The sequence below is a fragment of the Bacteroides sp. 4_1_36 genome (assembly GCF_003466325.1).
In the GTDB taxonomy this organism is placed as follows: Bacteria; Bacteroidota; Bacteroidia; order Bacteroidales; family Bacteroidaceae; genus Bacteroides; species Bacteroides uniformis.
In genome coordinates this window covers 230,686-273,429 of sequence record NZ_QSOX01000004.1, presented here as the reverse complement: position 1 = coordinate 273,429, position 42,744 = coordinate 230,686, and the positions used below count along the sequence as shown (strand labels likewise).

35 protein-coding genes and 1 pseudogene (1 of these 36 only partly in view) are annotated in these 42,744 nt (G+C 40.8%); 23 read left to right on the top strand and 13 right to left on the bottom strand.

The window, feature by feature from the left end:
• The coding region (locus tag DXD65_RS06835; protein ID WP_158573897.1) for a TraM recognition domain-containing protein at positions 1 to 1,176 on the top strand (1,176 nt) is incomplete at its 5' end.
• Positions 1,177 to 1,470: 294 nt separating this feature from the next.
• Positions 1,471 to 1,884, top strand: a complete 414-nt coding sequence (locus DXD65_RS06830; RefSeq protein WP_117887472.1) for a hypothetical protein — start codon at positions 1,471 to 1,473, stop codon at positions 1,882 to 1,884.
• Positions 1,885 to 1,887: 3 nt separating this feature from the next.
• Here the strand turns inward: DXD65_RS06830 and DXD65_RS06825 are convergent, their stop codons facing one another.
• The 6 genes from DXD65_RS06825 to DXD65_RS21560 all read right to left on the bottom strand — a co-directional run bounded on the left by DXD65_RS06825 (position 1,888) and on the right by DXD65_RS21560 (position 10,443).
• On the bottom strand, positions 1,888 to 3,171 hold the full coding sequence (locus tag DXD65_RS06825; RefSeq protein ID WP_117887471.1) for a sigma-54-dependent transcriptional regulator: 1,284 nt from the start codon (positions 3,169 to 3,171) through the stop codon (positions 1,888 to 1,890).
• A complete protein-coding gene (locus DXD65_RS06820; protein WP_117887470.1) occupies positions 3,152 to 5,470 on the bottom strand; it encodes a hybrid sensor histidine kinase/response regulator in 2,319 nt (772 codons plus the stop codon). Before DXD65_RS06820 ends, DXD65_RS06825 begins: the two co-directional genes overlap by 20 nt.
• Before the next feature lie 339 nt (positions 5,471 to 5,809).
• Positions 5,810 to 6,475, bottom strand: coding sequence for an ABC transporter ATP-binding protein (locus tag DXD65_RS06815; RefSeq protein ID WP_117887469.1), 666 nt, complete (start codon positions 6,473 to 6,475; stop codon positions 5,810 to 5,812).
• A 16-nt stretch (positions 6,476 to 6,491) separates the two neighbouring features.
• Complete coding sequence (locus tag DXD65_RS06810; protein WP_117887468.1) at positions 6,492 to 8,897, bottom strand: ABC transporter permease; 2,406 nt, start codon at positions 8,895 to 8,897, stop codon at positions 6,492 to 6,494.
• A complete protein-coding gene (locus DXD65_RS06805) occupies positions 8,897 to 10,102 on the bottom strand; it encodes an efflux RND transporter periplasmic adaptor subunit (RefSeq protein ID WP_410489531.1) in 1,206 nt (401 codons plus the stop codon). Before DXD65_RS06805 ends, DXD65_RS06810 begins: the two co-directional genes overlap by 1 nt.
• An 89-nt stretch (positions 10,103 to 10,191) precedes the next feature.
• Positions 10,192 to 10,443 (bottom strand): TolC family protein, encoded by a 252-nt coding sequence (locus DXD65_RS21560; RefSeq protein ID WP_117887467.1) that lies wholly within the window; start codon positions 10,441 to 10,443, stop codon positions 10,192 to 10,194.
• Positions 10,444 to 10,795: 352 nt separating this feature from the next.
• Between DXD65_RS21560 and tnpA the strand changes: the two genes are divergently transcribed.
• From tnpA to DXD65_RS06765, 7 genes are all read left to right on the top strand, one after another.
• Positions 10,796 to 11,737 carry a transposon Tn4555 protein TnpA gene (gene tnpA, locus DXD65_RS06795; protein WP_117887466.1) on the top strand — a complete coding sequence of 314 codons (942 nt, stop codon included), beginning with the start codon at positions 10,796 to 10,798 and terminating at the stop codon, positions 11,735 to 11,737.
• Between the two features lie 133 nt (positions 11,738 to 11,870).
• Positions 11,871 to 12,989: a site-specific integrase gene (locus tag DXD65_RS06790; protein ID WP_117878869.1), complete on the top strand. Its 1,119-nt coding sequence runs from the start codon at positions 11,871 to 11,873 to the stop codon at positions 12,987 to 12,989.
• 236 nt (positions 12,990 to 13,225) lie between these two features.
• Positions 13,226 to 14,083: a transposase gene (locus DXD65_RS06785; protein WP_117887465.1), complete on the top strand. Its 858-nt coding sequence runs from the start codon at positions 13,226 to 13,228 to the stop codon at positions 14,081 to 14,083.
• Between the two features lie 199 nt (positions 14,084 to 14,282).
• Positions 14,283 to 14,657, top strand: a complete 375-nt coding sequence (locus DXD65_RS06780) for an excisionase family DNA-binding protein (protein ID WP_117887464.1) — start codon at positions 14,283 to 14,285, stop codon at positions 14,655 to 14,657.
• A gap of 5 nt (positions 14,658 to 14,662) precedes the next feature.
• Positions 14,663 to 15,760: an AAA family ATPase gene (locus tag DXD65_RS06775; protein ID WP_117887463.1), complete on the top strand. Its 1,098-nt coding sequence runs from the start codon at positions 14,663 to 14,665 to the stop codon at positions 15,758 to 15,760.
• A gap of 3 nt (positions 15,761 to 15,763) precedes the next feature.
• Positions 15,764 to 16,879 (top strand): DUF6371 domain-containing protein, encoded by a 1,116-nt coding sequence (locus DXD65_RS06770; RefSeq protein ID WP_117887462.1) that lies wholly within the window; start codon positions 15,764 to 15,766, stop codon positions 16,877 to 16,879.
• Between the two features lie 303 nt (positions 16,880 to 17,182).
• Positions 17,183 to 18,649 (top strand): mobilization protein, encoded by a 1,467-nt coding sequence (locus DXD65_RS06765; RefSeq protein WP_199670711.1) that lies wholly within the window; start codon positions 17,183 to 17,185, stop codon positions 18,647 to 18,649.
• A 73-nt stretch (positions 18,650 to 18,722) separates the two neighbouring features.
• On the opposite strand, the gene DXD65_RS06760 is transcribed toward DXD65_RS06765, so the two are convergent.
• From DXD65_RS06760 to DXD65_RS21215, 5 genes are read right to left on the bottom strand one after another with little or no spacing between them, the layout of a single operon-like run.
• A complete protein-coding gene (locus DXD65_RS06760; RefSeq protein WP_117887460.1) occupies positions 18,723 to 19,037 on the bottom strand; it encodes a hypothetical protein in 315 nt (104 codons plus the stop codon).
• A gap of 37 nt (positions 19,038 to 19,074) precedes the next feature.
• The gene (locus DXD65_RS06755) at positions 19,075 to 19,482 is read right to left on the bottom strand and encodes a hypothetical protein (RefSeq protein ID WP_117878881.1); all 408 of its coding nucleotides are present in this window, start codon (positions 19,480 to 19,482) and stop codon (positions 19,075 to 19,077) included.
• A gap of 1 nt (position 19,483) precedes the next feature.
• Positions 19,484 to 23,620, bottom strand: a complete 4,137-nt coding sequence (locus DXD65_RS06750; protein WP_117887459.1) for a DEAD/DEAH box helicase — start codon at positions 23,618 to 23,620, stop codon at positions 19,484 to 19,486.
• A 1-nt stretch (position 23,621) separates the two neighbouring features.
• Complete coding sequence (locus tag DXD65_RS06745; protein ID WP_117878885.1) at positions 23,622 to 24,704, bottom strand: DUF1848 domain-containing protein; 1,083 nt, start codon at positions 24,702 to 24,704, stop codon at positions 23,622 to 23,624.
• 2 nt (positions 24,705 to 24,706) lie between these two features.
• Positions 24,707 to 25,957, bottom strand: a complete 1,251-nt coding sequence (locus DXD65_RS21215) for a hypothetical protein (RefSeq protein WP_233556122.1) — start codon at positions 25,955 to 25,957, stop codon at positions 24,707 to 24,709.
• Between the two features lie 405 nt (positions 25,958 to 26,362).
• On the opposite strand from DXD65_RS21215, the gene DXD65_RS06735 reads away from it, so the two are divergent.
• The gene (locus tag DXD65_RS06735; RefSeq protein ID WP_117878887.1) at positions 26,363 to 27,262 is read left to right on the top strand and encodes an Abi family protein; all 900 of its coding nucleotides are present in this window, start codon (positions 26,363 to 26,365) and stop codon (positions 27,260 to 27,262) included.
• A gap of 638 nt (positions 27,263 to 27,900) precedes the next feature.
• On the opposite strand, the gene DXD65_RS06730 is transcribed toward DXD65_RS06735, so the two are convergent.
• The gene (locus tag DXD65_RS06730; protein WP_117887458.1) at positions 27,901 to 29,040 is read right to left on the bottom strand and encodes a TolC family protein; all 1,140 of its coding nucleotides are present in this window, start codon (positions 29,038 to 29,040) and stop codon (positions 27,901 to 27,903) included.
• Positions 29,041 to 29,499: 459 nt separating this feature from the next.
• Here DXD65_RS06730 and DXD65_RS06725 point away from each other — a divergent pair, with 459 nt between their 5' ends.
• The 13 genes and pseudogenes from DXD65_RS06725 to DXD65_RS06665 all read left to right on the top strand — a co-directional run bounded on the left by DXD65_RS06725 (position 29,500) and on the right by DXD65_RS06665 (position 42,532).
• Positions 29,500 to 30,834: a sigma-54-dependent transcriptional regulator gene (locus tag DXD65_RS06725; RefSeq protein ID WP_117887457.1), complete on the top strand. Its 1,335-nt coding sequence runs from the start codon at positions 29,500 to 29,502 to the stop codon at positions 30,832 to 30,834.
• Between the two features lie 187 nt (positions 30,835 to 31,021).
• Positions 31,022 to 31,906, top strand: a complete 885-nt coding sequence (locus tag DXD65_RS06720; RefSeq protein WP_233556121.1) for a sensor histidine kinase — start codon at positions 31,022 to 31,024, stop codon at positions 31,904 to 31,906.
• A 639-nt stretch (positions 31,907 to 32,545) separates the two neighbouring features.
• Positions 32,546 to 34,363, top strand: coding sequence for a DUF3945 domain-containing protein (locus DXD65_RS06710; protein WP_087397549.1), 1,818 nt, complete (start codon positions 32,546 to 32,548; stop codon positions 34,361 to 34,363).
• Between the two features lie 54 nt (positions 34,364 to 34,417).
• Complete coding sequence (locus tag DXD65_RS06705) at positions 34,418 to 34,678, top strand: DUF4099 domain-containing protein (protein ID WP_117887454.1); 261 nt, start codon at positions 34,418 to 34,420, stop codon at positions 34,676 to 34,678.
• A gap of 76 nt (positions 34,679 to 34,754) precedes the next feature.
• A complete protein-coding gene (locus DXD65_RS06700) occupies positions 34,755 to 36,524 on the top strand; it encodes a DNA topoisomerase (protein ID WP_117887453.1) in 1,770 nt (589 codons plus the stop codon).
• A 292-nt stretch (positions 36,525 to 36,816) separates the two neighbouring features.
• On the top strand, positions 36,817 to 37,032 hold the full coding sequence (locus DXD65_RS06695; RefSeq protein ID WP_117887452.1) for a hypothetical protein: 216 nt from the start codon (positions 36,817 to 36,819) through the stop codon (positions 37,030 to 37,032).
• Positions 37,033 to 37,050: 18 nt separating this feature from the next.
• On the top strand, positions 37,051 to 37,260 hold the full coding sequence (locus DXD65_RS20915; protein WP_118121694.1) for a hypothetical protein: 210 nt from the start codon (positions 37,051 to 37,053) through the stop codon (positions 37,258 to 37,260).
• Positions 37,261 to 37,278: 18 nt separating this feature from the next.
• Positions 37,279 to 38,301, top strand: coding sequence for a PRTRC system protein E (locus DXD65_RS06690; protein ID WP_117887451.1), 1,023 nt, complete (start codon positions 37,279 to 37,281; stop codon positions 38,299 to 38,301).
• Positions 38,302 to 38,436: 135 nt separating this feature from the next.
• Positions 38,437 to 39,601: pseudogene (locus tag DXD65_RS06685) on the top strand (IS4 family transposase).
• A gap of 77 nt (positions 39,602 to 39,678) precedes the next feature.
• Positions 39,679 to 39,900 carry a PRTRC system protein C gene (locus tag DXD65_RS06680; RefSeq protein ID WP_004326366.1) on the top strand — a complete coding sequence of 74 codons (222 nt, stop codon included), beginning with the start codon at positions 39,679 to 39,681 and terminating at the stop codon, positions 39,898 to 39,900.
• A gap of 36 nt (positions 39,901 to 39,936) precedes the next feature.
• Positions 39,937 to 41,046 carry a peptidase gene (locus DXD65_RS06675; RefSeq protein WP_117887450.1) on the top strand — a complete coding sequence of 370 codons (1,110 nt, stop codon included), beginning with the start codon at positions 39,937 to 39,939 and terminating at the stop codon, positions 41,044 to 41,046.
• A 5-nt stretch (positions 41,047 to 41,051) separates the two neighbouring features.
• The gene (locus DXD65_RS06670; RefSeq protein ID WP_117887449.1) at positions 41,052 to 41,753 is read left to right on the top strand and encodes a prokaryotic E2 ligase family D protein; all 702 of its coding nucleotides are present in this window, start codon (positions 41,052 to 41,054) and stop codon (positions 41,751 to 41,753) included.
• Positions 41,750 to 42,532, top strand: a complete 783-nt coding sequence (locus DXD65_RS06665; protein WP_117887448.1) for a PRTRC system ThiF family protein — start codon at positions 41,750 to 41,752, stop codon at positions 42,530 to 42,532. The genes DXD65_RS06670 and DXD65_RS06665 overlap by 4 nt, the downstream gene beginning before the upstream one ends.
• Before the next feature lie 58 nt (positions 42,533 to 42,590).
• Here DXD65_RS06665 and DXD65_RS06660 read toward each other — a convergent pair whose 3' ends face one another.
• Positions 42,591 to 42,744: the 3' portion of a helix-turn-helix domain-containing protein gene (locus tag DXD65_RS06660; RefSeq protein WP_004326370.1), read on the bottom strand. Its footprint extends 152 nt past the window's final position; 154 of the gene's 306 nt are visible here — the last part of the coding sequence; its start codon lies beyond the right edge, outside the window — the gene reads right to left on this strand; the stop codon is at positions 42,591 to 42,593.

Sequence of the window (42,744 nt, the reverse complement as noted above, 5' to 3'; positions counted from 1 at the left end):
CTCTCACGTACGGTTCTTAGGGGAGAAGGGGGCAGCAATGCCCTTGACTTACCCGATATTGAAAAACAAGGTGACTTCTTTGTAGAGTCTCCGATTATCCTGCTGGCAGCTATAATCTGGTATTTGAAAATATACAAAAACGGTATCTATTGCAGCTTCCCTCATGCCGTGGAATTGCTGAACAAACCTTACTCTGATTTGTTTACCATATTGACTTCCTATCCGGAACTGGAGAATTACCTTTCTCCTTTCATGGATGCATGGAAAGGTGGGGCACAAGACCAGCTCCAAGGCCAGATAGCTTCTGCAAAAATTCCGCTTACCCGAATGATTTCTCCACAGCTGTACTGGGTCATGACAGGCAATGATTTTTCTTTGGACATCAATAATCCAAAGGAGCCTAAAATCCTTTGTGTGGGCAATAATCCGGACCGACAGAACATCTATTCCGCTGCGCTCGGACTGTATAATTCCAGAATCGTCAAACTGATAAACAAAAAAGGGCAGCTTAAAAGCACGGTCATTATAGATGAGCTCCCTACCATCTATTTCCGAGGGCTGGACAACCTGATAGCGACGGCACGTTCCAACAAAGTAGCGGTTTGTTTGGGATTTCAGGACTTCAGCCAGCTTAACCGTGACTACGGTGAAAAAGAAAGCAAGGTAATTCAAAATACAGTCGGCAACATATTCAGCGGTCAGGTGGTCGGCGAAACAGCCAAGACACTTTCTGAACGCTTTGGAAAGATTTTACAAAAACGGCAGTCCATATCCATCAACCGTCAGGATGTCTCCACATCGATCAACACCCAGCTGGATTCCCTGATCCCTGCATCCAAGATTTCCAATCTTTCACAGGGTACGTTTGTCGGTTCCGTGTCGGACAATTTCGGGGAGAAAATAGACCAGAAGATTTTCCATGCGGAAATTATCGTGGACCATGCCAAAGTAAGTGCGGAAGAGAAGGCTTACAAAAAGATTCCGGTTATCAACACGTTCAAAGACAATGAAGGGAATGACATCATGCTCCAGCAGATACAACGTAATTATGACCAGATAAAGGCGGATGCCCAGGCCATCATAAACGATGAAATGGAACGAATCAAGAATGATCCGGAACTATGTGAACGGCTGGGAATAGAAAGTGTAGAAGAGGAGAAAAGAAAAGCTGAATAAATACAGAATGACAAATAAATCCTGAATCAGTTTGATTTTCAGGGAATATTCCTTATCTTTGAAACTGAAATAGAACATAACGGCGGATTACGGGATGTTTTCCGTCGATTATATACATAAGTCGCAAGACGTCTCGAACAGGAATCTGACAAATTCATAAACACAGAGGCTATTGCGTGAGGCTTATGCTATACCTTATAGCGTGAGCCCATGCGAGTTTCTGTGTTGGGCTTTGTCAGAGCCTCTGTTCGAAATAAGCATGGGTTTCATGCTTTTATTTTTAATAGCAGAGGTATGGCAAAAGTACAGATTATTATGCCCGTCACATTGGACGGTTTCCTGCCGGACAAAAATGAGGAACTGATGGAATGGCTCAGGACAGACCGGAACGGCTTCCCTTATTGGGAAGAGCAGGCTACATTCAACATGTATCCGCATTACGGTATGCTTGATTTGATGGATGCAAAAGAGAGACGCGACAAAAACTGTACTTTCTTTATGAAAGTACAGGACGAAAAAAGTGCCGAATATGCTGGTGGAGTATTTCTCTTCCGACTCGCAGATGAACTGGTCATTTACTTGCTTCCAATATCATACAAAAGTGGGAAAAACATAACCGGAAAGATTCAATTCGGACAATGGACTTTGCGTGAGTCCAAAACATTCCGAAACAATATATGCAGACTGGTATACCGCCTTAAAGAATAAAGATTACTTCAGACCAAGTTTCTTCATTTTCTTGTACAGGGCTGTACGACTGCAACCGAGTTCCACTGCTGTCTTGCTGACATTACCATGATTTTTTTCAAGCAAGTTTCGTATCCTTTCCTTTTCCTGAATGATACGAATATCCGGATTGTCACTACAATCTACATTGTCCAGTCCCAAGTCACTGACATTCAATAATGCATTATCCGCAACAATTACCGCACGTTTGATCTTTGCGTTCAATTCCCGCACATTACCCGGCCAGTCATATCCCAGCATACATGTTTTTGCTTCTTCGGTAAATCCCTCATTCTTGACACGTATTCTACCGGAATGTTCTTTTCTGAAGAATTCGGCAAGCGGAAGAATATCGTCTTTGCAATCTTTTAATGGCGGTTGAACAATTTCAAGTTCTGCAAGGCGATAATACAAATCCTCACGAAAACGACCTTCCTGCACAGCCATTCTCATATCTTCATTGGTGGCAGAAATAATACGTACATCCGTGCGTTTCACTTTATCACTTCCTACCGGGTTAAACTCTTTCTCCTGAAGGACACGCAGAAGAAGAATCTGCATGGGATACGGCATATTACCGATTTCATCCAGAAATAAAGTCCCTCCATTGGCTGTTTCAAAATGTCCCTTCCTATCCGCAACAGCTCCGGTAAATGCGCCTTTGACCGCACCAAAAAATTCAGAAGCCTGCAAATCGTTAGGTATACTTCCACAATTGACAGCAACGAATGGCTTGTCACGCCTATCACTATAACGGTGAATCATTTGGGCTATCACCTCTTTACCGCTTCCACTCGGACCTAGTATCATAACAGAAAGATCCGAAGGAGCCACTCGACGGGCAAGTGAAGCGGCTTTTCTGGCAGCTTCGCTGGTACGTTCTACAAAAGAACGCTCTTTACGCACTATAACCGGACCTTTCAGCATACTGTGCATTAATTCAAGCAGTTGTTCCTGATGGACAGGTTTTTGTAAATAATCCTTGGCTCCGAGCTTGATGGCACGGACTGCATCCGAAATACAGGCATAATCCGTCATGACAATAAAAGGGATTTCCATACCGGAACGCATCATCCAATCCAAAAGGCTGATACCGTCACCTTCTGGCAAGCGTACGTCTCCCAACACAAGATTGATTTCATTTTTCTTCAGGATACTACGTGCACCAGGTTCATCTATAGCTGTAAATACTTCGTAACCGGTCTTCTGCAGCCATTTTTCAACCATAGCACATAGTATCATATTGTCCTCAACAATCAGTATTCTCATATTTCCTTAATTCTTTTTCTGTTTCTTCTATCAATTTCTTTACCCACTCTATAATCAGAATTGCATGTTCACAAATAATTTCATCACTACTGTCCATATCTTGTAACCGTTCTTGAAAATCACGCAACAAGTTTTCCTTTCCAAGCATTTCCCATACAGGTATCATTCGATGGATTGTTTTTCTCATAACTTCACGGTTATCATCTTTTAAGGCTGATTTCAGGTCCTCAAGTTCCTTTCTGGATTCATCGATAACCAAAGATAACATATACATATTATCATCCGAACCTTCCAATAAACGGGAAAAATCAAACTCACCAGCATCTGATACTTTTGCTTGAGACATAACGGATGATAAAAAAGTCAGCAATGCATGTATATTGAACGGCTTATGAATACAACCTACGAACCCTTCTTTTTCATAAATATCAGTATTGCTGTCACCACGAGCTGTCATGACTGCTATCGGAATCGTTTTTGAATTTCCAATATCTGAATTTCGGAGCAACCTTAACAGAGCGAACCCGTCGGTGTCCGGCATTTGTACATCTGTCAGCACCATATCATAATCCGATTGCCCAAGAGCAGCCACGACTTCCTGGAAATTCATACAGCTTGTGCAGGAAACTCCCTTACGCCCAAGCATGTCTTCCACTATTTTCAACAATATAGGATCATCATCCACAACAAGCACATTCTTCGGTAGAATGGTTATCGAATCATTATCAGGCTTTTCCTCTTCCACAAGTTCATCCGTTACAGGTAAAGGGAATTCAAGCTTGAAAATGCTCCCCTTTCCCGGTGCGCTTTCCACAGCTATAATACCATTCAGAACTTTGACCAGTCCTTTGGTCAGAAAAAGCCCTAAACCGAAGCCCTCGGAATTGACATTCTGTGCGGCACGCTCAAAGGGGGCAAATATTCTTTTCAGCGTTTCCTCATCCATACCGATACCGGTATCCCTGATTTCAATGTGCAGTTTCCCTTCCAAATATTTTGAATAAAAGCTTATGGTTCCTGATGGGGTAAACTTGATGGCATTGGTCAGTAAATTGGCCAATACCTGCTCCAGCTTATCTGCATCGCCCTTTACAACAAAAGATGAATTTTGATGTTCAGATTGAAGATATAAGGCCTTTGCAACAGCCTTGCGGGAAAACTCGTCTGAGATGCGTTGCAGGAAACGGTCAAGATAAAATGGCGTGTCGTTACGCAAATCACCGGTTTCATTGATCCGATAGGCATCCATCAGGTCATTAACCAGGTGCAGAATATGATGACAGGAATGGCGTATATCCTCCAAATATGGTTCGCGTTTCTTTTTTTCCCGTGTTTGGGAAGCCAAGTCTGCACAGTTATGAATATTACCGAGCGGGCCACGGATATCATGAGAAACGGTCAGAATTATTCTTTTTCGCATTTCAAGCAAATCCTCGTTTTCCAGAACGGTTTGCTGTAGTTTGACTTTTATCTTTTCTTCCTTACGTATATCGGATAGAATAATGAAAAAAGAAATAATAAACAGAACGATAACAATACTTATCACTATAGCAAACAGTCGGAAAGATTTCCATCTTGTCTCCGTTATTTCCAGATACTGTTCTGTAAATGACTGCTGTATTTGGTTATCAAGAGAAGAAACAAAATCATATAACTTGTGATTTAACAGCCTATTCTGTAAACGCAGACTGTCTGCATACGCTTCCATCTGATTATTCCGCCAATCTCTGGCAGAAGTCAATCTTTCATTGAAGTCCTGTATTTCATTTGTGATGTATGGAACTTGTACCGTCTCTTTCTTTCCAAATAATCCGGCAATCCCTTTCTTTTTCTTCGTTATTGTCTTCATCCGAACAGACTGTGTGGCTATTACAGGTAATTCATTCGTAAGAATACTGTCGGACTCCTTCCAGGATTGGACAGCTTTCATTATCCTGAACAGATGTATCTCTTTCGCCTCAAGCAGTACCCGTAAAGAGTCTATCTGAACAGGACGTAAGAAATTTCCACACCCGGATTTTATTTCAAGCAGAATACTGTCTGTTTTAAGACGCTGATAATGGTATCTGTTATAATCTGATTCATCCCATGCAATAACTGATTCGCCTAAAGTTGCCAATCTGGTAATATACAAATGAGCCTTATGGATATTTTCACGGGCATGATTGGTTTTATTTATAACATCCTCAAATCTTCGAAAGCGGAAACGCTCATTGACCATAACAACAGTCAAAAATAAAACTATAGCTGTTATAATGATATAGCCTAGAAATATTTTTTTACGTAATACTATGCTCATTTAAGCATTTTGATTATTAACAACATGAATACTTATTTTTCAAAATAACCCTTATATTAATAACATCAATCTTTTCTTTTATTCAACTAAAATAGCTCAATAGTATGCGTCCTTGCTTTTTTACAAAAGTCATTGCCCTCCAATTAATCTTATTACTTGTATTCATCTATTGATATGTAAAATTTTATGTATCAAAATGTACATCGAACAGTTTGCGAACTCTACAAAAGTTGTATTTCAAAGAAAATGGTATCATAAAATTACAATTATTATATTGGCCCGTTGGCGAATTACTTTTCTAGCACATTTATAATATTTTGATTCGCCAACGGGTAAAATTTATCTATTTACTATTTTGCCATCTAACAAATAAATCACTCGATTGGCATAACCTGCATCTCTTTCTGAATGTGTAACCATTATAATTGTTGTTCCTTGTTTATTAAGTTGTTGTAGTAGCGTCATGACTTCAATACCATTTGTTGAATCCAAATTACCAGTTGGCTCATCTGCTAATATCAAAGGACAATCTGTGACTATTGCACGAGCAATGGCCACTCGTTGTTGTTGTCCTCCTGATAATTGCTGTGGAAAGTGTTTGGCACGATGGGCTATATTCATTTGTTCTAATACATTCATTACTTTTGATATTCGTTCTTTCTTTGGAATGCCCAAATAAACTAATGGTAACTCAACATTTTCAAATACCGTTAATTCATCTATCAGATTAAAACTTTGGAAAACAAAGCCAATATTTTTCTTACGAAAAGAACTCAACTGATTTTCATTCATTTTGGTCATTTCTTTCTCGTTAATAAAATATTTTCCAGACGTAGGTATGTCTAGCGTTCCTAAAATATTTAGCAACGTTGATTTTCCACATCCTGATGGTCCCATGATGGCAACAAATTCCCCTTGTTTAATTTCCAAATTTACATTGCTTAATGCTCTAGTCTGTACATCCTCTGTCGTAAAGACCATGGAAAGATTTTCTGTTCTAATCATATTTTAAAAATTTAAATTACTCATTTCTCAAAATACGCATTGGTTTTAAACGAATTACACGCCAAACTTGATGAGCTACTGTCAATAAAGCGACAAATATCATTAACACAAATGCTATTACATATCCCCACCAAGGCAAAATAATATGAAAGGCATAAGTTCTAAGCCATTCATCCATCAAAATAATAGAAAGAGGAGTTCCCAATACTGTAGCCAATATCGTAAGTAATATCAACTCTCGTGTTAAAACCCAAAAAAGACTTTTCTTATCAGCCCCTAACACCTTCCTTATTCCAATTTCTTTTACACGAGCCATTGTAGAAAAGAGAGTCATAATCCATAACCCCAAACAAGCTACAAATATTGCAAGCAATGATGCACATGTAAAAATCCAACTAAAATTACGATCTGATTTATACAAATCATCATTGTAATCACTCAACCTAAAATATGAAAATACAGCTGAAGGAAAATATGTTTTATATATCTGCTCTATCTTTGCAACTTGTTTTGCATTAATTTCTGTATTTAATTGAATAGAAATATACGGTGTTGCAATAAAAGGAACACGTTCTTTTATAAAAAACATTATTGGCTTATATGGTTCAGCAAGTGATTGTTGGTGATAATTTTTCACAACACCAATAATCTCAAGAGGCTCTTCCAAGACTTCCATGGCCAATTGTTTGCCTAATGCATCTTCAGGAGAAGAGTATCCAAGTAATCTGGCAGCCTCCTCATTCAAGACGACCTTGTTTAGTTCATTTCCATAATTCTCAGAAAAAATACGGCCACAAATGATTTTAGGAGAATACAGTGTCAAATAATCATAATCTACAGCAAACATTTGTATCAGTTTTATTTCTGATATGTCGCTTCCATAAGGACGATTAGTAAAATAATTTGCTACTTCCACACCTGGAACTGCACCGGAAACAGCCACATGACTTATAAAGGACTCCTGTTCCAGTCTTTTTTTAAAGTTCATCATTTGTACAGACATGTTTTCTGTTAAAGCAGGATATTTCAAAACCAAAACTCGATCAAACATAGAAGAAGAAGTTTCTTGTTGCATAAAATGTATTTGTCTAATTACTACAATTGTTCCTGAAACTAAAATAAAGGAAGCTACAAATTGAATGACAATTAATATTTTCCTAATTTTATTTCCCTTTCGACTATGTAAAAATTTACCTCGCATGATGTCTGATAGCTTAATATGAGTAAGTAGAAATGACGGATATAAACCAATAAAAAAGGTTCCACAGACAAATATTATTAATACCATACTCCAACATTCTAATGAGTTAAAAACGTCAAATGCAAAATTTTGTCCAACCCAACGGGAAACAATAGGCAACAATACTTCTATCCATCCCAAAGCTAAGACCAATGCCAATAAGTTGAATAGCCCTGATTCAAGTAATCCTTGTATTACAATTTGTCGACGAGAAGCTCCGAATACTTTTCTAAGCCCAAATTCCTTTCCTCTTTCTAAATAACGCGCAATAGTTAAGTTCAAAGCATTTACCCATCCGATTAACAATAAAGCTACAGCCATAATAAAAAGAATTTGGACAGCTGTTTTGCTACCTTTTTCTTCTTTTTCATATGATTTACGAGGAGTCAAATGTATATCTTTTAAAGGAATAAGTTCAACTCTCCAATCTTTATACTTTAATGCAGATGTCTTATATTTTTTTGATATAGAATGAAAATTTTCTTCTATATCGCTTGGACTTTTACCGGGTTTAAGACGTATGTAAGTATACACACCATGAATATACCAAATGTCACGTCTTGCTTCTGGAATAGAAGAATACGACAATAAAAAATCGTAACGTAAATGAGAGTTATATGGCATATCTGCAATTATTCCTGTAACCTCAAAATGTTGTTCGGATGAAGGCGTCTTAAAGGTCAAGATTTTACCAATAGGATCACTATCTGCAAAATAGCGATGTGCAGTACTTTCCGTAATTACAACTGTATTTGGACGAACTAATTGTCCTTCCTTCTCCCCTTTAATTATGGGGAAATTAAATAAATCAAAAAAGGCAGGTTCCGTATAACAATATTTTTCCTCTATAAACTGACGATCCTTGTATGTAACTTCTTGTTCACGGTCTTGTGCAGTCACCCTTACATATTGTTCGATGCCAGGAATCTCACGAAACATGACAGGAGCGTGGCCAAATGTCGTTGTAGCCCAATTGTCCGTCAAAACGTTCCCTTCATAAAGACGACTTTCTACACGATAAATTCGATCGCCATCATGAAATGTGTCAAAACTTAATTCAAACCGTACATAAAAAAGAATCAACAGAGCCGAACCTATACACACAGAAAGGCCAAATAAATTAAGGGCTGTAAGAGACTTCTTTGCCCTCTGACTTTTAATAATTTGAGAAAAATATTCCATTATCGTAATTTTAAGAGTTCATTTTTACCAAATAAATCATATCCGGAAATAATAACTTTCTCTCCAGGATTCAAACCATCCAAAACTTCATAATACAAAGGATTCTGTCGTCCTAATCGAACTTGGCGCAGATGAGCCACTTTTTCTTTCTCATCTACTACATATACATATTCCCCTCCACTTGACTGATAAAAACTTCCACGTGGAATAAGAACTGCCTCTATAGGATCACCCAGTTGTAAATCTAAGTGATATGTTTGTCCAGAACGGATATTCACAGGTCTATCAGAAATAAAATGCAAATCAGTGCGAAATTGTCCATTTTGTACTTCCGGATATACTTTTGTTATTTTCAAACTATACTTTTTCCCTTCACGCTCAAAATTAGCCAAAAGGCCAGGATGAATACGTTCCACATAATGCTCATCAATCTTTGCTTCTATCTTCAACTCTGGGGTAATAATTTGTCCTATACGTTCACCTTGAGATATAGATTGTCCTATTTGAGCTTCTATATTTCCTAATTGTCCATCAACAGGCGCTTTTATCTTTAAATTTTCTAAACGTTCACGTACAAGTAAAAGACTTTTTTTAATGTTTCGTATATTTTCATTTAGACTTTGTAATTGATTATCACGTAACTGTACATCTTGTTTGATCCTTTCATCTAAAACTTTGACTTGTTCTGAAATTGAATTATAATCTTCCTGTGACTGTAAATAATCTTCCCTAGATATTAAATTCTTTTGAAACAGATGTGAGTATTGTTGAAAACGACGTTGCTTCCGTATTAATTCTTTATTCAGTGTAATACGTTCTTGCTTCAAACTAAGATGCTCTTGTTCCATATTCAAGCGAGTATTACGAAGTTCATTTTCCTGATAAGCCAAGTTTGCCTCACTTTGTAAAATACCAATATTTAACAGCGGATTACTAAGACGAAGAATTATATCTCCAGCTTTTACTTGCGTTCCTTCTTCTATCAAACGTTCCTCTACTCGTCCTCCTTCAATAGCATCCAAATATATGATATGATCCGGAATAACCTGTCCAACTACTCTTATGTAATCATTAAATTCTCCCTTTTGTACAGTAGAAATTGTTATACCATCTTTGTTTACATTCATAGAGGATGAATTGACACGAAATGTTATCCATAATACCCCCAAAAGAATAGTAATTGAACCAATTATAATACAAATCATTTTCTTTGAAAATTTGGATTTTTTCTCAATTTTTGTATCCATGCCGTTATAATCAATCTGCTTCATTTTTATTTTATAATTAATTTTTATTACAAAAATGTTCCTTCCTGATAGAATCGTATCACTCTTTTTTGAAGACTATATTGCAGTTTGGTACGTATTATCTCTGCTTTACTCCGCATGTATTGATTGCGTTTTTCCAACAATTCGAACATAGATATCATACCCTCCCTCCATTTTTCTTCACTTTCTTTCCATGTAATAGAATCTGCACGAAGTTGTTCTTTAGCTAATTGACATTCCTTAAGTGCAGATTGAAAAGAAAGATATGTATTATGTATTTAGAACCTCATAACAACCAAAAACAATCAGAAATATCCAAACGTAAATCTTTAATTACCAACACATTCTATAAATTAACACTTTTCGGCTGCTTTTTGTCGCTTCCCAAATTTCCACATATTTTTGATACATATTTCTGACGTGGAGAATTTGCGGAGCTTATTTTTTGTCATATCGTGCAGGTAGTTGACAAGGGTTTACAACCATTTACGATAAGCGACAAAATCCGCACCGATATGCAGCAATAGTCACATCGTGCAGAAAGGCGACAACGGTTGACTGCCGTTTACACCCGTTTACCACTTCGGAGATACATAGTTGAAGAAATGAACGAGTAAACGATAAAGCAGTATGAGTACAACCAAAAAATGCCAATTTTGTGGCAAGCCCTTTGTAACCCGGAGCGGTATGCAAAGGTATTGCAGCGAGGCTTGTCAGGCGGAAGCCAAACGAGCCAGAGTGATGCAGAAGAACAACCTCTTCAAAGTCGCCCAACCCTTGATGAAGATACAGCATCAGGAGTATCTCACCTTTTCCAAAGCAGCCATCCTCATGGGCTGTTCCCGACAGTACATTTACAAACTCGTAGCTCTCGGCAAGCTGAAAGCCTCACGCATCAGCAACCGCATGGCATTCATCCGCAGAGCCGACATCGAGCAGATGTTGGAGGGCAATCCCTATCACCGCATCCTGCCCGGCAGCACCTTCGTACCGAGAAAGTCCGCTTCATCATCCCTACCAACCAAAAGAGAAATAAGGGAAAAGGAAAGCGATGAAGTGTTGGACTTCTATTCGGGCGAGGAGGTGATGACCCTTTTTAAGGTAAAGCAGTCGTGGCTTTACACTTCCGCCAAGCGCAACCATATCCCCATCTGCCGTATCGCAGGAAAGAACTATTACAGCAAGAAGCATATAGATGAGTTTTTCGGTGTCGCTGTCGATATAAGCGGAATTACCGACTGGCTCCTGACCGAGGAGGTGGAAGAACTGTTCGGCATGAAGCCGACCGCACTCCGTGCCTTCACCTACCGCCATAAGATACCCACCAAAAGAGAATACGGACGTACCTATTACTCCAAATCCCATCTGGACGAACTCCGCAGAACCGACCTCGTGAACGATGAACGCTACTACACCGTGGAGCAGGTGCAGCAGATTTACGGGCTTTCCTCTGCCAATATCTGCCATATCGTCAAGGTGAAGCATATCGAGAAGATAAAGGTCGGTGTGAAAAACCTGCTTTTGCGTTCCGATGTGGAGCGTGTCATGGCAGAAAGGAACAAACAACCGTGAAAAACCTATTTTATCGAGAAATTATTTCAAAATGGAGTATCGTGGAGGTATTCACGGATATTTCACGTTGTTCCTTTGCGGCAGATAACTCGGAAACACCACCGAAAATGTTTAACTTCAAAATTATATTGATATGAGTAAATGCAAGACAGTGACCTTGCGTAAGCGCAAGATTAAGAACGGGACACAGTATTCACTATGTTTGGATTACTATCCCGGCTACCGTGACAACATTACCATGAGGGTGATTACACGTGAAGCCTTGGGGATTTACATCTTCGCCAAACCTGCCAACCAGCAGGAGCGGGATTTCAACACACGCATGATGAAAAAGGCTGCCATCCTACGTAACCAGCGTTATGAAGCCATCTTCAACGAGAACAACGGCTTCTTTGACAAGTCCAAGATGAAAGGCGATTTCCTTGCCTATTTCAAGGGCTTGGCAGACCGTAAAAACATCAAGTGGCAGCACGTTTACAAGCACTTTGAAAGGTTTGTGAACGGCAAATGCACCTTTGAGGAGGTGGATGTGGACTTGTGCCGCAAGTTCATGGAGTACCTGCTGAGTGCGCCTCAGACTATCCACACCAATCAAAAGTTGCATATCAACTCCGCAGCAGGTTATTGGTCAACATTCCGTGCCGTGCTTCACACAGCCTACCGTGACAGGAAGATAAAGGAAAACCCCAACGGTTTCTTAGACCGTATCGAATGCATTCCCACCATCAGGGAACATTTGAGCCAAGAGGAACTGATACGGCTTGCCGAAACACCTTGTGAGGAAGAGGTACTGAAAAAGGCTTTTCTTTTCGCCTGTCTTACGGGATTGAGGAAGAGCGACATCAGGCAACTCACGTGGCAGCAGATACAGCCATACACCAACGGCAGGATGTTCGTTACCACCCGTATGCAGAAGACAAAGGAAATAGTGCATAACCCTATCAGTGATGAAGCCTACGGACTGTTGGGAGAACGTGGAGAGGGGCTAATCTTTGAGGGCTTCAAGGATAAGATGCTGCAAGGACCACTCCAACGCTGGCTCTCTGCAGCAGGAATAACCAAGAAAATCACTTTCCATTGCACAAGGCACAGCTTCGGAAGCCTGCACGTGGAAATGGGAACGGATATGGCTGTAATCCAAGCCTATCTCGGTCATAAGAACATTACCACCACACAAATCTATTCCAAGATAGCAGCGCAGCAGATGTGTCAGGTAGTGGACAAGATAACCCTGAAACGCAAAGAGGCATAAACACTTCCATTGACGGATATTCAGAGGGGCGGTTATTGCTTTGTGTGCTTTAACCGCTCCTCTGTTTTTGGCTTGATGCCACCCCTCAGAGTATGAAACTGAGTATGATATGATGACATTTCGTGAAATACATTGAAAAAGACCGTTCTAACCGCAAATAACGGGCAGTAATTGGGAAAAATAGCATTAACTTTGCACAAAACAAAAAATAGGAACAATCAATCTCTCAACGAAATATGGAATCATCAGTCAAGGACAAATACATTATCTTGGGCTTTGTCGGCTTCGCCATCGTCCTAATATCTTCTTTCGCCACGCTGGTCATTGCGGACAATTTCAACCAAGACAACTTTGTCAGATGGATAGTGTTCGTATGCTGCAATCTGTTGGGATGGCTGCTCTATCTCTCCTTTCAGACACTCATCTTTGATACATACGAAATCTACAAAATCAAGTTTGGCAAGAAAGAAACGGTTGCCGAAGCCATAGAGGTACAGGAAGAACTGCCACAAAATACGCTTGAAGAAACTACATCTGTACCTGCATCTACATCAGCTCCTGAGCCTGTACCCGAACCAGCCCTGATAAAGGAAGAGCCACCTATCCAAGCACATCCGATAGAGCTTACCATCGCCCCGGATCTACATGCGAAGAACCGTGCCGATTATGCAAACAGAGAACAACGGGAAAAGGAAGAACGCATCCGCATGGTCATGGAGTATTGTCACTTCTACCTGCCCCGCATTGCCGACCAAGAAACCGTAAACCATATCTGTGCTGAGGTGGATAAGTGGATGAATCTTCATACATATACTCCCAAGCCCATACCGAACCCACTTACTAAAGACATCAACAACATTCCGCTCCGGCATTTCGTGTGGAATATCTCCGAGCGTTTCATGTATAAGAAATACTACAACGGGGACAACCGTGCCGGTTTCATCAAAGCCCTTTTCCCGAAAGCGTTTGCCGATACAGACACATCAACCATCAAGAACTTCAAGGTTGAGCCGTTAAAGACGGAAATTCCCATTGACGAACCCGAAAATGGCAAACTTGATTTCCACTATCCCGAGGATTACGTGCGGAATTAGGATAATCACGACACCAACGACAAACATCCGGTAATTCATAACCGCCTGTTTTACATTGCTTCCCGAGTAATTTTGCCCGTCATTTATGGCTGGGCTTAATTATTCGGGAATTATTTTGCAATGATGTATCGTGGAGATACTCACGGATATATCATTGCTGTCCTTTGCGCCAAGTCTTACAAAAGAGACGAGTACGCGAATGGAAAAAACAATCCTTACTTTCAACGACCTCCCCGAGGTTGTCGCTCAGCTTCGAGACGAAGTGATGAGCCTTAGAAGCCTGCTCACCGAGCAGCGCAGTGTGAACAACGCCAAGACGGTGGACACCCACGTGCCCATGTCAGTGGACGAGGCAGCGGAATATCTGGGCATCCCCAAGGGTACACTCTACATGAAACTGTCGGAAGGGACAATCCCAGCCACCAAGCCCGGCAAACGCTATTGCCTTTACCGTGACGAACTGGACAAGTGGCTGGAAACTGCCCGGAAGAATCCCGTGCCGTTGTCCGATGAGGAACTGAACAAGTCCTTGTCCTCTTCCCACCGTCGCAAGCCTAACCCACGTAACTGGTGAATGATATGGAAGAGGATAAGAACTATATTAACCTGATACGTGGCGACCTCACGAAAGCATCCCAAGCGCAGAACGGTATGCCCGACAGTGTAGGCATGATGAATATCAAGACGGCAAACCAAACCATTCTTGAAGCATCGTTGCAGCCTACACCCCGTGCGCTGTGGGATTGCTTTTGGTACGAGGGGGAACTCTCCTGCCTGTTTGCCGATTCCAACGTGGGCAAGTCCATCCTTGCAGTGCAGATAGCCGACAGCATCGCCCGAACCGACAATGTCCTGTACCTTGATTTTGAGCTGTCGGAAAAGCAGTTCCAGCTCCGCTATACCAACGAGCATGGAGAACTCTACACCTTTCCCGACAAGCTCTATCGGGTGTCTATTGACTGCAACCTGCTTTTGGATGCCGACTTTGAGGGAGCTATCATAGGCGGCATAGAGCAGATGGCAGTGCAGACCGACTGCAAGATTTTCATCATTGACAATCTTACCTACTTGTGTTGTGCTATGGAGAAAGGCGATGCCGCAGGACGGCTGATGATTCAGCTGAACAATCTCAAAAAGAGATATGCGCTCTCCATCCTTGTCCTGGCACATACACCCAAACGCTCTTTGGATTGTCCCATCACGTCCAACGATCTTGCCGGGAGCAAGCGGTTATACAATTTCTTTGACAGCGTGTTTGCCATCGGCAAGAGTGCGCAAGACAGCGGACTTCGCTATGTGAAACAGTTGAAAGTGCGCTATGGCACATACTCATACGATGCGGACAATGTCATCATCTATGAGATCGAGAAGGTGGATACCTTCTTGCAGTTCGTGCAGAGGGGTTACTCAACGGAAAAGGAACATCTGAAGAAGTTGGGCGATAACGAATCAAGCCAACGGGATAGCCAAATCCTACAACTCTCCCAATCGGGCAAGTCCGTCAGGGAGATTGCCTCACAGGTAAATTGCGGTAAATCCACCGTCAGTCGGATAATCCAGCGCAGCAAAGAGAGTAAAAATGCAGGTGTCCCAAGTGTCCCACTGTCCCAACCCTTAGAGAGTGGGACAATGGGACAGGATGGGACAGCCGAAAATCAACCGTCAAAAACAGATTAAGCTATGGGCAATTATTCGTTACAAAAGTACAAAGGGATGGGAACCCGGCATACTTGTCCCCAATGCGGTGACAGGCATTCTTTCGTCTATTACGTGGACAAGAACAATGTGCCGTTGCATCCATCGGTCGGCAGGTGCAACCATGAAAGCGGTTGTGGGTATCACTACACTCCGAAAGAGTATTTCCAAGACCATCCCGAACACAGCACAGCCAATGGCTTCTCTTTTGACAGGCAAAGAGTGGAGCAGACGAAAGAAAAGCAACATAGCCAGCCAGTAGCTATCGGTTGCATTCTCCCTCACTATGTGGAGAAATCCCAAAGCGTGAGCAGTAATTTCTTCCGCTTCCTCTCCACGCTCCTTACTTCCTATTATGGCAGCAGGACGAAAGAGGTGTTGAAGCGGTTGTTGGAGGAATACCGTTTGGGGGCTACCCGTGACGGCTCTGTTATCTTTTGGCAGATAGACAAGACGGGCAGGGTACGCACAGGAAAGGTGATGCAGTACAATCCCGAAGACGGACACCGTATCAAGGGAGAGCAGACATCGGCAGTGAACTGGATACACAGCATACTGAAAAAGCAGCGTGTGTTGGCAGAGGATTGGCAACTCTCCCAATGCCTTTTTGGGGAACACCTGTTGAAAAACCATCCCGACAAGGTGGTGGTCTTGGTGGAATCCGAGAAAAGTGCCGTTATCGGCTCTGCCATCTTCCCCGATTATGTATGGCTGGCAACAGGCGGCAAGAGCCAGATGAGAGAGGAAAAGCTCCGTGTACTGACAGGAAGGACCATTCTTCTTTTTCCCGATGCGGACGGATATGCCGAGTGGAAACAACGAGCCGAAAGCATGACCTTTTGCAAGGCGATGGTGTCTGACATCATAGAGAAGAACGCCACCCCAAAACAGAAAGAAGCCCATATCGACATAGCCGATTGGATCATCTTTCAGATACGGGAGGGCAAGCTCATGAATACCGCCAACCATTTGGTCGAGGCTGAGAAAATCCTCCAGCGGATGATAGAGAAGACCCCCGTCCTGCAAAAACTGATAGACGATTTAGACCTTGTGCTGGTCGGTGCGTCCTCAATCGGCAGTGGTGACGGAAACCCTCCCTGATGGAGGAAAGTGGAAGCCGTAGGCTGGGGTAACTGAAAGAAGTGCTTGCACTCTTATAGCCCACTATAACTACACGCTTCGCTTCCGTAGTTGTGGGCTCTCCCGAGGGGATTAGGACTTTGCCCTAATAACCCACAAGGCTTTGCCCTTGACCCACTCAGGGCGTTCACCCCTGAGAACCCCGAGCAAAGAGTGACCCTCTCTTTGCAATCTCCGCTTATGGGTTACGCCCCTAAGAACCCTGTGCGGTTATGAGCGGAACAAATGAATTTAGTCAAACAACCCGAATCAAATTTTAAGAGAATGGCAACAAAATCAAGCATACATATCAAGTCCTGCAATGTAAAATCAAGTGGGGCTCATAACCGAAGAACTGCCGAGTATATGCGTAACATCGGCGAGTCCAAAATCTACATCGTTCCCGAACTCTCTGCCGACAACGAGCAGTGGATAAATCCCGGCTTCGGCAACCCTGACCTGCAAGCGCACTACGACTACATAAAGCAGATGGTCAAGGAAAAGACTGGTCGTGCCATGCAGGAGAAAGAGCGTGAGCGCAAAGGCAAGAACGGCAAAATCATCAAAGTTGCAGGATGCTCACCCATCCGTGAGGGTGTCCTGCTCATCAGACCGGACACCACACTGGCAGATGTGCGCAAGTTTGGTGAGGAATGCCAACAGCGTTGGGGCATCACTCCGCTTCAAATCCTCCTGCACAAGGACGAGGGGCATTGGCTGGGCGGACAGCCCGAAGCTGAGGACAAGGAGAGTTTCCAAATCAATGGCAAGTGGTTCAAACCGAATTACCATGCACACATCGTATTTGATTGGATGAATCACGACACAGGCAAGAGCCGAAAACTCAATGACGAGGATATGACAGAGATGCAGACCTTGGCAGCCGATTTGCTCTCCATGAAGCGTGGAAAATCCAAAGCCGAAACAGGCAAGGAGCATTTGGAGCGCAACGACTTCATCATCGAAAAGCAGAAAGAGGAGATGAACCGTCTTAATGCCACAAGGCTATACTGTGAGCATCAGTTGGAGATGGCGAATCAAAAGGTACAGGAGGCGGAAAGTGTTACCAACGCACTCATAGAACAAGCCCATCAAAAACAGCAACAGAGTGAAGACCTTGACAGGGCTATCAGCGAGAAACGCTCCAAACTCAACAAGGAGAAAGGGAGCGAGCTTCTGAGTGCTGCTGTCGGTTGGGCTACGGGTAAGTCTAAAGCCCTGAAAGGAAAAATCGAGGATTTGCGTGATGAGATTTCCACGCACGAGGAAACCATCGAGCGGTTGCAGGGTAAAATACAGACCATGCAGAGCGACCATCAACGAGAACTGATGAAGCTGGAGGGTAAGCACCAATCCGAATTGAACCGTAAGGAGGCAGAGCATGCCCAAGAGACAACAAGGCTCAAAAATCGGATAGCATGGCAGAATCATCTTATCGGTTGTCTCAGCTTCCTACTACTCAAAACAAGCGATATTTTCCGCAAGGCGGTAAACGGCATCATCCGTTTGGCAAAGGATTATTACAAGCCTCGTTTTGCTTCGGAGCAGGTATCGGACATCAAGGATGCGCTTAACCTGTTCGGAGACGACAGACAATCACACCGAGCAGCCGGAGATTTCCTGTATCTCACAGCCAAGCAAAAGGGCGATTTGGATAGTCGGGAGCAAATCAAAGCCAAACGGGAAGTAGAAAATGTGGTGGATGGGCATTACGACTACCAGCAAAAGAGAGGCTTCTCGGTGAGAAGATAATTCTCAACACACAATAGCCTGATGTGATGAATAGTATGAATGTACACAATTCATCACATCAGGTCATTGTTTTCTAGAACATACACAAATCACCTTTGATTATTTTTCCATTTTCTATCTTCACTCGATAAAATGCAATACTACCATTTTGATTAAGTCTAACTGCTCCGTCAACAATAGTAGCTTCTACAATGCAACCAGTTTCTCTTATTTTATTGAACTTTCCCGTTATATATGAGATATATCTTTCATAATCAAGAGACTCAAATACCCATTGGGAATCATAAATAAAAGACTTGTCTAAGTGTTTTATTATTAGTTGAGGATTTAACGTGTTCCAAGCTGTTTGAATATCTTGGTGGATTTGTATTGAGACTGGATCTTTCATTATGTCTTATTTTTGTTGTTTTTAATTGTTACAAGTACTATTTGCTTATAAAGAAGAGCATTAGCATAGTAACCCAGACAATCACGCTACATATAATGACATACATGAATTTTTTGTGAATTTTATCTATTTGTGAAGAAACTTTCCCATTTATATTCTCTACAGCATCGTTAATCTTCGAAATTAAAGAATTACACGATGTAGTGATTTCTTTACAATCTCTTTGGAACGAATCCGTGTTTTTTTCATAATCTGCTCCGATAGCGGTTATAAGCGCATGCAAATTGTTTTCTATGGAAGAAAGATTCTTTACATAATTTGCAGTTACAGCTTTGATTCCTTCGTATGAATTAACAGTACTTTCAACCTGCTTTCGAGCTGATTCTACATTCCGAAGATTAGCTTCCAATTCTGACAAAGTCTTGTTTATTTTTTCGTCTATCATATTACTTGTATTTAGATACGATGTTTTTTAAACTATTCAAATGTCTCTTCAATTGAATATAAGTGGACAATTTTTGAAGATAATCCTTTCTATGTTCATCTATTGCCGCATGACTTATAAGTAAGTCTGCATACTCATCTAGAACTTTTAGGTTATTTTTTGAAGTATAGTAATCAATGACTTCTTCGTAATCATTGCAGATTTCTTCTTCTAACATCTCATTATCTTGTTGTCCAAGAAATAATGTACAAAAAATGTTTAGCAGATTGAGAACAGGGTTCATCTCTGCTGCTGCTCTACGAATAAGTCGAACTGCACCTTGCAAGTGCTTAACGTTGTCTTTCTGAGCATCATTATTAACGATGTCCGCATCAACAACTCGCATATATTTCTTGACCAGTTCAAAACTTGTTGTTTCACTTTCTAAGTGAAAATCAGTATTGGTGTCATCTTTGAGAGAAAATGGCATTTCTTGCTTCACACTTGCATCATAAGTGACAAATCCCTCTCTTGCATATTTAGAGTTGAAGTAGTAATATATAAAATCTTTTAAATCTTCATTCGTTTCTTTCCAATCCTTGTTCGATGTAATTGCCATATTGCAGAATTGCTCCATATCCAAGATACCTCTGGCTCTTTTGTCCGCAATACTTCTATATATAAATGATGTAAGATGTTTGAGGCAGGCCATAATGACACCCTCAGTTTGTGCCATCAGTTTGACATCCTCAATCATTGACTCAACTCTATCTTCTGAATAGTATTTTCGATAATAGAAACTGAGATATTCATAATAACGTGAATCATCTTGACAAATCGTTGTGATGCGAAATTGTTTCTTTGCATAATCCTCTGTGAAATCGTCTATCAGTCCAATAATGCACATACGATAGATAGCCTTTTGTATAGCATCTTTGTAATTAGTCGAACCGAAATCACGTATATAACCAAATCCACGTTCATTTTTTAGATATTTTGCTTTTGGAGTATTGAATAATGGCATCTGCTTTTCTGCCAACCGTTCATTATACCTGTCAAGGATATAATCATCTTCAATATAAGAAACATAATAGGTAAGAGTAGTCCCTTTAGGATATCTATTGATAAATTGAAGTATTCCCGTACTTTTCCCGAAAATAGTTTCGTTTATACCTGCTATTTCTTCATTGCTTATTTGCAAAGGCAACCCATTCATCAGCAACTCCATTACATACAATTCGAAATCTTCTCCAAGGAAATTGCTATCATAGAAGAATTTATTGTTAGTGTAGTCTGCTGAATATTCTTTCCATTCATTCGTCCGAGCATTTCTGTCCCAGAATTTTTTAGGCGAATACATTATGGTAGCCAATGCCATTTTCTTGTCTCTTCCAGCACGTCCTGCTTCCTGTACAAAAGACTCCAAAGAGCCCGGATAATTCAAATGAAATGTAAGACGTACATTTGACTTATCTATACCCATACCAAAAGCTTTTGTTGCCACCATCAACTGTGTATTGCCATGCAAGAATTCTTCTTGACACAGCGTATCATCGCCCCCCTTATAAGTGGAGAAGCCACTGATATTACATGTTTTTAGTTTTTTGGCAACAGAAGGAACACTTAAATTGCTTTTCTCAGAGGCACGCAAACAGAACACGATACCAGCCATATCTGTATGACTTACACTATACCAATCTTTATCAATATGTGTATAGAGATCAACAGAATTAACGCTGGATATAATATCTTTGTCTGAAATGTTTTCTCTATCTAAAAAGTGTATTTTTATATCATTGACATTTTCATCAGTCTGTATCTCTTGTATCTTTTCTGTTGCATCATTGATTGCATCAATGAGACATTCCTCTTTAATGTCACCAACCTCCCATACTTTCTTTGCATTTGAGGTGTCAACTGGAAAAATATTGTATTGCAATTCCAATCTATTGGTGTTCTCATATCTGACAGTAGCATCCTCCTCCAATGAATACGAATTTCTGCCAGAAAGTTCGCGCTCTACATCTGCTAACACATCGAATGAGGCAGTTGCTGTTAGGCCAAAAAGGGAAATGTGATTATCTGTGCCTTCAACCTCTTTTGGCAGGACATAGTTGTACAGATTACGTCCTAAATGAAGATACGCCAATCGGAAATCATGACCCCATTCGGAGACACAATGCACTTCATCAATTACACCATACGAGAAATAAATTCCTGATTCTCTCATAGAACGCAGTACTTCTCTGAAACGATGAATGCTGAGACGTTCAGGAGATAGGAACATGATTTGTATCTGAGAACCAGTAAGTTCTTGCTCACGCTTGTATGCTTCTTCCTTGTTGGATGTAATATCACTATTGATATATGAAATACAATCAATTCCTGCGTTAATCAGTCCATCGTACTGGTCTTTCATTAAACCTTTCAATGGGTCAACAACTAATGTTACACCAGGTTGAAGCATTGCTGCCAACTGATAAGTCAGCGATTTACCTCCACCCGTTGGCAATAAACCAATCACGCTCTTCAAGCCTAAAGCCCTATTGAGTATAGGTAACTGCCCAGGGCGAAAATCTTCTTTTCGGAAAATAAGTCTCAGGAAATATCTAAGACAGGACGCTATTGTTTCGTTTACAATATACTTTCCACTTGATTCCTTTTCTACGAATGATTTATATTTAATACGTTCTGTTGTATAAAGTATGCGTGGCTCATAAACTGATTTAGAAGAGCGAACAATAAAATAGCAATCGTTCTTAGCCTTGTATTTCGAGAATACTATATGTTCAAAATCGGCATACTTGTTTACAGATACATCGATGACAATGTCAAAAATATCATCTGTTTTGACAGAAGAAGCCTTTACGATATTTATGTGTGGCAACAACATGTTGTTGTAGCCATCTGTCATTGCAATGACGTTATTGTACATTTCAACTAAATCTTTGACTGCTATATCGGTAATGTCTGTACCATCTTCTATAGTTAAGACATTCCATTCCGCAGATTGGATGTCAAGTCGCCCTGTTATCATTGCTTCAACAATAGTCTTTTGTATTTGAGCTATTGCTTTTAATGATGTTTCCCTTTCCATTTTATCTCGGTGTGAAAGATCCGAAGTAATGTATTCACTTGCATATGTTGGGACACCTCTTGATATGAGATTGCTGACAAGTGCTAAGATGGGATTTAATCCTTTGTGGATAGTCATATCAAATGGAGCCATAATTTCAAAAGCCCCATCTTTTATGCTTCTTTTCTTTTGTTCTGGCATTGTCTCCGCATAACAAGCGAATAATTGTATGGGAGCAAAACATTTGTATTTGTGAAGAACACTTTCTGCAGAATCCAGCGAGAATGCGAAACTCTTGATTAGGCATCCATAATCTCTGCCGTTTGGATGTTTACCGAATTTCGTTTCTCGATAATCCGCAAATACTTGTATGTCATTGTCTTTAAAATAGTTCTTAAAGGCATTTATTCTACTTTCGTTAAGATTGGCAGGGCCGATACACAGTACAATATGCTTTACACCAGAAGATGTAATCAATTTGGAAACACCTTTAAGACTTACAGATTCAATATCAAGTACATTGGAGAATATATGAATGGCACAAGGTTGTTCTATAGTAATACTTTGAATAGTATTTTCAGTACTATAGTCTGATGGAAGATATTCGGAATATTGTTCAACAATTACATTAGAATCGGTACCAAGTGCGTGCTTTACGTGTTGCACAGCCCTTGCTCGTGCAACCTCTGATGGTTCTTCTAGGGTTATCTTCTTTAGGCAAGACAGCAATCCCTCTTTTCTTAAGTTTTCTATAACGGCCATCGAACCTATACCTTGCCCACACCCCCAATCAAAGAGTTCTATTCCGTTACGCAATTCCTGATAAGGGAAATTTCCTTTTTCTTTTGCCCCGTCCAATGCAAAATAAAGTTTTTTACGATGCATCCTACCATAAGCCGCAAGATAAGCAGAACACAGCTCTTCCGTCTCAAGTATGGCAGTCCCATGTTCCAAAGTTCTACCTTCGGCATCGCTATATGCCCATGGCATAGAGCGAAAGCGTTGAGGTATATCGGTTTCTGCTGTATGAATTATGTTGTCTATTGTGAGAGGAGCATATTCCCCAATCTTGTCTTGATACATATTATCTTCCGGTTATTGTATCATTGTCTTTATTTAACTGATGTCGCTTCCAATTTTGCACTGCCACTTCCTTGCTTGCATTGGCATAACAATATTCGCATAAATGTGGACATGTGTTGTATTCTCCTATATCTTTGCTTTTCATACAGCCGCAGGCCGTGCGCTGTCCTTTGTCCTTGTTGTTTTTCTGAATCACTGCATATTGATTATTATCCAGAAGGATTGCATCCACAGGCATTTCCAAAGGCTCTGATTCTGCAAACAAATCAAGTTGTTGCTTGGGCTTTATGATTTCGGCTCCTAGGAAATCCATCAATTCCTTAGATTTATAACCAAAGCGCACCATCAATCGGTCGTCCACGCAGTGATTGTGCTCTACACCATCCAAATCAGCAGACTCTCCACAGGTTGCGAGAACGTAGTTCCAGCCTTTAGTCATGTTCAGACAAACGAGTTTCTCGGCAAACTCTATCATTTGCTCTTTTGTCCAATCGACATAGTGGATATGATTGCGTTCAAGATTTGCCTTAACCTTGCGGTACGACAAGATATCTGCAAAGCTGAAAACAAGTTTCTCGGTAAAGCCACGAAGCTGGTCGCCAATATATTCTATCTTCCGCAAAAGCTTGTCCATGTCTATCTTATCAGTAAGAATCAGAGGGTCGAAGCGCCAAACTACTGCGCCCTTGCCAAGTTCGTTTACAAGCAATTTGAATGTCTCGATACGCTTTTCAAGTTTTGGCACGCCCAACTCCAATCCCTCCTCTTCGTAATCATTAAGGGTGTATTGGATATAGCAACCAATCCCTCTTTCCCTTAAATAGCCAAGGTGATTAAGCAGTGGCCGAGGATTTTTCGACCAAAAGACGATAAAACGAGTATCCTCGTAAGCGACATAGCTTTTTTTTCCATTGAATGGGTTAGTCCATGCCGAATAGCCTTTTTTCAGTCGTCCCAAAAACCAATCGGCATAGAATGCAGGTATATCCGTGCTTCGGCTTACAGAAATAACAATCGGGAAGGTTGCTTTGGCAATCTCCTCGTTGTCCAATTTGATTGTTCTGTCTTCTTGTTTTTTTGTCATAGCTAGAAATCAAGACACTCTTCTTCATAAACCTTTTCACGAAGATACGAGAGCACTTTTGAATGGTTAGTTTCACCTTGGGCTTTTATGGAGTCTGGGGTCTCATGACCACCAAAAAAGTCGTTGCTAATCTTCATCTCCAAATCGTTTAGCATTTCAGCAAAGTCAGGAAGATTCTTGAAAACAGGCGATAGTGTCAAATCCTTGTACAGCATTTTTAGAGCTGCATCCCTAGATTCAAACTGAGAGAATCCCATAAAATCAAAGGCGGCATTTGTACCTATGGCGGCAGAAACGGTATATTGGAATGCTTCACGATCTATCGTCATAGATAGAATACGGTTTTTAATCGTGTTCAAGCTATTGGGATTAATCTCTATTTCCTCGCTAAGCATTAAATATGATAGACTGATGATTTGCTGTCGGTCGTCAATGTCCCTTATTGTCCCATACGATAAGAATACCAGTAAGCCATTGCCTGCCTCTCTCTTGTTATGAATCTTTTTTATACATGCAGGATCTGCTTGCATTGCTCTCCACGCTTTATATAAAGGATGGTACACACTATCACCATCCTTCCCCATTTTAATTTGCGTAAAGGCTTCTTCTACATATTTTTCTGCAATTGATTTTTCTTGACTAGCGGAAGCTGGCGAATTTGTGCTCGCAGATTCTTTTCTGTACTCCAAATCCACGCCACGATCATACATGTGCAGCACGCATTTGCAGACATTGCTATTTTTATAGTAAATGGTGAGGCCATAATCGCTGTAGTCAATCTCTTGCCACCCAAATGGAGTTTGTGCTTCTATTGGGAAACCTCGAAATTCTGCCATTTCGTTTGTTTTCCGAATAAGTTTCATTGGCTTGTCAGACATATTAGGTTTGCCCAAGTCGTCATTATATATTTTTACAATATAGCCAACACCAGCCTCAAGCCGATACCCAGGGCATCCATTCGTATTATTGATTACACTGACAGTTCGTCCACATTGCTGAAGCCCTTGAACGGGGATGTTTGATTCGTAACGTTGATGACAATCGGACTTGAACGTAAAAGGATAAAATGAGTTTCTGTTCTCAATTTCAACCTTACGTTGTTCTTCTTTTTTTCGATTCTCTTCCAAACGTCTTTCACGTTCTCGGACAATACGTTCCTGTTCCAGTTTTTGCAAATGAGCATTTTCTTCCTCTCGTCTGCGCATTTGTTCTTCTTTTTCTCGTTTCTTCTTGAAATAACCAAATGGCCACATAATTGTTATTTTTATAGTTATTGAAAACGAGAAGCGTGGTACTGCCAATAACCACGTCTTTAAGTGCAGGCCCTGAGAAAACCTTAATCAACAGATATGGTTAAGCAGCCCACGCTATAACGTGGGAACTGCCATGCCAATTCTTGTTGATTTCGTGTTTTAGTTTCTCAGGCTTCGCACTTACAAGAGTAGCATAACGCTCCTTTATTTCAAATGTCTGGAAATGGTTACCCAAATCCGACTACAAAAGTACTCAAATTATCTGAGATTCACGGTAGTCAAAGAAAAAAGTTCGCATATATTTCGCAACATTCTTGTGGATTTAAAAATAAAGCATTACCTTTGCAGTAACAAATCCCGCCCGCTTCCCGTAAGATTAGCGTACCCAGCGGGACATTTTTATTTATGGGAGTCAGATATACAAACCAAGCCATAACCACAGAGCAGCAAATTGATATTCTCAGGGAGAGAGGCTTGCTCATTGATAATGTTGAACAAGCGATTGAAATCCTAGACAACATCAGTTACTTTCGTCTTGCTGGTTATTGGCGACATTTTGAAGCAAATCGCATTACGCACCAATTTAGAGTAGGTAGCCACTTTGCGGACATCATAGACCTTTATTCTTTTGATAAGGAACTTAGAGCATTGTTGTTTACTGCAATCCAAATGATAGAAGTTTCTGTGCGCACTAAAATAATCAAGCATTTCGCGTTGGAGTTTGGAGCATTTTGGTTTATGGACGAAAGTTATGCGACCAATAGAACTCGTTTTGATGCAAACTTGTCCGTAATCCGTAAGGAGGTTTCTCGCTCTCACGATGATTTTATCACTGAGCATTTCCGTAAATATAGTGAACCTGACTTGCCTCCTGTGTGGAAAACATTGGAAGTCATCTCAATGGGTACACTATCAAAACTCTATTCTAATTTCTCGAATGCTACCGCAAAACATGCTGTGGCGAGAGAGTTCGGCTTAAATCACCACAAATTTCTGAGAAGCTGGTTAGAGTGCCTTGCCGTACTTCGCAACTGCTGCGCCCATCATTCAAGACTATCAAACCGAGTGTTCCCTGTAAAGCCTATGATGCCGGAACGTATGCCTCATACTTGGATTACTGACTTCTCGTTTCGAGAGCAAGTCTTATATCCTCAACTTTGTTATGTTGTATATTGGCTAAACTCTGTTGCTCCTTATAATACCTTCGTTCCCGACTTTAAACAACTATTGGCAAAGCATCCATCTGTCAAGACTCAATTATTAGGCTTTCCTCATAACTGGGAGCAAGAACCTTTATGGCGATGAATCTTTACTCCACATATAGCCGTTTATCCCCTTATGTCGGATGCAAAGGTAGCTAGCCTCATTGAATATGGAAAGGTCAAGCCGTAAACCGTTTGGCGTAGTTTCTTCCTCCTTCGGAGAGTAAACAGCCCCAAAACCTTTCCCCATTCATCGGCTTGGCTTAATCCTGCATCCGGCAACGGAGACAAACGACTGACGAAATAGTAGAAAAATCAACTCAAACAAGAGTTTTTTGATTTGAGAGCCTATTATTTTATTTCAGAGAGGATATTATTTAGTAGGAATAAATTGGGCAAGCGGAAGACTGCACTCCCTCCAAAATAATAGATTCCTCTTTTCCATTCCCTCGCCTCCTTTTGCGTAGTTGAGTTATTGACACATCGCTGTGCAACACGTAACTGAATCTACAAATGATAATGGAGTGGGCGAATATCCAACAAAATATCGTACCTTTGTAGAGGCTTAGGAGTAAGCCAAAATAGAAGTGGAATAACAGAAAGCAAATTGCACCGAAAAGAGAAGAAAACGCCCAATTTAGCACTCCAGCCAAGTTAAGAAACAATAAAAGCGTTAAATCTTCACCCTTTAGAATGTACAGTTAAAGTTTACGACCATATTTCTGACTTATTACTCACAAACTATTGAGCAATAACTGGTTGCAAATACGTATTATGTATTTGTTTATATAATGATAAACGTTGTTGTTCATTTTCATTCTGTATTTGCTGCAAACGAAGTTTTTCTTTTCTTATATTCTCTAAACGAGATAACCCATTGAATATCGGTAAAGATACGCATATTCCAATATACCTATTCATATTATTATTTAATTGTTCTCGATAGGAGATAATATCACCAGATTCATTTTTTGCCGTATTATAATATCCAGTATTTAAATTAAATTCCAGACGAATTGAAGGGTAAAAAACTCTTTTTGCCATAGACCATAGTTTACGAGAAGCTTTTTCTTTCATATTCATAATATGATATTCTGGAAGAGTTAATTCGGAAATGGAATATAGTTCATTTAAGTTTAAAAGACTGTCAGTTATATCCATCCTACTCTCTGTGATGACAATAGACAATGTATCAGTTTCTTTAATGTTCATAAGTTCTTTCAGAGTTAATAGAGAAAGATTGCAATTATTAGATTTCACCGTTTCTTGATAAACATCGGATTGTAAGCGCGCTTTTACTTCTTGTAAGTCGGAAAGGGAACGTATTCCTAAATCAACATATTCTATCATCTGCCTGCAATAATATTCACTTAGTTTCCGTTGTTCAACTGCAAGTTTGTGCATTTCTTTATCGAAAGAATAACGATAAAATGCTTCTAAAACTTCAAAAGCCAAATTATTTTCTTCCACTTTACTTGACAACACATTAATTTTTTTGTTCATTTTATAAAACAACAATTTATCAATACGCGAAAAGCCTTCAAATACTGGAAGAGAAATATTTAGCCCGATTGTATTTTCTAAAAAAGACTCAGAAGTATATTGGTTGGTTAATGGATCTATGGAATGTCCAAATTGCTTTCCCAATACACTGACAGTACTAATTGAAGGTAAAAAATTACCATAAGCAGCTATAATATCTGTATTGGCAATTTTAGTATCCAATTTCTTATTTTGTATCCGTAAATTATGCTCAATTGCATATCGCATACATTCAGATTCGGTCCATTCGGATTGCGCATTACTAATTTCAGGCAAAGCGAAATAACAAATCGATAAAAAAATCAATAAACATTGCCTAATAGATGTTTCAAAACTCATATCGGTTACTTTGTATTATTCTATTTGCATTATATGATACAAATTGCGTGCCATTAATTTAATACATTGATAATTAAGTATTTATAAAATTAAAACAAAATTAAACGTCCAATTTGTTGACGTATAAACGTCTATCTTTTTGACACTAAAATGATGTATGTACATATCGCTCTTATCTTAAACTCCACAAATCCCAGAAAACTTACATTTTGATTGAATTTCAGTTAAAAACTTATATTTATTATAGGATTTTTGATTTAGTCTTTTCTCAAGAAACAATTCTTGTACACAAAGAATAATTCCACTTGTGTTATTTTAGTTATCCTTCCACCAAAACATCATTATAATTATAAAAATTAAGAAAGGGGCATAAATAAAATTTCTGAAGTGTCAAATATTTAGGCGTTTTTTTGTTCGACATCTGTAAAACAGGTATTTTTACCTTTAAAAAAAGAACATATGCAAACTGGTACTATTCTAATTGTCGATGACAACAAAAGCGTATTAACTTCTCTAGAGCTTCTCTTGGAAAGAGAATTTGAGAAAATAGAGACTGTATCTGATCCCAATAAGATATTTTCTATTTTAGATGAATTCATAATTGATTTAGTCATTTTAGATATGAATTTTTCTGTTGGTTTTAATACAGGTAATGAAGGCTTGTTTTGGCTCCAGCGCATACATGAAATTAGACCTGAATTACCAGTTATTATGCTAACGGCTTATGGAGATATTGATCTTGCTGTAAAATCATTAAAAAGTGGAGCAGCAGATTTTGTATTAAAACCTTGGAATAATGACAACTTGATAAAAAAAATAAGAACTACATTACAAGAAGCAAAACATAAATTACCTGCTAATTCTATTAAAGGAGCTAGTGAACCAGGAATGATTATTGGCCATTCTCCAGCGATGATGAAAATAATAAGACTTGTAACTAAAGTAGCCAAAACAGATGCAAACATCTTAATTTTTGGTGAAAATGGTACAGGCAAAGAAGTATTAGCTCGAGAGATTCATCGTTTGTCTCTTCGCAGTCAGTATGAAATGTTTAATATTGATATGGGATCTATCAGTGAAACATTATTTGAAAGTGAATTGTTTGGACATGAAAAAGGTGCTTTTACAGATGCACACGAAAGTAGAATTGGTAAATTTGAAGCGGCAAATGGAAGTACACTTTTTCTTGATGAAATTGGGAACTTATCTTTAGGATTGCAAGCAAAGTTATTAGTTGCTTTACAGAATAGGGAAATAACCCGACTTGGCAGTAATAAAAAGATTCCAATTGATATACGATTAATTGCCGCCACTAATCGAAATTTACTTGAAATGGTAAAGCAAGCTCATTTTCGTGAGGATTTATTTTACCGTATAAACACTATACAAATAGAAATTCCTCCTTTACGACACCGTAAAGAAGACATAGCGACATTTGCAGAATATTTCTTAAAAAAATACGCTAATTTGTATAAACGGACAGGACTATCCTTACATCCAAAAACTATACAAAAGCTGGAAAGTCATAATTGGCCCGGAAATATTAGAGAATTACAATATACCATTGAAAAAGTTGTGATCTTAGCAGAAAAAGAGATAATAAAACCATCCGATATATCTATACATTTAGATAATACATTTTCTTTTGATAGAGTTCCTAATTTAAAAGAAGTAGAAAGAAAAGCTATTTTAGCAGCTATATCTCAAAATTCGGGAAATTTAACAGCAACTGCAGAACAATTAGGTATCAGTAGACAAACATTATATAACAAATTAACACGTTTCAATTTTTAATTAAATGTTTAGCACTCGTTTATACATACACATCCTTTTATTTGTATTACTCATAGTCTTTACACTTGGACTTGGACTTATAGGTATTATTTCAAGAAAAGCTATAATACTAGGAACAATTACGATTCTAATAGCTTTTGGCCTTATTGGAAGACTTGTTTATTACCTGAATTCTTATAATCGGAAAATGAAATTTTTTTTTGATTCTATAGAAGATAATGAATCCATGCTTTACTTTCCAGAAAATATTGGATCCAAAGAACAACGATATTTATATGCATCTTTTAATAGAGTATATACTTTAATGTCAGAACATAAAAAGATCGAGTTCGAGCGTAAATTACATCAAAAAGAATATGAATCTTGGGAAAAACTTATGCGAGTATTAACCCATGAAATAATGAATTCTATCACTCCAATTGTTTCACTCTCAGAAACCCTTCTTTCTTATTTTCAGATTAAACACGTTTCAAAAAGTACAAAAGATATTACAGAACTTACTATTGAAAAAACAATACGTGGATTAGAGACCATTAAAAGCCAAGGAGAAAATTTGATTTATTTTACAGAATCATATAGACAATATTCAGGATTAAAGCAACCTGAATTTAAATATTTCTCCTTAACAGATTTGATAGAAAACATTCAAATATTATATCAAGAAATTTTACAGCAACAACAGATAAGGTTTTCTACAGACTTTTTTCAACCGCAAATACAAATTTATGCAGATGAAAATATGTTATCGCAAGTTTTAATAAATCTATTAAAAAACTCCATACAAGCGCTAACAGAGCAATCTGAAAGAGAAATACACATTAAAGTATATATTCAAGAAATGATTCTATTTATAAAAATAACAGACAATGGTTCTGGTATCCCATCTAATTTGCTTGAAGATATTTTTATTCCTTTTTTTACAACAAAAAAGGATGGAACGGGTATAGGGCTAAGTCTTTCCAGACAAATTATACGTATGCATGGTGGGGAGTTATCTGTAAAATCTCAACCTTTTCATGAAACCTCATTTACAATCTCTTTACCATTAAACTATAACCCAAAGTATATTTAACATGTAAAATAAATTAACAATTATAAGAATACAAATATTAAAAAGGCTCAGTGCCAAATATATTTTTTGTGAAAAACTATATTGCACAATAGTACTAATATCTCAGTTATCCCTTCCATCAAAGATAAATCCCAATCCTGATTTGCCAGCCGCATTTATCCCTTTTTTCAGGAGAATTTTCTTTATGGCTATCGCCATGAAAATTCACCTGAAAAAGAATGCGGCGGCAAACGGATTAGAATTAAAGGAAAGATTACAGGGATTAACTGCGACCGACGTGACGCATAGCCGTAAATCAAAGGCGGCTATCCTTATATTCCATATATGACCTCACAAATACTGAGAAAATCCACCTTCCTCAATAACAAAACATAGCCTGCCTATCAACTCCCAAAATAAGACAGGGATTTCAGCTCCCTCCGATCTGCATAGTCAGGTGGCTTCGCTATGTTTTTACTCCTACATCCAATTCTTTTTTCTTTTTTTCCTCTGTTCCCGTTCTTTCCTGTCCTTCGTGTGACATTTGATGACACCTGATGACATCTAATATCATCTATTTGTAAATCAATTGTTTACTCAGTTTATCGTCTTACATTTGGACTGTGAAACAAATCAAGTAGTCACTCAAAACAAAAGATTATGGCACAAGAAAACAGTCCTGACAAGGAAAAAAGGCAAGGCCGGACAAAGAAACCGGAAAAGCCTTATGTGGAACAAATTGACGAGCTTCTGCTGGTACATAACAAGAACGACCCCAAGGAGGGTTTGGGAGTGGTCAGCAAGGCAGACGAGAAAGGTAATTATCAGACGGTTGCACCGGAGGAGAAGAATGAGAACTCATTCCTGAAATTCGACAAGAATTCGAGTATTCTCGAAAACTTCATCAAGAATTTTTGGAGCCAGCTGAAGGAGCCCACCCATTTCAGGCTTATCCGTATGACCTTCAATGATTACAAGCAGAACAAACAGGCTCTCAAGGACCTGGCCGAAGGCAAGAAAACAGACGCGGTAAAGGAGTTTCTAAAACGCTATGAAATCGTACCGAAAGTAAACAATCAGAAAAACAGTCAAACAAAAGAGGAGGAAACAACAATGGCAAAGAAGCAGGAACAGACAACGCAGGCTCAGCCTGAACAGGTATCACAGGTGGAAGCTGCCGCACAGGGGCGCGAACAGCAGGAACCGCAACGCCAACAGACACCCACGTACCGCTATAACGAGAATATGATTAACTGGGAGGAACTGGGTAAGTTCGGCATATCCAAGGAAATGCTGGAGCAGTCCGGACAGCTTGACAGCATGCTGAAAGGATACAAGACCAACAGAACTATGCCGCTGACACTCAACATTCCTGGGGTACTGACCGCAAAGCTTGATGCACGCCTTTCGTTCATATCCAACGGCGGGCAGGTCATGCTGGGCATCCACGGTATCAGAAAGGAACCTGAACTGGACCGTCCTTATTTCGGACATATCTTCACGGAAGAGGACAAGAAAAACCTGCGTGAAAGTGGAAACATGGGACGCGTGGCTGACCTTAACCTGCGTGGCAACACGACAGAGCCATGTCTGATTTCCATCGACAAGAATACCAACGAACTGGTAGCCGTACGACAGGAGCATGTCTATATCCCGAATGAAATCAAAGGTGTTACTCTGACTCCGGATGAAATTCAGAAACTGAAAAACGGAGAACAGATATTCGTAGAGGGAATGAAGTCCAATCAAGGTAAAGAGTTTAATGCCAATCTGCAATATAGTGCGGAAAGAAGAGGCATCGAATTTATCTTCCCGAAAGACCAGGCCTTCAACCAGCAGACACTCGGCGGTGTGCCGCTTTCCCCCATGCAGCTCAAAGCGTTGAACGAAGGACACACCATCCTTGTAGAGGATATGAAACGAAAGAACGGCGAACTGTTTTCTTCCTTTGTTACCATGGACAAGGTTACAGGCGGACTCCAATATACGCGCCACAATCCGGAAACGGGAGAAATCTACATACCAAAGGAAATCTGTTCGGTACAACTTACACCGGAGGACAAGGAAGCGTTACGCAAAGGGCAGCCCATCTATCTTGAGAACATGATCAACCGTAAAGGTGAGGAATTCTCGTCATTCGTCAAGCTGGACCTGGCAAGCGGAAGACCACAGTATTCCAGAACTCCGGACGGTTTCAATGAACGGCAGGCACCTACCATCCCGGCTGAGGTTTACGGACACCTGCTTTCGGCACAAGAAAGAGCAAATCTTCAGGACGGAAAGGCCATCCTTGTAACGGGTATGAAAGGTCCCAACGGCAAACCGTTCGATTCCTATCTGAAAGTAAACGCAAACACCGGACAGCTGCAATATTTCCAGGAAAATCCGGATGTACGTCGTAATACCTCACAGCGTGCTTCACAGACTGACAATACCCAACAGCAGGAACAGAAGAAGGGAGCAAAACAGGCTGTCTGACCTGAACGGGATTTAAATCATTCAAATCATCAACTACTAAAAAAAGGAAAGAACATGAACAAGACCAATCATCATATCTACAAGGCTGAACAAATCGACTGGGAAAAACTGGAATCGGTAGGTATCAGCAGATCGCAAATTGAAAAGGACGGAAACATGGACCTGCTCCTTCAGGGAGAGGAAACCAATGTCATGTCCATTAAAATCAAGACTCCTATATTTTCACTTACAATGGATGCCACACTCAGTCTGATTGAAGACGAGAATGGAAATCCGGTCATCAGCGTAAACGGTATCAACCCTTCAGGTGAATAAATAAGAAACCATAATGTATCATCTCTCTTTCCATACGGACTTACCGTATGGAAAGATATAAAAAACAGAATTTATCATGATTGCCATATTAACAGACAAACCAAGTGTAGGAAAAGAAATCGGAAGAATCATCGGTGCAACCAGAGTAAGAAACGGATATGTGGAAGGAAACGGCTACATGGTTACGTGGACTTTCGGGAACATGCTGTCACTAGCCATGCCGAAGGACTACGGAACCCAGAAGCTGGAACGGAATGATTTTCCTTTCATCCCATCCGAATTTGAACTGATGGTACGTCATACACGCACCGAGAACGGATGGATACCGGAGATTGATGCCGTGCTCCAGCTTAAAGTAATCGAGAGGGTGTTTCAGGCATGTGACACCATCATTGCGGCTACCGATGCCAGCCGTGACGGGGAAATGACATTCCGCTATGTCTATCAATACCTGAACTGTACACAGCCTTGCTTCCGTCTGTGGATTTCCTCTCTTACTGACGAGTCTGTACGTCAAGGCATGGAAAATCTGAAACCGGACAGCTGTTACGACAGCCTGTTCCTCGCTGCCGACAGCCGCAACAAGGCGGACTGGATTCTCGGAATCAACGCCAGCTATGCCATGTGCAAGGCGACGGGCCTCGGCAACAATTCCCTCGGACGGGTGCAGACACCGGTACTGGCTGCCATCAGCAGACGCTACCGTGAAAGGGAGAACCATATTTCATCGGACAGCTGGCCCATCTACATCAGCCTGCAAAAGGACGGCATCCTCTTCAAGATGCGCCGCACACAGGATCTTCCCGACAAAGAATCCGCAACAATGTTTTTCCAGGACTGCAAGCTGGCACATCAGGCACAGATTACAGGTATCAGCCACAGCGTTAAGGAAATACTTCCACCGGATCTGCTTGACCTGACACAGCTTCAGAAGGAAGCGAACATCCGCTATGGCTTTACCGCATCAGAGGTGTATGACATCGCACAGTCCCTTTATGAAAAGAAACTGATTTCCTACCCAAGGACTTCCAGCCGTTATCTGACGGAGGATGTGTTTGACTCGCTTTCACCAATCATGGCGCGTCTGCTTTCATGGGAGCTGTTCCCTGCCGCTAAAGGAACTGGAGGTATTGACATATCCAGTTTGTCCCGCCACGTAATAAACGCAGAAAAAGCCAATGTACATCATGCCATCATCATTACAGGTATCCGTCCCGGAAATCTGTCCGAAAAGGAAATGCAGGTTTACAGACTTGTAGCTGGAAGGATGCTTGAAGCATTCATGGCTCCATGCCGCATAGAAACGACAAATGTTGAAGCGGTTTGTGCGGCGCAACATTTCAAGGCCGAACAAACAAGAATCATTGAAGCCGGCTGGCATGACGTGTTCATGCATTCCGACATGATTCCGACATCGGGATATTCCGTCAAAGAACTCCCCGAAGTGGAGAAAGGTGATACCCTGAATGTATGCGGATGCAACATGGTGCACAAGAAACAGCTGCCGGTAAATCCGTTCACGGATGCAGAACTGGTGGAATACATGGAACAGAACGGACTGGGCACGGTATCCTCACGTACCAATATCATCCGTACACTGGTTAACCGTAGGTATATCCGTTATTCAGGGAAATATATCGTTCCGACCCCGAAAGGCATGTTCACCTACGAAACCATCCGTGGAAAGAAAATTGCGGATACTTCACTCACCGCAGACTGGGAAAAACAGCTGGCCGGACTTGAAAGCGGAATGATAACCGGACAGGACTTCCTGAACAGGATCAGGACTCTCGCCAAGGAAATGACTGATGACATTTTCAACACCTATTCCACAAAAGAAGAATAACATCCATATCAATATAACCATAAGAATGCAGGCCGGAAGGTCTGCATTTTTTTGTATCCGTACAGAAAAGAATCTGTTTTTCCGCTTTTAAGCGGCAAAGGTCTTGGATTGCCTGCCTTTTGCCGCAAGGCTGCCCTCAAGGGCTTGGCTGGACAGAAAAAAATCATCCTCGCTACGCTCCGGTATTTTTTCCTGCCAGGCCTTGCGCAAAAAGGCAATCCAAGAGGCCGGAGACCTATAAAATCGGGAAAACACATCCCGATGGGATTATTCATTCATAAAATTAAGGATTATGAAACTACAGATTATCGAAAGTATCAGCAAGCATGTGGTAACCCTGGTACTGGTTATCGGAATACTTATGCTGACAGACAAAGGTATCATGCCTACAAGTATGATTGCAATGCTCCTGCTCACCGGAGGAATCATAGGATTTCTTTTCAGAGCTCTTCTACTGATTGTAAGGATAGCATTTATCTTTTTCATTGTCGGACTCCTGTTTTTCTAACCAATAAAACCAACAGATATGAAAACAAGTACATGTATATCTTCTGCTCCTGTCATGCCGGCTGTATGGCCACAGAACGAACATATCAGACCGGTCAAAAGACGTCTGCCCAATACAGTTGATGAGCCTAAAAACATCGGCTACTATCTGGAATCTCTGCGTGATATTTCCAGCAATCCTGACAGAGAGAATGTCCTGAAAGAATTCTTCAAGGAAACTTATGTATAACCATAAAATTTTTCAATTATGTTTTTTCAATCAATTTATCAGATGATTACAGCAGGTACGGATCTGAATATCAATATCCGTAAAGTGGATAACAGCCTGAGTGTGGCAGTCATGCCAAGGCGGAACAGCCTGAAAGAGGATACGCGGCAAAACATGGTGCCACTGGTCGTAAACGGAACACCGGCAGAACTGGATATGGGCTTCCTGCAGACGATACTACAACCGATACAGAAGGTACAGGGACTGCTTGTCAATGCGGAAAACTTCGAGAAACAGGCAGAAAAGGCTACATCACAGGCCAAATCATCCAAAACTCCAACAGTACCGGCTGAATCAAAGGAAGCCAAGGAAAAACGGGAAAAGATGGAAAAACTCCTCAAGAAGGCTGATGATGCAACTGCCGCAAAAAGGTTCCCCGAAGCAATGACATGGCTGAAACAGGCACGGGTGCTGGCTCCTTCAGAAAAACAGAAGGAGATTGACGAAAAGATGCAGGAAGTACAGAAACAGGCCAGCGAAGGAAGTCTGTTCGGTATGACAGAGGAACCGGCGCCGGTAATTCCCCAACCACAAGGCAGCATGAACGGTCAGCCACAGCCCGGTATGCAAACAAGCATATTCCCGGAGCAACAAACCCATACTATAAATCCTAAACCTGTCATGCAGCCTGCTCCACAACAGATTCCACAGGAAATGCCTCAACCGGTATATGGAACGAACGGAGCATATATCCAACCTACTCCAAACCGCCCCGTGATGCAAGGAACAGGTATGCCACAAGGAGCTACAATGCAGCCCTATCCGCAGCAGCAGGTACGGCAACCGACAAACGGACATATACCGAACGGAACGGTACAAGTACAGAACGGAAACGGACGGGAATACCAGACTGCACCGGCAGCCCATGATACATTCTGCTTCGATCCGGAAGACGAAAATGACAGGGAGCTTCTAAGAGAGGACCCGTATGCGGAATATCCGGATTTTCCAGCTGAGTACCGAATGAAGGACGAGGCACAGGTAGAAATGATATACTGCTGATATATAAAAATACACTACTGTCCCGTTAAAAATGGGAATTGGTCTTTGAAATAATTGAAATATAGTCTTTTACAAGCATTTTTAAGGTGCGACGATTTGAATTTGCTAAATTGTAGTCTATAAGATAGACTGCATATGAACAAAAACAAATATGTCTTTGCCCAATTGGTAGAATTTCTCGATAAAGACAAGTTTCGTCACTTGGTTGACAAATATAATGGCAATCGGTAATGTCAAGTCATTCACGTGCTGGAACCAACTTCTTGCACTGATGTTTGGTCAGCTTAGTAATCGTGAAAGTTTACGCGATGTAGTCGTGGCGCTGGAAGCGCATCATACCAAATGCTATCATCTTGGAATAGGACGGAATCCTATTGCTAAAACGACATTTGCTTCAGCCAACCAAAATCGAGATTATCGCATCTTTGAAGACTTTGCATTCTTCATGATGGAACAGGCTCGGAAGAAACAGGCAACAGATATTTTTAAGTTGAAAGGGCATGTGTATGCTTTCGATTCTACAACAATACCTTTATGTCTGTCTATCTTCTGGTGGGCCAAGTTTCGTAAGAAGAAGGGTGGTGTAAAAACTCATGTGTTGTATGACTTGGAAACACAAGTTCCAGCATACTTCCATATCTCTACAGCATCTGTCCACGATTCAAAAGCGATGAAGTATATTCCTTATGAGCCAGGGTCTTACTATGTGTTTGACCGCGGTTACAATGCCTTCAAAGAACTATATAAGATACATTTGCACGAGTCTTTCTTTGTGGTGAGAGCCAAGAAGAATCTACAGTTTAAATGCATCCGATGGAGACGCAGATTGCCAAAGAATGTACTTACCGATTCTGTAATAGAACTTACCGACATAATCACTCGGCAGAAGTACCCTGAGCGGTTGCGCTTAGTGAAGTACAGAGACGAAAGTCAGGATAGAGAGTTTGTCTTTCTTACCAATGCTTTTCATCTCACTTCACTTGAAATCGCCGAACTGTATAAAAACCGTTGGCAGGTTGAGTTGTTCTTCAAATGGCTAAAGCAGCACCTCAAAATTAAGAAGTTTTGGGGTACTACGGAGAACGCTGTTCGAATCCAAATCAGTACTGCCATTATCAGTTATTGCCTTGTTGCTATAGTGCAACATGACATGCAGCTGAAAAGGTCAACATATGAAGTTCTACAAATTCTAAGCATTTCTCTTACGGACAAAACATGCCTTAAAGAACTGTTTGAGAAGACTAATTTCAACAATGTCAAAGAACTCAATTCTTTCCTTTTTCCGGGATTGTTTGATTAATATTAATTTGTCTCGATTTTAACGGGACACTAATGATAAAAATAAATGACTTGTAAAACCAATAAACTATAAACAATATGGCACTGGAAATTAAAGGAATGAAAAGAGTCTTCAAGATGAAGAAGAACAGTCAGGAAATCGTACTGGACGATCCGAACGTAAACATGTCTCCGGCTGAAGTGATGGATTTCTATTCAATGAACTATCCGGAACTGACCACCGCGACCGTACATGGACCGGAAATCGAAGATGACCGGGCGGTATATGAATTCAAGACAACTATCGGAGTGAAAGGGTAAGGACATGAAAAAAGGACAACGTAAAAATGAGAAACCATGTACACAACTTACGGAACGGGCTTTGGAAAATTTAGCCAGACTTATCATATCGGAACTCGAAAATACGGACATAAGCCGGGGCATCAGGAACAGAAAGAAAAGAAGACTCCCTCCCGCAGAAAGCCTCATGGTTTTCTGAACACGAGAATACCTTCCATCGCTCCCGATCTGTATGTTGAGAATGACAGGGATGTAACGGTAAATGTCACCACCAAAGAGAATCTTGATTTCCTGTACCGTTCAGCCATGAAGTATGCGCAGCTTCTGGATGTGGAGCTGCCATACCATTCTACAGGCAGGACTTCCATAAGAGAAAAAATATGCCTGCTATATAATGCGCTGGATTCCATAGTATCTCATCATGTAAATCTGGAACTTGTCGGTGACAGGCTCCAGTTCTGTATCTATCATTTCCATGAATGGCCTGATTACACCCTGTTCCTGATACCGATAGATTTTACAGAAAGACTGAAAGGTGAAATCAAAAGGATCGCACTGGAGTTCATCAGACGGTTCATCAAGTATCACAGGATGATGGATATAACCGATACCCCTTATTTTGAGATGTCGGAAGTCTGTATCGATTATGTGGACTTTGAACAGCTTGATGAGGAAGAGAAAAAGGATTTGTACAGAAAGGAAAAGCTTTTCAGGTCATATGAGAAAGGGAAAATCCACAGGAAACTGTGCCGGATGCACTCCAGGGCTTTCTGTAGGAATCTGGAAGAGCATATCCGCAACTGTAATCCTTCCAGCAATAAGGAAAAAAGACTTTTGGAACTGATTACTGAAGGGATGTCCCTGATTGCAAAAGACAGTCCTCATATCTTGAATTATGATTATGACTATGCAAGCGAAAAGGAAAGGGATTTCGAACCGCCACCGCTCGAATATCAGATTCTGCTTACCTATTCCATTACGGATACGGTTACCAAAGACATGGAAAGCTGTTTCAGTACTGACTGTCAGGAAACATATAACCAGACTCCCGTATCATTTACCTTCATCACACCGGAAACTGAAAAACTGTTCAGACCAGAGAATTATCCGGAACGGTTCTCAAAATGGTTTGAGAAATTTGTAGAACATGTTACCTATAATTTATAAGCATCATGAATGAACTGACCCAAAATATGCAAAAAATGATGGTGCCGAAGGCGGCTATCATAGCCTACAAGTATGAAGACAGAAGAAATTCTGACACCAGGTACTTCATAGAATTGCGTCCCATCGGAAAAAGCGGACAGATGGGGGCAGGTATCCCCGTCACATACGAATTCATGAATACCCTGCTGGAATCCTATACGGAGGAAATGAGCGGCATACCGGCAGGCAGAGTCCCTGAAAACATGTTAGCCTGCAATCCGAGAAAAGGACAGGAAGAATATATCTGGTACAATCCGCCCGGAAAGAGACAGATGTTCTTTCACAAAGACCTCAATATACAGGACGGTACATTCAATCTTCCGGGGATTATCTACCATGTAAGAAACGGAAGCATGGACGTGTTCGCCTTCAAGGGGAAACGTCCGGTGGAAACGACACCACTGTTCCGTGCCCCGTTCTTCAACGTGACCGGATCAAGTGTCTGCCTTGGCAGCAGTTCTCTGGAAAAGCCACAGAACCCGACTTTCCTTTCCCTGCTGGAATACTGGGAAAAACGGTTCTGGCTGACTGAATTCTCCCATCTAGGAGGAAATGTCAATCCCACCGTTTCAAATCTTGTCATCGTCACCGAGAACATAAGAAACAATCCGTTCGACATGAACGAACTCAAACCCATGAATAAAAAACTTAAAGACATACTTCCATGAAAAAGATACATTTTACCGACCGCTACCTGCTCAATCCGCGTCATCCGGTAACGGTATTCGTCATCGGAGCCGGAGGTACCGGCTCACAAGTGATAACCAATCTGGCACGCATGAGCATGGCACTTCAGGCATTGGGCCATCCCGGACTGCATGTCACCGTATTCGATCCCGACACAGTAAGCCAGGCCAATATAGGACGCCAGCTTTTCAGTGAGACGGAACTGGGACTGAACAAGGCCGTATCACTAGTCACACGCATCAACCGTTTCTTCGGATACGCATGGACTGCCGAACCGCAATGCTTCCCCACCAGGAACTTTTCTGGAGAAAGCACAGCAAATATCATCATTACCTGTACGGACAATATACGTTCACGTCTTACACTTTGGAAGTTCCTGAAGAAAGTCCGCAAAGAAAACTTCAGTGACCATTCGGCTCCCATATACTGGATGGATTTTGGGAACAGCCAGACAAAAGGACAGGTCATCATCGGGACGGTACGTGAGAAAGTGCTCCAACCTTCTTCACAGGAATATATTCCCATGCCTAAAATGAATGTCATCACCGAGGAAGTGGACTATGCAAAAATCAAGGAAAATGAATCGGGGCCGAGCTGTTCACTGGCGGAAGCCCTGGAAAAACAGGATCTGTTCATTAACTCCACACTGGCACATATCGGATGTGATCTGCTCTGGAAAATGTTCAAGGAAGGAAAGACACTGTATCGCGGTGTCTATGTCAATCTGGAAACATTGAAAGTGACCGCAATCCCGGTATAATGCATAAGTGACCGTATGTATCATCTTTCCATCAGAATACGGTCACTTATTCTATTTACTACTTATTATTTACTACGTTCTTACCACGTTGGAGCAGGAAACTCTGTATCTCCGAGGCGAGATAGAATGATTTCCCGTTCTTTTCAACCGAGTAATATTTAATCTTGCCCTCTTGCCTGTAACGTGCCAGAGTTCTTTGTGACACACCAAGG

Coding starts and splice junctions, on each gene's coding strand:
- DXD65_RS06830 (WP_117887472.1), top strand. CDS start 1,471: ATGGCAAAAGTACAGATTATTATGCCCGTCACATTGGACGGTTTCCTG.
- DXD65_RS06825 (WP_117887471.1), bottom strand. CDS start 3,171: ATGAGAATACTGATTGTTGAGGACAATATGATACTATGTGCTATGGTT.
- DXD65_RS06820 (WP_117887470.1), bottom strand. CDS start 5,470: ATGAGCATAGTATTACGTAAAAAAATATTTCTAGGCTATATCATTATA.
- DXD65_RS06815 (WP_117887469.1), bottom strand. CDS start 6,475: ATGATTAGAACAGAAAATCTTTCCATGGTCTTTACGACAGAGGATGTA.
- DXD65_RS06810 (WP_117887468.1), bottom strand. CDS start 8,897: ATGGAATATTTTTCTCAAATTATTAAAAGTCAGAGGGCAAAGAAGTCT.
- DXD65_RS06805 (WP_410489531.1), bottom strand. CDS start 10,102: ATGATTTGTATTATAATTGGTTCAATTACTATTCTTTTGGGGGTATTA.
- tnpA (WP_117887466.1), top strand. CDS start 10,796: ATGAGTACAACCAAAAAATGCCAATTTTGTGGCAAGCCCTTTGTAACC.
- DXD65_RS06790 (WP_117878869.1), top strand. CDS start 11,871: ATGAGTAAATGCAAGACAGTGACCTTGCGTAAGCGCAAGATTAAGAAC.
- DXD65_RS06785 (WP_117887465.1), top strand. CDS start 13,226: ATGGAATCATCAGTCAAGGACAAATACATTATCTTGGGCTTTGTCGGC.
- DXD65_RS06780 (WP_117887464.1), top strand. CDS start 14,283: ATGGAAAAAACAATCCTTACTTTCAACGACCTCCCCGAGGTTGTCGCT.
- DXD65_RS06775 (WP_117887463.1), top strand. CDS start 14,663: ATGGAAGAGGATAAGAACTATATTAACCTGATACGTGGCGACCTCACG.
- DXD65_RS06770 (WP_117887462.1), top strand. CDS start 15,764: ATGGGCAATTATTCGTTACAAAAGTACAAAGGGATGGGAACCCGGCAT.
- DXD65_RS06765 (WP_199670711.1), top strand. CDS start 17,183: ATGGCAACAAAATCAAGCATACATATCAAGTCCTGCAATGTAAAATCA.
- DXD65_RS06760 (WP_117887460.1), bottom strand. CDS start 19,037: ATGAAAGATCCAGTCTCAATACAAATCCACCAAGATATTCAAACAGCT.
- DXD65_RS06755 (WP_117878881.1), bottom strand. CDS start 19,482: ATGATAGACGAAAAAATAAACAAGACTTTGTCAGAATTGGAAGCTAAT.
- DXD65_RS06750 (WP_117887459.1), bottom strand. CDS start 23,620: ATGTATCAAGACAAGATTGGGGAATATGCTCCTCTCACAATAGACAAC.
- DXD65_RS06745 (WP_117878885.1), bottom strand. CDS start 24,704: ATGACAAAAAAACAAGAAGACAGAACAATCAAATTGGACAACGAGGAG.
- DXD65_RS21215 (WP_233556122.1), bottom strand. CDS start 25,957: ATGTGGCCATTTGGTTATTTCAAGAAGAAACGAGAAAAAGAAGAACAA.
- DXD65_RS06735 (WP_117878887.1), top strand. CDS start 26,363: ATGGGAGTCAGATATACAAACCAAGCCATAACCACAGAGCAGCAAATT.
- DXD65_RS06730 (WP_117887458.1), bottom strand. CDS start 29,040: ATGAGTTTTGAAACATCTATTAGGCAATGTTTATTGATTTTTTTATCG.
- DXD65_RS06725 (WP_117887457.1), top strand. CDS start 29,500: ATGCAAACTGGTACTATTCTAATTGTCGATGACAACAAAAGCGTATTA.
- DXD65_RS06720 (WP_233556121.1), top strand. CDS start 31,022: ATGAAATTTTTTTTTGATTCTATAGAAGATAATGAATCCATGCTTTAC.
- DXD65_RS06710 (WP_087397549.1), top strand. CDS start 32,546: ATGGCACAAGAAAACAGTCCTGACAAGGAAAAAAGGCAAGGCCGGACA.
- DXD65_RS06705 (WP_117887454.1), top strand. CDS start 34,418: ATGAACAAGACCAATCATCATATCTACAAGGCTGAACAAATCGACTGG.
- DXD65_RS06700 (WP_117887453.1), top strand. CDS start 34,755: ATGATTGCCATATTAACAGACAAACCAAGTGTAGGAAAAGAAATCGGA.
- DXD65_RS06695 (WP_117887452.1), top strand. CDS start 36,817: ATGAAACTACAGATTATCGAAAGTATCAGCAAGCATGTGGTAACCCTG.
- DXD65_RS20915 (WP_118121694.1), top strand. CDS start 37,051: ATGAAAACAAGTACATGTATATCTTCTGCTCCTGTCATGCCGGCTGTA.
- DXD65_RS06690 (WP_117887451.1), top strand. CDS start 37,279: ATGTTTTTTCAATCAATTTATCAGATGATTACAGCAGGTACGGATCTG.
- DXD65_RS06680 (WP_004326366.1), top strand. CDS start 39,679: ATGGCACTGGAAATTAAAGGAATGAAAAGAGTCTTCAAGATGAAGAAG.
- DXD65_RS06675 (WP_117887450.1), top strand. CDS start 39,937: ATGTACACAACTTACGGAACGGGCTTTGGAAAATTTAGCCAGACTTAT.
- DXD65_RS06670 (WP_117887449.1), top strand. CDS start 41,052: ATGAATGAACTGACCCAAAATATGCAAAAAATGATGGTGCCGAAGGCG.
- DXD65_RS06665 (WP_117887448.1), top strand. CDS start 41,750: ATGAAAAAGATACATTTTACCGACCGCTACCTGCTCAATCCGCGTCAT.